Consider the following 57671-nt stretch of genomic DNA (forward strand, 5'->3'; position numbering starts at 1 on the left):
ACTAATAGCGTTCGCGAGCGGGGACGCTCGCACTAATAGCGTTCGCGAGCGGGGACGCTCGCACTAATAGCGTTCGCGAGCGGGGACGCTCGCACTAATGACTACTGACTACTGACTAATTTGCTCGATCGGCATTTCGATGATAAATTCGGCTCCTTGCCCTGGTGCAGACACGCAAGTCAGCATCCCGCCGTGCTCTTGGAGGACTCTGTAGGAAATGGACAGGCCCAAACCGGTGCCTTTGCCTGCGGGTTTGGTGGTAAAAAAGGCCTCGAATAATTGCTGGCAAACTTTTTCGGGCATACCGGGGCCGTTGTCAGAAACCCGAATTACAGCATTGGAGTTTTGGACTTCCGTCTTAATTTTAATCTTGCTGCGGTTAGCTTTGGCTTCTAGAACCGATCGCCCTGCGTTGTATTCCTCGATCGCGTCGATCGCATTTCCGATCAAATTCATAAACACCTGATTGATTTTACCGGAATAGCACTCAACTAAAGGCAAGTTGCCATATTCTTTAATTACGGCAATTTCGGGATAGTTGCCTCGGGCTTTCAGGCGGCTTTGCAGGATTAGCAGCGTTCCTTCAATGCCTTCGTGTAGATTAACCTTGGTCATTTGAGAATCGTCTTTGCGAGAGAAATTTCTGAGCGATCGCACAATTTCCCGAATGCGATCGGCTCCAATCTGCATCGAAGAGATAGCTTTTGGCAAATCTTCTAAGAGAAAATCTAGCTCGATATCCTCAATTTTCTGTTGAATTGATGCCGGTGGCTGTGGGCAGTGCTGCTGGTACATATCGATTAAATTCAGCAAATCTTCGGTATAGTGACCTATGTGGACGAGATTGCCGCAGACGCTACTAACGGGATTGTTAATTTCGTGAGCAACACCGGCTACCATTTGACCGAGGGTAGACATTTTCTCGGTGTGAATTAATACTGCTTGAGTTTGCTGCAATTCCTGTAAAGTATGTTCGAGCTGAAGTTTTTGCTGGGTTAACTCGGTTTGCGATCGCAGCAAAGCTTCCTCGCTGCGTTTTTGTTCGGAAATATCAGTAATTAACCCTTCCAAAGCGAGCAATTCGCCTGAGTCGGAATATACTCCCAAACCTTGCTCCCAAACCCATTTTAATTCCCCGTTTTTAGAAGTTATGCGGTAATTTAACTGATATGGTCGATTTTCTCGCAGGGCAATTTCTACGGCATTACAGAAGATTTCGCGATCGTCCGGGTGAGTCAATTCCGATAGAGAAACTTGCGGGGTGCCGATAAATTCTTCGGGAGAATAGCCGGATAATTGATAGCAGCCTTCGCTGACAAACTCCATACTGCGATCGGCATCGTTGCGAAAGCGGTAGGCCATCCCCGGCAAATTGCTCATTAGGGTGGACAAGGCGCGCTGGCTTTCCCGCAGGGCTTCTTCTGCGTGTTTGCGATCGGTAATATCTGTCATCACCACGAGCACGCAGAGTTCCCCCTCCAAATGAATCAATTCGGCTGACACCAAACACACCACCACCGATCCCGACTTCACCCGAAATTCGCATTCGGCGTTGCGAACAACACCCTGTACTTGCAGCAATTGCCTAAAATCAAGTCTGTTTTGAGGCTTTACCCAAATATTTAATCCCGCTACTGTATTGCAGGTCATTTCTTCTAAACTGTAACCAGTTATCGATAAAAAACTATCATTAGCTTCTATAAAACGACCCTCAGCAAAAGTAGTAATAGTCATTGGATCTGGACTCGATCGAAAAGCCTTAGAAAACTTTTCCTCCGACAAACTCAACCTTTTAATAGCTTCTTCCAACTGACTTGTCCGCTCTTTAACCCGGCATTCCAATACCTCGTTAGCCTGCTTCAGAGCAACCTCTGCCTCCACCCGATAAGTGATATCGCGCACCACGGCTTGCAGCCGCATTTTGCCGCCGATATCCATAGAAGTTAACAGCACTTCCGCCGGAAACTCTGAACCGTCCAAACGGCAGTGTACCCAGTCAAAACGACTATTTCCTGTTTCCATAGCCGTATTAATTCGCTCTAGAGAAAGACTCATAGAATCTTGCCCGTTCGGTTGCAGCCGCGGGCTAAATTCCGAAGGATGCTTGCCACAAAACTCCGATTCACTGCTGCATCCAAATAAAGTTAAAGTAGCCGGATTGCAATCTAAAAAACTCTTTTCGTCTAGCAGCATTACCGCATCTGTCGTCGATTCGTACAGAGTGCGAAACTTTTTTTCTGAAGCTTGCAAAGAAGCAATCAACTGCATTCTTTCTTCTCCAGCCCGCTTTTGGTTAGTAATGTCCTGCATTACTTGAGAAAAGCCCTGCAACTCTCCGCTTTCATCCCGCAAAGGAGTCACAATAATCTTCGCCCAAAATCGGGAGCCATTTTGGCGGAACCGGTAGCCTTCACTTTGATATCTACCTCTTTCGCTAGCTGTGATTAATTTTTCTTGGGGTTTGCCAATTGCAATATCTTCAGGCGTATAAAAGCATTCAGAATTTTTCCCAACTATTTCGCTAGATTCATACCCTAAAATTCTTTTGGCTCCCGAATTCCAGCTTGCTACATACCCCTTAGTATCTAGCATGAATATAGCATAATCTTTAACACCTTCTATTACCATTCGCAGGCGTTCTTCACTTTCTCTAAGCCTAGATTCGGCATTTTTGCGCTGGGTAATATCTTCGACAAAACCTTCGTAGTAGAGCAATTGACCGCCTGGGTTGCGGACTGCGCGGGCATTTTCCGCGATCCAAATTACTGTTCCATCTCTGCGATAAATCTGCGACTCAAAATCTGACACGATGCCTTTTGCTTGCAAAGCAGAAATAAAATCATTGCGGCGATCGGGATTGACGTAAAGCTGATCGCTAATATTAGTCAGGCTGTCCATCAATTCTTCGGCAGAATTATATCCGTAGATGCGAGCCAAAGCTGGGTTAGCGCTGATGTAGCGACCGTCATGGGTTGTTTGGAAAATGCCGGAAACAGCATTTTCAAACATACTCTGATATTTTGCTTCCATTTGGTGCAGTGCCTCCTCTATATTCAGGCATTCTATCGTTTTATTTTCTAATTTACAGTCGTTCGTTTTGTTTGCTAATTTTTGGTGTGCCATTTTTGAATACCCTGGTGTGTTTTTGTGAAAGATTCAATATTGTTGAGTGTCTGTTAGTAGTATAGATGCTGGATCGCCAAGTCGATAAATCCACCGCCGAGCCGTGCGATCGTTGTTGTCAAGCCTTAATTGCTTGCAACACATATCAGGACACAACGCTGTGTTGTGTCCCTACAGAATATGTGTATTGGATCCGATCGAGAACGGCTAGAGTCTGAGATTCTCCGGACACTGCTGTATTTATTGACTTCATCTACTGCGCCGTTAGTTGTTAGTAGAGTTACGAAAGTTTAACCAGTCGGGTTTATTTTATTTTGAGCTACAAATGACTGTCAAAATCGGATTTGCCAATCAATCTGCTGAAAGTTGCGATCGTTCGATCCAAACTCGTCTGTTAAAAGCTTCCTGAATAAATGAGGAATAATTGTACAGGCTGAAATTAGCTGTAAACTGTTTTTTCCTGTTTCGGCAGTGACTTTGACAACGATCGCTCCAAAGTACAGTACCAACTGCTGATTTTTTAGACGATCGCCCCATCGGCTGGCAAACTTGCTGCAAGCAATCCGCCACTCTAGCTGAATGCTGCCACCAATGGTGCCAGTTACCATTGATTTTTGCTGGCAGATTATATAGCTGACGGTCGATCGCTCTTTAGTAGATGAGGCCCCTATCTAAAATTGTCACAATCCGAGGGAGCATTGTTGTATCAAAAAATTCATATTGGGCTAGTTTCGTGGAATAAATTCTGTAGCCGTTACATAAATCCTACCCAAAGCGACCCAAAATTAGGCAATGTTGGATGCCTCGGGGCTTCGTTTACTTCCTGCTTCATCCTGGTAGTGTCGGCACTTGTCCAGTCCACAGGCTAACCCCGCCTAACTGACGGTTTTTGACAAATTGATTGCCGCATTTAAGTCGCGGTCAATCTTAAAACCACAATGGCTGCATTCAAACATTCGCTCACACAGAGAGAGTGTTTCTTTTTTGGTTCCACAATTAGAACAGGTTTTTGAGCTTGGGAACCAACGGTCAACTATTACCAACTTTGAACCGTACAACTTGCACGCTCTAGGTTAACTGGCGGCGGAACTCAAAGAAACCCATATCAGCAACTGATGCAGCCAGTTTATGATTAGCCATCATCCCGGATACATTCAAATCCTCTATAACTATTACACCGTGGTTTTTGGCAAGTAATGTCGTTAGTTTGTGTAATGTATCTTTACGGATGTTAGCTATCTTTCTATGCAATCTTGCTATCTCGTTCTGTGCTTTTTGACCATTACTCGAACCGATGACTTTATGGCGACTAAACCATTGCATCCTTGAGAGTTTTGCTGCGTATTTTTTGTAAGATTTAGCACCTATAACTACTTCACCTGTTGAGAGAGTAGCCAATGCTTTAATACCGAGGTCAACTCCTACAATATTTGTTTGGCATGATTCTTGTTGTTCTACATCAAACCTGAAACTGATAAACCACCTGTCGGCAATCCGGGATATCGTGCAAGATTTAGTCAATACTTGCGGTAACTTTTCATAAGTTTTAATGACGCCAATTACAGGAACTTGGATTTTGTTGCTCGCGCTGATTTTGACTGTTCCTTCTAATGTGAAAGAATCTCCCCTTCCTTTTTTCTTAAACTTCGGTACGCCAGCAGTCTTTTTAAAACACCGTTTCCATGCTTCTCGCAATGCTATTAATGCGATCTGCGGTGTAGATTTGCTGCACTCGTAATACCAAGCATTCTCTGATTTTACCATAGCTACTAACAGTTTGTGCAGGTCAATAGCTGTAGGAAATTTGAGTTTTTCGTTGGGGTTTGCTTGATTGTGGTCGAGAATGTTTTTGGTCAACCACAGTCCCCAATTCCAAGCGTGACGAGCTACCCCGCAATGTTTGGCTAGCAGTATTCGCTGTCGGGCATTAAGTTTTAATTCGGTTTTAAATCCGAGTAGCATGGCATTCCTTTATTTGGCTCGCGGCATATATTTCTTGCTTGCACTGTCTGATTGTGACCAATATCAGACACCGCAGCAAGTATGGAAAATCTAACAGAAGACAAAAGCTACCCACGATCGGGCGCATATGGGCAACTTTGTCTAACAATCTAGTTACAGTTTTTCGCCCTGCTGTCATTTTGGCAAAAATTTGGGTCAGGGCGCGCCAAATGTCGGCAGCAACTCTGGTAAAATCCCGATCGACACTCGGCCCAGGCCCGACATCAAACAGCCCACCCCAGCAAAAAATTCATTGTCGCTACATGACTGATTCTTCCGTACTTACAACACCAGATATATCCGCAGCTTCAACTTTGACAGCGGACTCTCCCCTGTGGCCAGCCCTGCTGCAACAACTGTTAGACAGACAATCTCTTTCGCACGTCCAAGCTGCCGACTTAATGCAGGGATGGCTGGCAGAAGCCATACCCCCCGTGCTTTCAGGAGCCATTTTAGCAGCCCTCCAAGCCAAAGGCATCTCGGCCTCAGAATTAGCAGGAATGGCTCAGGTATTGCAGTCTCAGTCCCTGACGGGCGAGTCCCAGAGCGTTGTCGATCGCCAATCTCCCATCTCGAATCTCAAATTAATTGATACTTGCGGCACAGGCGGCGATGGTGCGTCCACATTTAACATTTCCACTGCTGTAGCCTTTGTGGCTGCTGCGGGCAAAGTTCGAGTCGCCAAACACGGAAATCGATCGGCATCCAGCAAAGTCGGTTCGGCTGACGTGTTGGAAGCACTCGGAGTCAACCTGGGCGCCGATCCTGCCAAGGTAAAAGCTGCGGTAGACGCTACGGGCATCACCTTTTTATTTGCGCCTGGGTGGCATCCCGCACTTAAGGCTGTAGCATCGCTCCGACGCACTTTGAAGGTGCGGACTGTTTTTAACCTTTTAGGGCCGCTCGTCAATCCTATGCGCCCTACAGGGCAGGTAATCGGGGTGTTCGATCCCAGTCTGGTATCAACTATTGCCCAAGCTTTGGGCGAGTTGGGAACTGAGTTGGCGATAGTCGTTCACGGCCGAGAAAAGTTGGATGAGGCGGGTTTGGGTGATGTGACGGATTTGGCGGTTTTGTCGGGCGGCCAGGTTGAACTGACAAGTTTGCATCCGGAACAGGTAGGATTGACGCCAAGTGCGATCGGCTCGTTAAAAGGCGGAAATGTTGAGGAAAACGCCGAGATTTTGAGCAACGTGTTGCAAGGCAAAGGTACAGCAGCACAAATGGATGTTGTAGCTTTGAATGCGTCTTTGGCTTTTCAGGTGGGAGGTGTAATTCCGATCGGTTCCCACGCAGCAGGAGTTACTTTGGCCAAGGAGATTTTATCGAGTGGTGAATCTTGGTTGAAGTTGCAGCAGTTGGTGGAGTTTTTGCGGTGAAGGAATAAGTTCGGCAACGATCGATGTGCGGGATTTAACGGATTAATCAAGGTACAAGGTACGTAGTTGGGCTTTAGCCCTCTATACAGGTATGTTGAAAGAGGGCTGAAGCCCAACTACGTACTTATTTCCATGATGACAAGAAAAGCACCCTGCTTTTTAAGGGGGATGCGAGGGAAATCTGTGGGTAACAAAAAGTGTTAAGTGAACCGTATTGCGTTACATCTGTTACATAATCCGCTGCCGAACTTCTCTCTATGAGCGCGAGCGAAATTCAATCACATCTTGCTTAATAGTCACATCTTTATTACCAAAAAAATCGTGACCGAGCAGCCCAATTTCTAGTGCTGGGGAGATGGGTACAACTATATTATTAATCGCCAAACCGCCAGCTTCAATTGAAGTAAGACTGCCGAGAGAAAAAGTAGCCTCTCCGTTCGGAGTTTTTGCTTGCACGGTTCCTTTAGGAACTATCCCCAAAGCGGTAGCCATTGCTGGTGTAATGACGGTGCGGCTGGCTCCCGAATCCACCATCATCTCAAACTTTTGTTTGCCGTTAAATGTGACTTCTATGACTGGGATATTAGCTTCTCGGCGTTTAATTTTGACTAGAAACACTCCCGACTTGGTATCAGGCGAAGCAGGCGAAGCAGGCGAAGCAGGCGAAGCAGCGGGAGTCGATTCTTGAGGGAGAAAACCGCATACCGATCGACTCAAGCTGACAGTTTGGCCGCTGGAGTTCCGCATAAAGCATCCCTCGCTCTCTTGAGCTGTCGCTCGCGAAGAGTAGACGGCGGTGTCAAGTAAAATTGAGCTGCTCAGAGAAATAACTGCTGTTAAAGCCAGTAAAGGTTTCCGCAGGTTTTGAGGGTTCAGCAGAGGCTTGATTGAATTGGAGGATAAAGGTAAGGGAGATTGGCCGATCATAATTTGATTAAACGGTTTAGCTCGATCGTAACAACGACAACTGCCTTTTGGCATAGATAGCCCTGGACTCCGGCACCAACACATTCTGCCTCGGCTGGCACAAATTCCAATAATATCTGTATATTGCCGGCTAGCATCAAATCCCAGGCAGTGGTAAGAATTAAACCAAACGACTGTAATTTAAGGATGCCATGTCACTTTCAACTGCACAACCCGCTCTCCTAGTCCTAGCTGACGGTACTGCTTACCGCGGCTGGTCTTTTGGCGCTGACGCCACCGTCGTCGGCGAGGTCGTATTCAACACGGGAATGACGGGCTATCAAGAAGTTTTGACCGATCCGAGCTATTGCGGTCAAATTGTCACTTTTACTTATCCAGAATTGGGCAATACCGGGGTAAACCTCGAAGATGAAGAATCTTCGCGGCCGCAAATCCGAGGTGCGATCGCCCGTAACGTATGCAGCCGACCCAGCAACTGGCGCTGTTCGCAATCCCTGCAAGATTACCTAAAACAGTACGACATCCCAGGTATTTACGGCATCGATACCCGCGCCCTGACTCGCAAAATTCGCACCGTAGGAGCCATTAACGGCGGCATTTCGACCGTGATTCTCGACCAGGCGGAGCTTTTGGAGCAAGTCCAAGACGCCCCCAGCATGGCCGGGCTGAATCTGGTGAAGCAAGTAACCACCCGCGAGGTTTACGAGTGGTCTGAAGCCACAGATGCTGTGTGGGAGTTCAGTCCGACAGTTAAGCCTGCTAATGGCAAAATGTGGACAGTGGTAGCCCTAGACTTTGGCGTCAAGCGCAACATCCTGCGCCGTTTGGCGAGTTACGGCTGTCGGGTAATTGTTGTACCCGCCGACACGTCAGCGGAAGCAATTCTCAAATACAACCCGGATGGCATTTTTCTGTCCAACGGGCCTGGAGATCCTTCGGCGGTAACGGAAGGGATCGCGACGGCGAAAGCTTTGTTGAAGTCGGACAAACCTGTGTTCGGCATTTGCATGGGACACCAGATTCTGGGCATTTCCTTGGGTGCGGAAACTTTTAAACTGAAGTTCGGGCACCGGGGATTGAATCATCCAGCAGGTTTAACTCAGCAGGTAGAAATTACTAGCCAAAATCACGGTTTTGCGATCGACCCTGATTCCCTAGTCCCGGAAGTAGAAATTACTCACCTCAACTTGAACGATCGCACTGTAGCCGGATTGAAGCACAAAACCTTACCCCTGTTCTCAGTCCAGTACCACCCAGAAGCCAGTCCGGGCCCCCACGACGCTGACTATTTGTTCGATCGATTCGTCCAGTCAATGCGAGACAATCAGAAAGTACCAGCTTAGTCATTGGTCAATAGTCAATAGTCATTAGTCATTAGGAAACATGACCGATTACCAATGACTGATGACCTGTTTGGCCAATGACCTGTTTGGCCAATGACCTGTTTGCCCCATGCCCCATGCCCCATGCCCAATGCCCCATGCCCCATGCCCCATGCCCCATGACCCATAACTAAAAAACTGTAGACAAAATACCAAAAAACTCCTATAATGAAGCCTCGACTTTAAGCCATACCTAGCTAGGAGGGTGTCATTCCTGAGTCATTGACCCTGACCGTTAGCCTCAGAGGCACTCGCGAAGTCAAGAATAACCATCAGTTATTTCGCTTGACTGGCCTGCTGGACGCTTTTTCTGAGGCCACTTTTCGGAAGGTACTAAGCAAATGTATTGACGAGGGCCCAAAACACGTAATTTTGGACTTGTCTCAGATAGATTTTGTGGATAGTTCAGGCTTGGGCGCACTTGTGCAACTTGTCAAGAAAGCCCAAACCATGGAAGGGACATTGCAAATTGTCTCAAATCCCCGCGTAACTCAGACTGTTAAACTGGTTCGCTTAGAGAAATTTTTGTCTTTGCAGCCTTCGGTTGATGAGGCGGTAAAAAACGTCAAGGATGCTTGACGCTACAGTGGGTTTAATTCGCTATCCGGCGATCGATGCTGGATAGCAAATTCTTATGGTTGTGCCGCGAGTTTTCAGCTCGCTTGTCTGTAGAAGATCTCAGTTTCTCACAGAGCACACTCCTGTGAAAGCTATAATTATCTGAAGTGACAAAAGACGAAATAAGTAAGTGTAGAAAAGCCAAGCTGTGCCGAAGTTTTATTTAAAAAAGTATGTCGCCGATCGCCGATGACAACCCAAAGCTGAGTCTGACAGATCTCGGTTTAGATCGAATCCATCCTCCGAGGGCGACACCCGCAGAAATAGAAAGAATTTCGCCCGCAGCATGGGCATATTTGGGGGATGCAGTTTACGAACTCTACATTCGGAGTTCGTATTTAATGCCACCGAGAAGATTGCAAGCTTATCACGAATTGGTGGTGGGGCAAGTACGAGCAGAAACTCAAGCGCGTCACTTGCGATCGATCTCTCCTTACTTGAACAGTACAGAATTAGCAATTGTCAAGCGCGGCCGCAATGCCGTATCGGGCCGTTCTAAGCGAGCAGATCCAGAAATATACCAACAAGCCACCAGCTTAGAAACGTTGGTTGGATATTTGTACCTGACAGACCCCGAAAGATTGACCGAAATTTTGGGATTTTTAGAACTTGATACTGAAAGTATTTAGCCGAAATTTGGGAAGAGTGAGGAATTAATTGATAATTCTGGCACGGTTAGCCTAAAACAGCAAAAAGCTCGCGAAGACAAACAAGATTGATATGTCGATCGTTAGCAAGTTAAGCAGCAGTAAAATCCTTGCTCCCTCAATCTAACATCTAAAATCTCAAAGCCCTAAGATTGCTCCCTCAATCCTAAATCCCAAATCTAAAATCTAAAATCGTGTTGACCACAACAAACAAATGAGAAAATTTACTAGACCAAACTCCTCGCGATCGAATTCCGACAGCAAGCCCTGGAGCAGCGAAGGCCGCCGTCAGGACTCACAACCGTCCTCTGCCAGATTTGAACGCAAGCCCCGTCCCGACACTCGCCCAACAGACGCCCCTCAAAAGCGATCGACCTTTTCGCCCCAATCCCGAGAAATGCCCGTGCGAGCAATTTTCAAACGGAGAGTCGATTCCGACAGCCAACCCACCGGCAGAAATAATTTCCCCGACAGAGACAGAGACGGAGACGGATACAGCAGCCCGCGGCCAGCCCGCAACAATTTCCGAGACAGAGACAGCAGCCCGCAGCCAGCCCGCAACAATTTCCGAGACAGAGACGGCAGCCCACAGCCAGCCCGCAACAATTTCCGAGACAGAGACGACAGCCCACAGCCAGCCCGCAACAATTTCCGAGACAGAAACAGAGACAGCAGCCCGCAGGAATCCCGGGGCAATTATTACAAAGACAGAGACAAAAACAGAGACAGAGATAGTAGCCCGCCGGAATTCCGCGGCAACCATTTCCGAGACAGAGACAAAGACAGAGACACTCGCCCGGTAGACACGAACTCAAATACAGTCGTGCAGCCAGACGCAGACACAGATGACATGATTTACGGCCGCCATGCAGTGCAAGCAGCCTTAGAAAGCAACCAAGTCCTGAACCGAATTTGGGTTGTCCCGCACCTGCGCTACGATCCCCGCTTTCACAGCTTGCTAACCGAAGCCAAGGCCAACGGCAGCATTATCGACGAAGTTGACGATTTGCGCCTCGACTACATCACGCGCAAGGCAAACCACCAAGGCGTAGCCGCCCAAGTATCAGCTTACGAATACCTGGATTTGAGTGAACTGATCGCACAGGCTAAGGCTGCTTGTGCAGATCCCGTAATTGTGGTAGCCGAAGGACTCAACGACCCCCACAATCTAGGGGCGATTATTCGCACCGCAGAAGCATTGGGAGCTCAGGGGATGGTGATTCCGCAGCGACGGGCAGTTGGGATTACCTCGGCAGTGAGAAAAGTGTCAGCCGGCGCATTGGAAAGCCTGCCAGTGGCAAGGGTTGTGAATCTTAACCGGGCCTTGGAAGAATTGAAAGAGGCTGGATTCTGGATTTACGGCACAGCAGCAGGCGTGGGTGACTCATTAGAGACAATCAACTTCTCCGGGCCGACTGTTTTAGTTGTGGGCGGTGAAGCTGACGGTTTGAGCCTTTTGATACAGCGCGGATGTGATGGATTAGTTTCAATTCCTTTAAGGGGAAAGACTCCTAGCCTGAATGTCTCGGTAGCAACGGGAATGGCTTTATACGAAATTTACCGCCAGCGCGGGCCGAAAAAATTTCACGTCCACGGATAGTCAAATTGGTTGAAAAAAACAGCACAACAGAGTAATTTATGTAAGTAGCTAAAGCCTGGTTATCGGTGTCTCTAGCTACTGAGACCTCACTACCAAAATATCGAGTAGAATGTCACCTGAGAAAACACCTAATATGTACTCAAATTAGAGCCCAACTGCATAACAAACAGATAACTCTGAGGATAAAGCACTTTGGTTATTCCCAATAGGTAAGCAACTACGGTGATGCAAAAATATGCGAATGCCGCCAAAACATTGAGCGGTAGTACCCTCCGAACAAGTAATAATACATCGGCCGCCGTTACGGACAGGCGAAAGTAGAAGGAGCCTTCTCCTTACTGTCAAACAGGAAATCGACACCAATCTATTTAGATATTGACTTTAAATAGGTTTGGATTGTTTCTTTGTAGCATTAAAGCCGCGTAAATAACAAAAGCGCAGGCGTTGCCCGCAGCACCCTGAAAACACCGTTAAATACATTAGAAGAAAAGCAGATGAAAGAACTCTTGATTAGCTTGCTCAACTTTTTCGGATTGGCTTGGTGGGTTGAAGTGAAAACTTCAGCGCCGCGGTGTATTTACTATTTTGGCCCCTTCTTGACGGCTCAAGAGGCGGAATCTGCAAAAGCAGGATATATAGAAGACATAGAAAATGAAGGTGCAGAAGGTCTGAGTGTTTCCATTCAGCGCTGCAAACCTATTGCTTTGACGGTTGCAGATGATTTGGGAAAGTTTGGTGAGGGAGGGTTGTTGCCTGTTTTGAGCAGCCAGTAGCAGCAGGAATTTTGAGTTTTGAGTTTTGAGTTGTCAATTTAAATCCGGCAATATCGGAATTATACCCTGCAAGCTAATCCCGATCGCCATTTGGGACGATCGCACTGTTTAACTCGGATGCCAACGCCAACGATATAGCTTCAAAACTCTAGACGGTTGGATGATTGATTGCTTCTAAAAATTCAAAACTCAAGACTCGGAATTGCCAACTGCTTGGGGGTGACTCTCAATCCACCGATCGATATCTGTGACTACCCGATCGGGAATTTCCCAAGGAAATAAGTGGGCTGTATTGGGATAGCACTGCCACTGACTGTCCTGAAGGTGGCGGGCTGTTTCTAAACTGGATGCTGAGGTGATATGTCGATCGCCCTCTCCGGCCAACACCAAGCACGGACATTGAATCTCGCCGAGTTGTGGTAAGCGATCGTATCCGGCTCTGAGAGCGGTATTTAACGCCTTTGTAGCCTTGTGGGAAGTCTGGAGGTAGGCGGGAGTACCTGCGGCGGCTAAGTAGCGGTAAGGGGTGGCTGTATGCTGCTGGATCAAGTAGCGAAAGAGCGATCGCCTGCCAAAAGTATCAATATTCCACTGCCAACCGGGTACCACCCAGTTAATAATTCCGGCTAAACCGGTGTAAAGATTATCTTGCCAAGAAATGGGCGGGTGACTTCCGCGCGGTTTGGCTGCGGATGCGAGGAGAATCAAACCGGTGACTCGCTGGGGATATTTCATGGCTAATTCCAGGGCTAAAATGCCTCCCAAAGACCAGCCGATCACTAAAGTGCGATCGACCCCTAATCGGTCTAGAAGTGCTTCTAAATCAAGCAAGTGGTCGGTCATTTCAAAGGAATTTGAGGTGCGACTGTTGCCATATCCGCGCAAGTCTGGGGCGATCGTCCGAAACCGCTGTGATAGGTGTTCTGTGAAGACAGACATACAATCGCCGGAACCTGGATGGCCGTGCAAGCAGAGAATCGGAAATCCTTTTCCTTTGACAGAAACGTTGAGTTTTGTGTGGGACATTTTCTGATTTGGCGATTATATAAATCTACGTTATTAAGGTATGTTGTTGCGCTTCAGCGCTCTTGTCTATATGAAAGAGCGCCCAAGCGCAACAACGTACCTAATTATGTTAATCGCACTTTAAACCTGCCGCAGCCGCTGTCGGATACTTGACGGGAACAAAAGCAAGGCCTAACTGCTTTCCGACAAAGAGTTCTTCATTGAGCGGAGTTCCTTCGATGTATTCTTGAATTAAGTAAAAATTTCCATTTTCTGGAAAGCGATGAACCTAGGAGTGCACTCGCACTTATAGAGTTCCTCCAGGGCTTTAGCTTCTTTTTCAAATAGTGCTTTTGCTCCTTGCAAAACTTGCGAATCTTTAGATTGAGGAGGCAAAATTTCCTTGACTACACAAGGAGAATTTTCTAGTTGCTTTAAATCCTTAGCTGTATAGGTAATCGCAAACCCTCCCCGCCCCAATTTTTCGATAATTTCGTAGCGATCGCACAGAATATCTCCTGGATTCAGGCACATAAATTTTTAACAAGTTTTCACATTTTTAAAAGCTGGGATTATTACTAATATAATCGGCAATTTTAGCAATAGACTTGCGGATTTGTAGATCGCCACTGGTGCGGCTGTCTATCACAGTCATCACATAGGCTTCGCCGTCAATGTTCATCGCTAAAGTTGTGCCTAGCACCAGGGAATTCTCCCCGGTTTTTTCGCCCAACCACTGAGCTTTACTTCCTTTCAAGGCGGCAAATCCCAAAGCGCGATCGTACTGCTGGTTGAGAGTTTCTACTAACAGTTTAGCGCCCGGTGTTTCGCCGTTGTAAATTTGCACCATCATTTCGGTGAGTTCGTTAGCAGTTACGCGGTTGGGCCCGGAACCGGGGTTGGCGGGCATAGTTTTTTCCCCCATTAATTTGAAGTTCACGCGGGTGACTTGGTAGCCGCGATTTTCTAAGAATTGATTGATGTAATCGGAACCCAAATAATCGATCAGTTGATTGGTGGCGATGTTGCTGCTGCGATCGATCATTTCTTCTAACAGTAGTTGTACCGGGTAATTGCGCCTAGACAAAATCTTCGTCGATGAGTCTTCGGTGAAATTGCCCGGATCGACGAATACTTCATGGTTCAGACTGATTTTTTCTTTGTCGAGTTTTTGCATCAGGGCGACAGCTATCGGCACTTTAATTAAGCTGGCCGGGCTGATAGGAGGCACATCGCCCCGGAGGTTGACGCACTCTCTAGAAAGGTGGCAAATCCCGATCGACGCTTCATTCGACAAACCGCTTGAACGGGCAACCTCTGCCAAAAAATCGGATTTTGCTTGCTGGACTTGAGAGGTTGCTACGGTTAAATTTTCCCGGTATTCTTGAGCTTTGGAGGCTGTGAGGGGAGCTAAAAATGAATTTTGGGGAACTTCTTGTAAGTTGTTTAGGGCCTGGTGCCACAAAAATTGAGTTTGCTGCGAAGATTCGATCGACTGATTTGACTTCCCTCCCGTTTCTACGGCTCGGTTGGCTAAACGGACTGCTTGCTGTAAGTTGTCGTTAGATCTCTGTTCTACTAATATTTGAACTTCCACCTCTTGCAACTGCTGTACCAATTTTTCTTGAGAATTGCCGGCGAAGGGAACTAAGCCAGAGAGCAGGGTTGGTTCTGGGGAGGGTGAGGCGGGTTGTTCTAGTTGGGTGACGAGCCGATCGCGAATTTTGTAGAGTTCGTCTAGGGAACGCGGATTAGATGATTGAGCAAGTGAACTGGCGATGGTTAACACCTGAACCAGTCCGATGCTGGCTGCTACTGCCGCCATCTTGTTTGCGATCGACAAAAAACGGCTGAACCCTGGCATACTCGACATCCTCAACACAACCAAATTCAATCTAATCAGCTATTATTGCACGATTCAAACGATTTTAGATTTTAGATTTTAGCCGCAGCCGTAGGGTGCGGATACATCGACAATCCTCCACAAAGAGCGACAATCGATCGAGCGACGCACCTTTTCTTGTCAGGAACTCCAGGCAACAACCCTCCGTTTCACTCCGCCCAACATTTTTGTGGTAGCAAGCTTGTTGATAAATACTATCAGGTGCGTCGCCACAAAATTGTGGATTTAATTTAGGGATTTATCGCAGGCGACACACCCTACGAATACTGACAACTGACTAATGACTTCTGCCAAAATAAAGGGAGCGATCGCACCCAATGGCGATCGACCCCTCTAAAATATTGCGAACTATCTACTTTCTGCGGCGGCGCCGCCAATCAACACCCAACCGCTTGAGGTAATCCCAGCCGCGTTGGGGCCAAACATGAGCGCTACCAGTCTTTTCGGCAATCCAGCGAGCTACTTTGGGGCCTGTCCAGTCTCCGCCGTCGGGGGCGGGGCCTTGCAGGGCTTGTCGCAGTTCTTCTTGCTGTTCGGGGCTCAGCAAGGATTTGGCAGGAGGGGGCTGGCGGTCTCCGCTGCGGTTTCTCACAGAGTTAGGCCCTTCTCGGTTGTAGCGCTGGACAATTTCTTTGGCGTAGTCGTAGTTAATCCCTACGACTTGGGCTGCTTGTTTGATAGTCCAATTTCGGGAAACTAAGAGTAGCAAGTGCCAGCGGCGCGACTCTGTGGTGTTTTGTGCCTGCCGGTAGCGAATTTTGAGTTCCTCTGCCGTCAGGTGAGATTCTAAGTGAGCTTTAGGTGGCATTCCTCCAACGGGGCATCGGGAACTTCTTACCATATATCTTTGGTTTTGGGGAGAATTCCGGATGAAATTGTCTTCTTGGGGATCGTCGCGGCAAATACGTAGCTTTTTTTACCGCAGATGCAAGCATAGAGACGCAGTTGAAGAAGGGCTGTAAGTGCGTGCAATTGCCAGCTATATTGGCTAAGTGGCTGAAAGTAGAAATGATAAAGGTACGAGCATGGCATCCATCCGCGAGTTGCACCGACAACTGGTCAATAAAGAACGCTCTGCTGTGGAAATTACTCAAGAAGCATTAGACCGAATTACCCAGCTAGAGCCGAAATTGAAAAGCTTTCTGTGCGTGACAGCAGACAGCGCATTGGCGCAGGCCCACAAAGTGGATGCCCAAATCGCAGCAGGCGAGGCAATTGGGTTGTTGGCCGGCATCCCGATCGCCGTTAAAGACAATATGTGCACCGAGGGCATTCCCACAACCTGCGCCTCTCGGATTTTGGAAAATTTTGTCCCTCCCTACGATGCAACCGTCGTCTCCAAACTCAAAGCAGCCGGTGCGGTGATTCTGGGCAAGGCGAATATGGACGAGTTTGCCATGGGGAGCTCGACGGAAACTTCGGCCTATCAAGTTACCGCGAATCCTTGGGACTTGGAGCGCGTGCCCGGAGGTTCTTCTGGCGGTTCTGCCGCAGCGGTAGCCGGCGGAGAATGCGTCGTTAGCTTGGGTTCGGATACTGGAGGTTCGATCCGCCAACCTGCTGCTTTTTGCGGTTTGGTGGGGCTGAAACCGACCTATGGGTTGGTTTCTCGTTACGGTTTGGTGGCCTACGCTTCTTCTCTCGATCAAATCGGGCCCTTTGGCCGGACTGTTGAGGATACGGCGATTTTGTTGGGGGCTGTCGCTGGTTATGACAGTAAAGATTCGACGAGTCTCAATGTCCCAATTCCTGACTACGCCCAAGCTTTGAGACCCAGTTTGCGACCGAAGGGTCAGATTAGAATTGGTGTAATTAAAGAAACTTTTGGCGTCGGGTTGGACTCGGCGGTTAAAGACGCCGTGACAAAGGCGATCGAGCAATTTCAACAATTGGGCGCAGAAATTCAAGTCGTTTCTTGTCCCCGGTTCCGCTACGGTTTGCCCACTTACTACATTATTGCTCCCTCGGAAGCTTCGGCGAATTTGGCGAGATATGATGGAGTAAAGTATGGTTTCCGATCGCCCGATCCCGAAAATCTTTTGGATATGTATGCCAAAACTCGCGCTCAAGGGTTCGGTGCAGAAGTTAAACGCCGGATTGCGATCGGCACTTACGTGTTGTCCGCTGGATATTACGACGCCTATTATCTCAAAGCTCAAAAAGTTCGGACTTTGATTAAAGAAGACTTTGAAAAAGCTTTTTCTCAAGTTGATGTTTTGGTCTGTCCCACTGCTCCGACTACGGCTTTTAAGGCAGGCGAAAAATTCAACGACCCCCTGAGTATGTATTTGTCAGATTTGATGACTATTCCGGTGAATCTTGCTGGTTTGCCAGCTTTGAGTTTGCCCTGCGGATTTGATGATAAAGGACTGCCGGTGGGTATACAACTGATTGGTAATGTTTTGCAAGAATCTCGGCTGTTTCAAGTGGCTCATGCTTACGAACAATCCACTAATTGGCACTTGCGTCACCCGGAATTGAATTAATTTTTGAAATTCGGCGGAACGCTGCTGCGGAAGTTAGTAATCGATCTAAAGCTAATCATATGAATTAATCATTTGTCATTAGTTTTTGACCGATTTCTAATCTCCCGCGTGTCTTATTTTCTATGAACAAGTTACTGGTATTTGTTTTGTCTAAATCCCTCATAACTTTTGGGATAGTTTTGGCGATCGCTTATTCTGCTGCTTGTGTATTGCTATTTGTAGCGCAAGGTAAGTTTATCTTTTTTCCGGCGCGGGCGATCGAAACTACGCCAGATGATTTTAAGTTGAAATATCAAGATGTTTGGCTGCAAATTCCAGCTAAAACAGCGGCGCTGGAAATGGAAAGCGTACATGGGTGGTGGATTCCTGCCTCGGAAAACCCCCGCAAATTTCGGGGGGAAGTAAGAGAGGTGGTTCCACTTCAACCATCCCAAACCCCCCCCAGCCCCCCCTTGTTAAGGGGGGGAGCAAGAGAGGCTGTTCCTGTCCCCCCCCTTAACAAGGGGGGGTTAGGGGGGGTTCCGGTTCCCCCACTTCACAAGGGGAACTTAGGGCGGGTAGTTTTGTACCTGCACGGTAATGGTTCAAATGTGGGAGCAAATGTCGAACACGCTAATCGATTTCATGGCTTAGGTTTGTCAGTATTTCTGATCGATTATCGCGGTTATGGAAAAAGTCAGGGCGATTTTCCGAGCGAATCTCGGGTTTATGAGGATGTTGAACAGGCCTGGGATTATTTGGTGAAACAGCGGGGGATTAACCCAAATCAAATTTATATTTACGGTCATTCTTTGGGAGGGGCAATTGCGATCGATCTAGCAGTGCGGCACCCGGAGGCTGCGGGGTTAATTGTGGAGGGTTCTTTTACTTCGGTAAGGGCAATGGTAGACTTCCAAAAACCGCTATTTAGGGCGTTTCCGATAGATTTGTTGCTGGCGCAGCGGTTTGATTCTCTGTCAAAAGTCGATCGCCTGCAAATGCCGGTACTATTTATTCACGGGACTGCTGACACTGTAGTTCCAGCCGAAATGAGCAAAAAAATGTTTGATGCAGCACCCGAGCCCAAACAGCTTTACATGGTTCCCAATGGAGGACACAATAATGCGGCACAAATCGGCGGTGCAGAATATCTGCGGGTAGTGAGCAAATTTTTATTGTAGGGTGCGTCAGCTCATAGTGCGATCGTAAAAAAAGATAAAAAAGGGTACGTAGTTGCGCTTGGGCGCTCTTATCTTATATATATGAAAGAGCGCTGAAGCGCAACTACGTACCTAAAGATCGACACCTATAAACGGCTTACCAATTAATTCAACCTTAAAATATCTAACCACCAGTCATTGACGGCACGGCAGTAATTGCAGTAATTGTTCGAGCTAATCGGTTGTTGTTTTTTAACATCACAACCTCGCCGAGATATTTTGCGGTTCGGCATCCGGGCGCCGCATAAATTAGCATCTATAAAATTAGCTTTGTTCAATCTCGCATCGCTCAAATCGGCCCCTCTGAGGTCAGCACCGCTAAGATTTGCACCGCTTAAATCAGCTTCTTTGAGGTCAGCACCGCTGAGATTTGCCCCAGAAAAATCGGCATTTCTCAGGTCACTTCGACTTAGTTTAGCTGCGCTCAAATTACTGCATTTTAAGTTGGCCAACTGAAGAGATGCGTCGAGCAGAGAACTTTCGCTGAGATTGGCATTTTCTAAGTTGGCTCCCCTGATGTCCGCCCTGCTCATGTCGGCTTTGCTGAGGTCGGCATCGATTAAAAAGGCATTTCTCATGTTGGCGTTATTTAAATTAGCTTCCATTAAATCCGCCGCAGTCAAATCCGCATCTACTAAGTCGGCCCTGCTGAGAGTGGCGCGACTCAAGGAAGCGCCAAACAAATCTGCACGGCTCAAGGAAGCGCCAAATAAGTCGCATCCGGGACATCCTCTTGTTGCTAGCAGCCGCTTGATTAGAGGCAGATTTTGAGCTTGTAAGGGAACTGCTGCGCCAAATGGGAGTAGCAGAATCACTGCTGCCAGAATTGTCAGTTTAATTTTTGTCATCAGGTGTTGCGCGTTTAAATTGTATATGTCAATTACCTATTACCTAGTTGTCAAATCATCTCCTCATCAGACTTTCTCCCTGGATCTCTCCCCTCTGCCGGAATCTCCTCGAACATAACAGACTATGTAGATGCAAGCAAAGCTTAGTCCGGGTAATTCATCTAACTGCGTTTTATCGCCTAGTTTTCTCCTGGAATAACGCGCGCGGGGCTAAAAACAGGGTTTATTGCTAGATTTTTCGCTGTCAAATCCAATATTTTTAGCAGAAACGGCCTTGTTTGCAGCAGTCTTGGTCTAGTCGATTGACAAGCGAATTTCGACCTGTGGTACCCGCCACGTGATTTATCCGTGGAATCAATCCCAAATCGAAAATCGAAAATCCTCTCTTCCCCCGAATTTATAAAATCGATTGACGTGGCACGCCGGTGTGAGGTTGGCGGACGATCGCCTTTGCGGATATTACTTACTCCTTTAGGATGAGAGCGATTACCTCAAATCGGCTTTGCAGGCTACCGGCGAGCCACCGTTGGCAGTGGCTCAATGCCTTGTATTTTGTAGCTGGCGACGGCTGGGGTAAATGAGCTCCGGCAGTGATTCGGTAATTTCTGGTGGATGCAGGCGGATTGTGCTACGGGGGCGATCGCTCTCCGTACAGGCGATCGGTAAATAAGCCAATTGGCTTAGACTCTTAAGACATATTGCTGATGCGATGCCTTCTACAAAAAAGATAGCATTTTGGTATGAACGCCGAAATTATACTGAATAAGCAAGTATAAAAAACGACAAAGTGTGTCGGCGGGTGTGAAAAATGGGTACAACTAATACTTTCAGACGAGGAAAATCAATGTCGAACAGCATAGATCAACTGGCAGAAGGCGGCAGAGGCATCAAACTCATGTGGCAGATTGCAGACGAGCTGAGTTACACCCGGACTCTTGACGGTCGAAATTGTTTGTCGCTGAGCAAAAGTTACGAAGTAGAAAGTCGCTCGCGATCGCAAAATATAAAAAAGGCTAGCGTTTTAGATGGGTTAATGAATTTGTTAAAGAAGTGGGATTGGCAAGATGACATTGAGCAGGAAGCAGAACTGAATGAAAGTTCTTTGAAAAACATCAGCCTGCAAGTCAACACAGATATGAATGCTTTAACTAAAGTTTTGGACTGGTTGGAGCAGTTGCAAGATGTATCGATCCCCAATGAGGTTTGGTTCCAATTACAGCTAGCTTTAGCTGAAGGTTTTACTAATGCAGTTCGTCACGCTCACAAAAATCTGCCCGCAGAAACTCCTATTCAACTGCAAATTACGGTATGTAGCGGACACTGGCAATTCAAACTTTGGGATTGTGGGCCGCGTTTTAATTTTGATGCTAAGCTCGAAGAAATTATCGCAACAGATAGAAAACGCTTTGCTGATTTAGAGGTTTTGAGCGATACTTGCTTGATACCTAGCAGACCGACAACTTTGGAAATGTCTCAGTTTCGGATTGCTGGGTAAAGTAACAATTAACAGACTGGCACGGTTGAAAATGTGTTATACTAATAACGGTGTTAGGGGAAGAGTTACGGGTTGTGTCTCCGCGCGGGTCAGGGGTTTTTAATACTAGCGACCTGCTGCGGAGAAGGTTAAAAGCTATGGGCTTGGGTGAGTCTCTAGCAGTTCGACAAAAATGGGTTCCTTTGTTAAATTAGACATGAAAAATTCACCACAAAAAGTTAAAATTTATTCACATTAATTTTTAATTTTTTAATCTATGATGGTATCTGGTCGCTCACCAAATACTAATGATTTCCAAAGAAAGTTTATTTGTGCTGTCTCTATTTCCCTACTTGGGTTTTCTCTGGTTTTTGACGAAATCTGGAAAAACTCCTCGTTTAGCTCTGATGGGATTTTACGGCACTCTCGTGTTTGTGGGTGTGACTATTCCCGCAGCAATTTATGCAAAAGTTGCCTACAATGAGTCGCTAGCAAATGTCGATTGGCTCCACGGTTCTGCGGAACTATTCTTGACACTTGCCAATATTTTAGTAGTTTTAGGCTTTCGGGAAGCGGTGATTAAAGCCAAAGCATCCTCACAGAATGGTGGCGAAAAGCAAGAATCTCTTGCAGACGGGGGAATTGATTAAGACTTTGAGCGGCCATTCTGACGCGGTGATTTCGGTGGCTATCAGTCCCGATCGCGAAACTATGGCTAGCGGCAGTCGAGATGGTACTGTTAAAGTCTGGAACTTGCAAACAGGCGAATGTTTGTGCAGCCTAGTTGGGTGCAATCCGGTGGCTTTTAGTCCTGACGGTCAAACTTTAGTCACCGGTGGGGATGGGGCCCAAATGTTAGTTTGGCAGGCGTTTGTTTAGTTGGGCGAGATAGCTGAGATACTGGGAAATGCGATCGACATCTGCGTCAAGCAAGCGATTGGCCCAAGAATATATCTTAAGTTGCGATCGCATTTCCCGAAATATTGCAGCATCCCCGCGACTGTCGAGAGGGAAAACCGAAGCATCAAATCCCGCCGACTTGAGACGGCTAACAGCGCCATCGCCATCTTGTACCCACAATTGACGCTTGATGCGAAGAGGTTGACAGCAATATTCACCGACAACGATTCCCCCCACCGAAACGCTAGCATCCTCTCCACGATTGGAAAGTTCTTGCAAAATAGCTTTCAGAGAATTGAGGTTTTTGACATCTTGCACCTGCGGCGGTGTAAACTTGACAATCACCATTTCTGTAACTTCCACTGGTTTAGTCGATCGTCCAAAGTTGACCGGTTGATTCGCCCAAGAATTTTGTATTTCCGATGGCGCCACCCAAGAATTTTGCGTTTCCGATGGCGCCACCCAAGAATTTTGTATTTCCGATGGCGCCACCCAAGAATTTTGTATTTCCGATGGCGCCGCCCAAGAATTTTGTGTTTCCGGTAGTGGGATCTCGATTTCCTCTGTAACCTCTGGTGTTTCTACAGGCTTTGCAGTATCTACAATTATCTGAATTTCCTCACCATCCTTCTCAATTTTCCCGCTAATCAGTAATACAGCATTCTCTATAATATGCGGTTTTAATTGTTCGTAAGCCTTCGGAAACACAACAGCTTTGATTTGATGTGTCAAATCTTCTAATTGCAAAATTGCCATCGCATCGCCTTTTTTCGTCACTACCAGTTTGATAGCGTTGAGCATGACAATAACCGATACTTTACCCTTTTTCTCGGCTAACTGTGCGAGAGTCACAACATCTGGATCTTGATTAGATTGAAGCAGAAACTTGAGGGGATGATCTGATACATAAAAACCCAGCAATTCTTTTTCTAAACGCAATTTTTCCTGTGTGTCAAAATCTTTCACAGTTTTTGATTTTGGCGCAGATTCATACTTATTCGCCGACTTCCCAAAGCTAGTATCTCCTAACAAGTCAAAGAGATTACCTTGACCAGTTTCTCGGTCTTTTTTGCGGTCTTGCGCCCATTTCATAACCCCTTCCAAGTCGTTTACTAATTGCTGGCGGTTGGGTGCGATTTTGTCAAAAGCACCACAGTGAATCAAGGCTTCTAGGGCGCGGCGGTTGACAGAATGTAGATTTACGCGATCGCACAAATCTGGTAAAGAATTAAAATCACCCCCTGACCTGCGCGCCTCCAAAATATTTTCAATAGCCCCCTCACCAACATTTTTAACCGCCGAAATTCCAAACAAAATTTTATGTTTTTCCGCCTTTGTCATCTCCATCGGCAATGGCGTAAAAGTAAGTTCAGAACCATTAATATCAGGTGGTTCAACATCAATCTTCAGCTTGATACAATTAGCAATATATCTCTGTACCTTCTCCTGGTCGCCTCTGTTAGCAGTCAGCAGTGCAGCCATGTATTCTACAGGAAAATTTGCTTTTAAATAAGCAGTTTGATAAGTGATATAGGCATAGGCCATTGAATGGGATTTATTAAAGCAATTAGATGCCACCAGACTATTTTCTAGTGTAAAATTATGATCTCTTTCAACGCCAATGTCATATACTTCTTGAGTTCCTAGTGATTTTCTACTAATGATTTTAACCATGTTTGTAACTCCTGAGAATATCTTCAATTTTAGTCTTTTTTCGTTGTAAACCTAATCTGGGATACTGATACACAAAATCATAGAATGCTTGTATATTTTTCCGACTAAATATTCTCCAATAATAAACTTTTTTAAATTGATGCTCTTGTACAGAACCCATGCCTAAGTGCCTTGTTAGTTCGCAGGCAAATTTAAAGGAACTAACAATGCAGACTAAACCGCCACTCCTACCTTTGTTTGCATAAGCACAACCGTCACCATCAAAGTACCCTAACACATAAGACGCTAAATATTTGGAGTTAGGAAAATAGGTAACTTCTGAAAAAGTCCTTCCTGTTATGATGCCGTAGCCCTGTAAAGAGCTTGCCAGTTTTTCAGAAGAAAAATTTATTCGGTAGTGAGGAGCATAATTTTGAGGCTGAACAATTCTAATTTCACCAGAGTATTGTAGCTCTATGCTGAGCATTTCTGTGAGTTCTTTGTCAATTGATTCAAAAGCTACATAATTAGTTTGAGTAACGCAGCCATCAGCAGCTAGCAATCCTAACAAATAGGCTTTAGCTTGAGAGTCAATTATATCAATATAGCTTTCATTTAAAGTATAGCGGTTTCGTCGCTTAGTATTAATGTCAGCTTCTTTTAAAACTCTTGAAACTGCTCTCTCGCTTACCCCAAGGTAGTTAGGGATTTCTCGACACTCCATGCCTTGGTTAAAAGCTAAAATGATTTGTTCCTTGTGTTCTGATTTTAGTTTCCTATAGTCTATATACATTTTATAGATGTGAGCTAGAGTTGATTTGTTTTAAGTCTAATCCTTTTTCAAAGATTTCGTCAATAGGTAGCATTTGACCGTCAAAAGTCATAAACTTGTGATCTTTTGTCGCGCGAATTATCGAGCCATCTTCCAGACAATACTCAAAGACCTCCTGCTGACCTCGGCGATGCCACTGTGCAATTGGCTGTGTATAAATATGGCCATTATTATCAACACTGTAAACGGTACATTCAATTTCTTCCTCGACAATTTTACCAATAGCCATCGGCCCATATTCCATAGTCAATATCTTCGTGTCATAGCTCAAACAATATTCCGCGAATTGAAGCATCTGTCCGAACAACTCTTCGGCAACTCTTTGAGCGACACCATTCTTAGTTGCGCCATCAATAAATGTTTCCTTTTGCTTCTGCATTTCATCAGCCTTCTTCTTGCCCATTGCGCGGCGCAGCAAGTCAGCTTGACCTAAAGAATAGCCCGCCAAATCTTGAGCCATCCGCATAATTTGCTCTTGGAAACAAAGCGTTCCATAAGTCTCTTTTAAAATCGGTTCTAACAGCGGATGGTCGTATTTAACGACTTCTCTACCATGTTTGCGATCGATAAATTGTGGAATCAAACCAGCATCCAGCGGGCCGGGACGATAAAGCGCCAGAATAGAAGAAATATCATCCAGACAAGAAGGTTTGATTTTTTTTACTACATCCAGCATCCCAGAAGATTCTAGCTGAAAAATACCTTCTAAATCTCCTTTTTCTAATAGTTGATAAGTCTTTGCTACATCACCGGGTAACTTGTTGTTCCTAGTAAATGTCTCTTGAGCTCTGCGTTCTATGTCAGAAGGTAAGCCTTCAGCATTGATAGTTATATCTTGAGTTTGCTTAACATAATCAACAGTTTTTTGGAGAGTCGTTAAATTTTTGAGTCCCAGAAAGTCCATTTTGAGTAACCCCAAAAATTCCAAGTCTTCCATAAAATATTGGGTGATTACAGCACCATTTTCATTTTTTTGCAGGGGCACAATTTCATCAAGGGGGATGGAAGAAATCACCACACCGGCGGCATGAACACCATAGGTTTTGTTAGTTCCTTCAATGCGAATTGCCATGTCAATCCACTGACGCACTGGGACTTCGGTGCCAGTTTCGGCATTAGTACAAATAGTATTTTCGTAGTTGGTTTTAAATTCCTGTGCCGGTGTTGCATCGGAAATCATTACTTTGAGTTTTTCCGGTTTCCCCCGCGATACTGGAATCATTTTCGCCATCTCATCGGCTTTTTTGTAGGGAATACCTAAAACTCTGGCAACATCTTTCAAAACAGCTTTTGATGTCATCCTGTTGAAGGTAATAATTTGCGCTACGCGGTCTGTACCATATTTGTCTGTAACATATTTAATCATATCGTCCCGTCTTTCGATGCAGAAATCGCTATCAATATCTGGCATCGATTTGCGTTCGGGATTGAGAAATCTCTCGAATAGCAATCCGTGGTGTACCGGGTCTATGTTGGTAATATTGAGGACATAAGCAACTAAAGAACCTGCCGCAGAACCACGTCCTGGCCCGACGGGAATATTGTTGTCTCTAGCATATTTCATGTAGTCCCAAACCACTAAAAAATATTCAGAGAAACCCATCTGCTGAATCATTTTTAGCTCATATTCTAGTCTTTGTTTGTAGACTGGGGGGATTTCATTTCTGGTACGGGCTTTGAGTCTTTCTAATAATCCTAGCCAAGATATTTCTTCTACATAGGTATCGGCGGTATGTTCTGGGGGAATTGGGATTGTGGGAATCCGAGCTTCTCCTGTTAGATCGTATCTTGATACTTTGTTTGCTACTTCTAGGGTGGTTTCGATCGCCTCTTCGATCGTTTCATCATCCAAATGGTCTCGAAATAGTTGCGCCATCTCCATAGCAGACTTCAGATATTCTGTGCCGCTGTAGCGCATCCGCTTTTCTTCTTCAATCAGTTTGTTGGTGTTGATGCACAACAAAGCATCGTGAGCTTCTACGTCGTTGCAGGAAATATAGTGAGAATCATTGGTGGCAATTATTTTAATATTGAATTCGCGGGCAATTTTGACGATTTCAACATTAACCATGCGGTCTTCTTGGGAACCGTGGTCTTGAATTTCTATATAATAGTCTTCTCCAAATACTTCTTTATACCATTTGGCAACTTCGCGGGCAGTATCTAGCTTGTTTTGCAGAATCATTTGGGGAACTTCGCCACCCAAACAAGCGCTGGTAACAATGAGACCTTCGGAGTATTGTTTGAGGAGTTCTTTGTTGATGCAAGGACGGGCAAAAATACCTCTTTCGGGCATTCCTTTTAAATGGGAAATTGTGGTAAGTTTTACTAAGTTTTTATAACCTTGCGTATTTTTAGCTAAGACAACTTGATGGTATTTTCTTCTACCTCGAACTTTGACTTCGATGTCGCCGTTGACGACGTACATTTCATTGCCAATGATGGGCTTGATATTTTTATTTCGACAAACTTTGATTAGCTCGATCGCACCATACATCACGCCGTGGTCTGTAAGGGCGATCGCGGGCATCCCCAATTCCACCGCCCGTTCAGCTAGCTGCTGTAGCTGAGATGCCCCGTCTAGCAGGCTGTAATCGCTGTGAATGTGCAAACCAACGAAAGACATAGCGATTTTATATTGTAGATTTTAGATTTTAAATCTTACACCATTGGCGTGTCAAAGGATAAAATAAAAAACAAAGCTTATTATCACTTTTAAGATAATTTAGGGTGGGGGGTATGACACCATAATACATCAGTTTGCTGTGGTATGGATGATAGAATGGGTAAGTTGTTGTCGATCGCGATGGCTACGCCCTGGCTTACGCCTACGCACTTTTACAAACTTGCTTGTTCCAAATAACCCTCCAAATCTTTAATACGTTCTTTTGTGACTCTGGCTCTGCAATAACCGTAGATAGAAGGAGCCACGCTACCACCCTCAAAGTAACCTGCTTCATAATCGCAAGATTCATCTCTAAACTTGAGCCAACTTCGCTGTGCGACTATCAATCTCTGCTTTTGTTTGCTGTTGAGTTTTGGTTGAAGTTGCTGATATACTTGATTGAGTTTTTTGTCTGCTGCCTGAAACTCTTGGCTGGAACACACATTCTGATCCAGTGTCGTTTGAGGACTTTTACAGTTAGGTTGTTGGGCGAGTATTAAGGATGTATTACTAGCTTGACTGGGAAGTAAAGATGTGGCTGTCAATAACAGTGAACTAGCTGCCAATGTTGTCCAAACAATGCTATTTTTCAAGGATTTTTCTCCTTAGTTTGTTAGTAATGACTGATTTCCTATCAACTATCAACTGTCAACTGTCAACTGTCAACTGACTGCTGAGCCGATCGCCAAATCCACCAAGCAGCCGCCCACAGAGTAAAATTACCGATGACAGTCATCGCAGCTTGCAGGGTAACAATCCATTCTAGGGCTGGGGAGTTGTCGAAAAAGTGCCACGTACAGGCGCACATAGCGCTGACAAGGGCGGGCAGCATTCCGACAGAAAGGCCCCACCAAGCTCGGTTTTTAGTGACTTCGCCGTAAGTCCAAATTAACCAGATGGCGGCAATCCACTCGACGACACTAGAGACATGAATAATCCAGGTTGGAATTGACAAAGCGTGCATTTTTTGTATTGTGAAGGAAGATGTGTGACAGTTGGCAGTTGGCAGTTGGCAGTTGGCAGTTGACAGTTGGCAGTTGACAGTTCACCGTTACATTAGTGCTGTCCGCCGCTCGCTAACTTCGTGATTTGACAACTTGCCTGGTCGCTTAGAAAAGGGTTGACATTTACACCATTTATGGTAGCAGGTTTGCGGTGCTATTCATGAAGTTATTTGTGCGAAGAGCGATCGGGCGGTTGCGATATTTTGTTGTTTTAAAAAAGAATCTTTTGGTAACAATAATTAGGTATTGTAATAGTTATATTCGATTCCAAACAAAGAGTAGAAATGCGAGCAATTTTGTGCGGCTATTATGGTAAAGGCAACGGTGGCGACGAGGCGCTGTTGGCTTCGCTACTGCAAATGTTACCAGATGGGGTGACGCCGATCGTCCTTTCTGGCAATCCCGTCGAGACAAATCAGCGGTACGGAGTAGCTGCGCGCGATCGCATGAATGCGTTTGGTGTCCTCGATACACTCCGCAGCGCTGACGCCCTAATCTGGGGTGGCGGTAGTTTAATCCAAGACAGTACCAGCCTTGTCAGCCCTTTTTACTATGGTGGCTTGATGGGATTAGCGCAGCAGATGGGCTTAAAAACTGTTGCTTGGGCCCAGGGAATTGGCCCTTTAAATCGTGAGATTACTCGTAAATTATCTCAGCGGTGTTTTGGTGGATGCACAGCCGTCAGCGTGCGCGATAAAGGCTCAGCTACCATACTTGCAGATTGGCAAATTCCCTTTACATTAGCGCCCGATCCAGTGTGGGCTTTGGAAAATTCCCCCGTCTCCGGTTTGTGGGATTTGCCGTCGCCGAGAGTTGCGGTTTGTTTGCGATCGCACTCTACACTAACACCCGCCCGTTTGTCAATCCTAACTCAAGCTTTAGTTGACTTTCAAAAAGCCACTCGCACCTTAATTTTGCTGCTGCCTTTCCAAGCTTCCCACGACTTAGAAATTGCCAAACATTTGCACGAAGCGCTGCCGAAAAGGAGCCGCATCCTTAGTTTAGACGATCCGAGAAAGTTGAAAGGAGTGTTCCGGGGAGTCGAAATGGCGATCGGGATGCGCTACCACAGTTTAATTATGGCAGCATCCGAAGAATGTCGCTGTTTTGCCCTCAGCTACGATCCCAAAGTCAGCCAATTGATGGACGAGTTAGAAATGCCGGGATACTTATTATCAGAATTGCCCGAAGATCCCTATTTAATCAGCAAAACCTGGATGGATCACTATGCCAACGGCGCCGCACTATCGCCAGACAGGATAAAATTTATTGTAGGGCGATCGCTCTTTCATAAGGAAGTATTGCAAACCGCACTCCAGCAGTCTCAGTAAACAGTTGATAGTTGACAGTTGACAGTTGACAGTTTACCTGGAACAGCACAGTTTTGATGGCGGGGAGGCTGAATCTATTTTTTGCTAAGAGGTAAAATATTATGACAGTAAGTACAGCCGACATAAAAATTACCTGGGAAAAATTGCCAGACGATTTCATCTTAGACGAGGAACCAGTGGAAAATATCGACCAACCATTACTCGCCGCCGCCCTGCGCGAAATCCTAGAAATTGCCGGACTATTGTTAGAGGGAATCTTAGTTGCGCCGAATATGTGTGTGTGCGCGACATTAAACGACAAGCTAGTTACCAAAGCGCCAGATTGGTTTTATGCCCGCAACGTACAACCGCTTGCTGCCCCCGAAATTCGCCGCAGTTACACCCCAAACTTAGAAGGAGAAATCCCGGATATCGCGCTGGAGTTTTTATCAGCTAATCAGTACGACGAATATTCAAGTAAACCAACTTTTCCCCCGGGAAAATGGTTTTTTTACGAGCAAATGCTGCGAGTACCAATCTATGGTATTTTTGAGCCTGCGGCAGGATTGCTAGAAGTGTATCGGTTGAATTCATCAGGAAGATATGAAGCACAGCAGCCGGATGCAAACAATCATTATTGGATAGAAGGAGTTGGGTTATTTCTAGGCGTTTGGCAGGGAACAAAGGCTGAAAGAACCGGATATTGGTTGCGCTGGTGGGATGAAAGCGGACAGATGTTATTGTGGGGTGCAGAGATGGTGGAAAGGGAAAGACAGCGAGCCGATCGACTAGCCGCACAATTAAGAGCAGCAGGCATTGAACCAGAAGCTTGATACAATAATTAGAAATGAAAAATCCTAAGACAGCGATTTTTCATTTCTAAAAATATCTGCGTTAATCAACGTTAATCTGCCCGCATCAGCGGTTAAAAATTACATTCAGGAGACAGCAAAATTGGCAAGAGTTAGAGTTCGGGAACACGTAAATCCCCTATCGATGAGATATCAAACATCCGCCAGTCCCCCAGATTGGACGAAAATATATAGCGACTTAAATTTGCCACTGCATTTAGATATCGGCTGCGCCAGAGGCAGGTTTTTGTGGCATATGGCGCAAGCACAAGCTGATTGGAATTTTCTCGGATTAGAAATTCGGGAACCTCTGGTAGACGAGGCAAATCTTTGGCGGGACGAAAAAGGCTTGACAAATCTGCACTATTTGTTTTGTAATGCGAATAGTTCTCTCAAGCCTATTTTAGAAACACTTCCCGCTGGTACTTTGCAGCGAGTTAGCATTCAATTTCCCGATCCGTGGTTCAAGAAAAAGCACCACAAGCGGCGGGTGGTACAGCAGGAATTAGTCGGCGAGTTGGCGACTTATCTGGCTGTTGGCGGCGAAGTGTTTATTCAATCGGATATTGAGGAAGTAGAAGTCGAAATGTGCGATCGCTTTTCATCTCATCCTAGCTTTAAACGCACAAATAACGGTGAATGGTTAGCAGAAAATCCCATGCCTGTAGCCACTGAAAGAGAAATTGCTACTCTCAAACGCGGGGAACCAGTTTATCGCGCAGTGTTTCAAACATAAAACGTATTGTTTCACCAATAAAGCCCGCCGAATTAATTGCGATGTTTCACAAATAAAGCCCGCCGAATAGAATTCGGGGCTACACAAACAATGTCCGCGGAGGTGGACTGAAGATAAGAGTATCAATAAAAGCTGATTTGGTGTTTGAGATCGTATCAAATTCATTAAAAATTACATTAAACCTCTTGCAAAAATCCTTTTAACCAAATTTTGGGACGGGCTAGAAGCCCATCCCACAAGAAAAAAGATTGTTGTGGGATGGCTTTGAGCATCGTCCTAACTATTTTTGCAAGAGGTCTATTTTATACTATTTCTTTAAATTGGCATTTATCTCTTTTATTGAGTCCGTGGAGGCGGACATTGTTTGTATAGGCGCGAATTCTATTCGCCCGGATTATTCTGTTTATTTTAACCCGGAATTTGGGGAGGTTCGGGGTTTGTTGGTTTCGACTTGTTTGTCGATCGCACTTCTGTAACTATCCACCACATGATTCGGCATCACATCCCCATTAGGCGCCAAAAAAGCCCACTCCTCACCCACGTGCACATATTCAGTCTTAAAGAACACCGTAAAAGGCACCAGCGTAATAGCATCCGCCAAATTTACCACTCGATAGCTGTTCGGTACAACTCGATTGTGCTCCCTCGCAAACACCGGATCGCCCACCCTCGGACTGCCATAAGTATACAACTGCACCTGCTTTTTCAACCGAGGAACATTCACCGCAATGTCGATCGCAGCCAAAGTCGCGATCGCAGCACCCAAACTGTGGCCCGATAGATAGCAAGGAACCGACGGATTCAGCTTTTTGGCAATGTCCAGCGTTTGAGTGGCAATATTGCTGTAGATGGTTGAAAAACCGGGATGAATTGTACCGTAGGACTTACTGAAAACCTTACTTTCTTTTGTAGCGTAGGCAGGTAATTTTTGCTGGAATATACTTGGTCATACACTAACTCTAAATATCAATATAGCGGTTCTCAAAAAAGTCAGGTACGTTGTTGGGCTTTAGCCCTCTTATGTGTATAATATAGTAACCGAAGTCGCATGAAAAAATTCATTTATAGTCATACCTCATCTTTCGCTCGAAAGGCTATATCAAAAAACGGGTTTTTTACCTAATCTGCTGGCTGCAATCTAATGATTTTAATAAAAAACCCAGTTTCTCACCTCGTCCTTAATTGCTACTTTCCCACTGTCAACAAAGGTTTCCCTCATAATTGAGGTTCAATTCCAGCCGATCGCAATTGAGCGCGCAATTGCTCTAATTCTTCTTGAGCGCGATCGGCCCTTTGCCGTTCTTGTTCAGCCCTTTGCCGTTCTTGTTCAGCCCTTTGCCGTTCTTGTTCAGCCCTTTGCCGTTCTTGTTCAACTCTTTCAAAGCCCGTTAACAGCAAATTCCCTTCACTATCCCACCAGCGCAGCCAAGGTAACTCAACATTTTGATACCTTCCCTGCCAAATTCCCAATTCCACTCCTAACGGTGGAATTGGATAATGACCGCGATCGTTTGCCGGAAGTAAATGATAGCTACGGCCTACTAAATGGTAAACTTCGACACTCGCCTTAGTCACCTCATAAATCCCGTAAAATTCCGGACGGATGACATTTTCGTAAATCCAGAATTTGCCAGGTTTAGTTTCCTGTTGACCAGTTCGCAACAAAGGCGTTCTATCTCGTTCTTCTGCACCATTTCCCGACACAAATTCTAACACAATTAATGGTGCTAAAAACTCTTGCCACATCACATAAGAACGACGCACTTGACCGTCAAATGTTGGCGGGACATTTGGCACGTAAAACCAATCAGGTGCTTCCGCACCACGCTCTAGTGGCTCAGTCAATCGCCAATAAATCCCGCTATCTTGACCGATACAGTAATCAGCATCTGGATGAATGCTTTGGAGGATCGGAGTAATAGAATCAGTTAACAGAATGCTTTGGGGATGTTCTTGAAAGTTTTTCACAAAAGTGCCGTCGGATTCTGGTAGCTGAGTGTGATCCGGCCAACCTGCGGGGTTGTTTTCTACATCTAGGGAGAATTTCATGGTTTTATTTTGGTGACAGGTATTAATGAATAAAGTCTTTAATTTTTTCCTGAAACTCCTCTTGACTTATATTACCATTTATCAAGTCATCAGTGAGAGATTTAATCGGATTTTCTGTTACTTGAGCTGGAAAGGCGATCGCCCCAATATTCGCCTCAAACAAAGCCGCCCCTTCCGGTTGAGAACTATCGAAAACTTCCTTGAGTTCCGCTGCATTCATTTGGCGGCCGCTAGCATAATAAAGGTGAGTCGCCTTTCCCACCCTCCAAGTCAGTGCAAACAGCGACGAAGCCACCGCAAAACCGCCCACAAACGGCACAAACAAACCCAAACCATACATCGATATCCAAGCCATAAACGCTACCCAAAAAGAACCCAAACCCCCGAACAGATTGCCTCCGATCGCCAGCGCATCTTGACCTTTTGGATAGCCCCATTTTGCCCCAATATCCCGCATCATTTTTAATAGCAACACGCTCGCCACCAGTAGCGTCACCGTCATACTTCCCGGCAGCGGGTTGAGTCCCAAAATAGCAGATCCAATGGCATAATCTATAATCAAGTCGCGGATTTATTTGTTGATTTCGACAAGATTGGGCGATCGGGCGATCGCTTCCATTTCCTCTGAGGTTTTTGGAGAGTTTTTAGACATAAGATTTCGTCTTTATGAAAATCTATAAAAACTCTTGTGGGGCAGGCAAGATGCCTGCCCTATACAGGCTTTTATGGAGAGATATATTCTAATCTAAACCCAAGACGGAAGCCACATCCTAATTTTCCATTCTATTTGTGACAAAGGCAATCCCAAATAGAGAGGCATCCAGAAAATAAAAGCACCCAAAACCAGAAAAATAATTGTTACCCCCATCCCTCGGAGGCGGGTTTGTGGGCTGTGCAGCCACCTGTCAGTCCACCAAGCAAGTCCTAAAGCTGCAAACACAGAACAGCCCATATAATGGTACAAAAATACGCAGCGAGTCACCTTCACCCAAGGCAGCAAATTAGCCACCCAATTAACTATTAAATACAGCGCCATCCACATTTCAGTAGTCGGCGGAAACAAAATCGGCCGCTGCTGTTCGATCGCCTCAACCGAAGCCACCCGGCGCGTTTCCCTCCACACTAAAACCCGGTGAACCAAAACTCCTATTACTAGCAGTAAAGCTAAAGTTGACAGCCACCAAAGCAAAGGATTTCCCATCGCGTGAACATCAAGAATTACCGGGTTTACACCGCTGGGTAAAGGCGGCAAAACTGGATCGGATTGTGCGTTGCTGCTAATACTTTTGTAGAAGTAGACTATCGGGCGCAGCATCAAAGGCCAACTGTACCACGCCGAACAGTAAGGATGCACGTCAGGCCCGCTTTTAATCCGCTGGTGATAAGTCAAAATTTCCGTTTGCATCTGCCAAAAGTTGGGAGTTGGATTGAGATGCAGGTGAGGAATCCAGGAGATGCTGTAAACTAAAACAGGAATCACAGCTAGACTCAAAATTACTTCTAAGAATTTGAGTTGAGTCAGTCTTTGTACGGGACTTTCGGGCGGCAGGAGAGCAGGATTTACCTCGGCACTCTGTTCTTCATCTCCTCGGTTTCCTTGGATTAAACGCACTACCCAAGCGCAGATTAAAATTAGATACGTACCGAATAGAAACCACAGCCCATTCCATTTGATAGCAGCAGAAGCACCGAAACCTATTCCTGCTAGCACCAGCCAAAGCCACCGCTTTTTGCCTTCTGATTCTACGGATTTTAAAATAAATAGTTGTCCTAAGATTCCGAACAAAACTAGATAAATGTTGTTGAGCGCGTAGCGAGATTCAACTAAAAATAAACCGTCGCAGGCGATAAAGAAAGCAGCCAGAAAAGCAAAGGTGCGGCGGCGCACTAGCTGATAAGCCAGGGCTCCGACAACTAGGGGAATAAAGGAGCCTGTGAGAGCATTTAGCCAGCGGTAATCCCAAGGGGAAAGCGTTGAGCCGGCTAGACCGTTGACGGCTGTTTTGCCGAAGGGCAGGTGGGTGCCGATCGCAATGCCGATCGCAATTATGTACTGACTTAGCGGCGGGTGAGCGTTGAAAAAAGGTGTTTTAGTCAGATAATCGTTGGCAAACTTCGCGTAATAAACCTCGTCAAATACGAAGGCGTTAAATCGCTCCAGTTCCCAAAAGCGCAGAGTCAAAGAAAATAGGAACACACCGAGCATTCCTAGACCAAAAACAAGAGTGGATCTGTTGAATTGTTTTTTGTTGAGTTGCATAAAATAACCGAAAATAGTAGATGCTAGATTTGGGGGCGATCGCTAATTTTAAAATAATCAGTTGAAAAGAGCGTAAAAATTACTATTATGACTTTTAACATTCGCTGCTACAAACCCGATGCAGGCAATAATGCTTGTCACGTGGGGCGATCGGCGGTAGCGACTATTGTTTCACAATATGCTGCCTATGTAATTGGCACCCAGGCAGGAAAAACGCATATGACAATGTGCGATCGACTATGATACCGGTTAACAAGGTCTTGTTTAAGGCGGGTGTTTATGAATCTCAGGCTGTGGGTTTGGGGGATAGCTGTAGGTGCAAGTATCCTCCTAGGAGTTCCAGCGGTGGCGGCACCCAGTGCGATGCAAATTAGTCAAGGGGTATCGCAGCAGGGAGGGGGAAACACTGCTGCTGCGGCTGAAAAATCCTTGAAAGAAGGGCTCCAACTGTACCAGCAAGGGACGGCGGAATCTTTAAAAGGTGCGATCGCCAAGTTTGAAGAAGCATTAAAACTGTATCGAGAAGCGGGCGATCGCGGTGGAGAAGCTGTCACCCTCAACAACATCGGCAAAGTCTACTCAGATTTGGGAGAGAAACAGAAAGCGCTAGAGTATTACAGCCAGTCCCTTCCGCTGAGTCGGGCCGTAGGCGATCGCTCTCTAGAAGCTACGACCCTCAACAACATTGGCTTAGTCTACGATGATTTGGGAGAAAAACAAAAAGCACTAGAATATTTAAGCCAGTCCCTTCCCCTGAGTCGGGCAGTAGGCGATCGCGGTGGGGGAAGCTACCACCCTCAACAACATCGGCGGTGTCTACTCAGATTTGGGAGAGAAGCAGAAAGCCCTAGAGTATTTGAGCCAGTCCCTTCCGCTGAGACGGGCAGTGGGCGATCGCAGTGGGGAAGCTGTCAGCCTTTACAACATCGCTTTTGCCAAACGCGATCAAAGCAATCTCACTGAAGCCCTCACTGACATTGAAACCTCCCTCAAAATCATCGAAAGCCTTCGCACCAAAGTTGCTAGCCCAGAACTCCGCACCTCATACTTTGCCACCGTACAAAACTATTACCAGTTCTACATTGACCTGTTAATGCAACTGCACAAAACCCAACCCAAATCTGGTTACAATACCAAAGCCTTTGAAGCCAGCGAACGTTCCCGCGCCCGCAGCCTCCTCGAACTTTTGCAAGAAGCAAACGCCGATATTCGTCAAGGTGTCGCCCCAGAATTATTGCAGCGAGAACGCAGTTTACAACAGCAACTCGATGCCCTTGAAAAACGACGAATCGAAGTTCTAAATCGCCCCAACCACACTCCCGCCCAAGAAGCAGAATTAGAACAACAGCGGCAAACTTTAATCACACAATATCAGGACATTCAAACCCAAATCCGCACCACCAGCCCCCGGTACGCCGCCCTCACCCAACCGCAACCCCTAACTCTTTCACAGATTCAACAACAAATCCTCGACGAGAATACAATTTTACTCCAGTATTCTTTAGGAAAAGACCGCAGCTATCTCTGGGCTGTGACGAAAACCAGCATTACCAGTTATGAATTACCAAAAGCTGCCGAAATCGAGACAACTGCCAAAAACTTTCGTGCTGCTGTCACTGATCCGCGCTACCGAGACATCCCCAATCGAGTCGCTGAAGCTAACAACGCCCTCAGTCAAATTATTTTACAGCCCGTTGCTGCCCAACTCGGTCAAAAACGCCTGCTGATTGTTGGCGATGGTGTTTTGAATTATCTTCCCTTTGCCGCCCTTTCGCTCCCCGGAAAATCCGGTGAAAATGGGAATCCGCCTTTAATAGTAAACCATGAAATTGTGCTGTTGCCTTCCGCTTCCACCTTGGGAATCTTAAGACAAAACTATAGCGACAGACAAGCCCCTACTCGCACTTTAGCAATTCTCGCCGATCCAGTTTTTAGCGGTAACGACGAACGAATTAAAAATTATTCTTCAGCCACCACTGAGCAAGCGGTAGAATCAGCAAATCCCGGTTTGAGTCGCTCCCGAGGCAACAATAACGTACAGTTTGACCGTTTAAAATTCACTCGCCAAGAAGCTCAAATCATTCAAGCCTTAGTTCCTGCCAATTCTCGCACCGAATCTTTGGATTTTGCAGCCAGTCGCGCCACAGCCACCAGCCCGAATTTAAGCCAATATAAAATCATTCATTTTGCCACCCACGGTTTCGCGAATAGCACTAACCCGGAATTATCAGGAATCCTCATGTCCTTAGTAGACGAAAATGGCAAACCCTTAAACGGATTCCTGCGGCTTACGGATATTTTCAATCTCAAATTAGCAGCAGAATTAGTAGTTTTAAGTGCCTGTCAAACCGGATTGGGGCAGAACATTCAAGGCGAAGGCATGGTGGGATTGACGAGAGGATTTATGTATGCTGGGGCGAAGCGAGTGGTGGTGAGTTTGTGGAGTGTGGATGATGAAGGAACCTCGAAGTTAATGTCGAGTTTCTATCAGGGAATGCTGAAAAAAGGGTTAACGCCAGCAGCAGCTTTAAGGGCGGCGCAATTGGAAATGTTGCAGCAGAAACAGTGGCAGTCTCCCTATTATTGGGCGGCGTTTACGCTTCAGGGTGAATGGCGGTAAACAGTTGACAGTTGACAGTTGACAGTTGACAGCGGGGTTTTAAAACCCTGAATTTTGATAAAGTTGATGAAAAATCAGCATCAATTTAGTACGAAAAACCAGAGACGTAGGGTGCGTCGCCACTAATAATTCTCGCCCTCAACCAGGATGCCAGTGAGCGACGCACCCTACAATTTATAACCGGGATTAATAACGACGTAGAGTGCGTCGCCACGAATAATTCTCGCCCTCAACCAGGCTGCCAGTGAGCGACGCACCCTACAATTTATAACTGTCATCAAAGTTATCCAGTTGTGTGCATCTGCTTTGTAGTCTACAAAAGAGTTGCGTCTTCCCGATCGCATATTACCAGAAAGAATTGGTTGAAAGCCGGAACCCCTTGAGGGAGAAATTAAAATCAGACTATTCATTACTCCAATCCTCTTCCTTCTAGGTAGAGGTGGCTCTCAAACTGTCAACTGTCAACTGTCAACTGTCAACTGTTGAATCACCCTTCATCTCAAAATTAACTCCTTGGTAAAGTTCGCTCAATTGAATTTGAAATTCGCTCGCACTTAATGTCATAACTTCATCAGCCGTTGTATATTCTGTTAATACCCATTTATTTTCTGAATTTTTAGCAAATTGTTCGATATAACATTTATATTGGTCGATCGTAATATATTCTCGAAGACTGGGGATAGATCGATAATACTGAAATTTATCGCCTCGATCGTAATTTTTGGTTGAATTTGACAAAACCTCAACAACCAGCACCGGATTAGTTACCGTAGTCGTACCGCTGCCCTCATAAGCAGGCTCTCCAGAAATCACCATGACATCGGGATAAGTGTAAAGGCGATATTGCGATATCCACAAACGCACGTCACCCATATACACGCGATAGTTCGGCCTTCCCAAAGTCAATTTAAAGCGGGCATAAAAATTACCTGCGATTTCATTGTGATTCGTTGTTCCACCTGTCATTGGCACTATTTCTCCATCACGGTATTCACTTTTAAACTCCGCAGTTGCCTCTAATTGCAGATATTCTTCGGGAGTGCAGTAGCGTTTTTCTGTTTGTACAACCATAATATCCTCAGAGCGACGCGCATCAAAATGAGACTAACATTATACCAAAAAAAAGCGGCTCTGCCATCGCAGAACCGCCGTAACAGAGGCTCGAAAATTAAAACTTAACGGACTGCACCTTCAACAGAAGGTGATTCGATCGTCTTCATGAAGTACAGTTTCACCAACTGCCAACCGTTGGACAGATACAGAGGCAATTTTTGGAACAATTGCAAAACTTTCGGAGTTTTAGACTCAACAATCGCGGTTAATTGCTGATTGTTTTTGAGGCAAACATCCAACCGTTCATAAAATTCTGGATTGTTTACGTCGAGCATGACGGGGAAAACGCGGCCTGCTGTTTCGTTGGTTTTTTTGATCACTTCAATGTCGTATTCGCGAGCATCGAGTCCGAGCGATCGATAAAAACCACCGCGCTGGATATCATTGAGATACATTGTCGCAAATACCGACAGCAAGAAGAAACGGCACCACAGCTTAGCGCGCCAATCATTCAACATCTGAGGCTGAGCTCTCATCACCGCATCGAAGAAATCTCCGTGGCGGTTTTCATCCTGACACCAATTTTCAAAGAATCGGAAAATCGGATAAATCTGATCTTCAGGATGCGCTTTCAAGTGCTGATAAATCGTGATGTAGCGCCAATAACCGATTTTTTCGGATAAGTAAGTGGCGTAGAAAATAAACTTCGGCTTGAAGAATGTGTAACTACGGCTCTTTGTCAAGAAACCCAAATCTAGGGACAAACCAAAGTCCGACAGCGCTTTATTCAGGAATCCGGCGTGCCGCGCTTCATCGCGGGACATGAGCAAGAAACCTTCGGCGAGTACCGGATTTTTGTCCTTGAGTTTGCGTGCCAATTCTTTGTATAGCAAGAATCCGGAAAACTCAGCGGTACAAGAGCGTTCGAGGAATTCAATAAACAACTTGCGCTTTTCGCCGTCGATGTGTTCCCAGGATTGATCGAACTCGGCATCCCGCACGAAGTGGGTTTTGTTGTAGTCAACGCGGAACTCTTTGATAATTGCTTCGAGTTCGGCTTCGTTTACCGAGATGTCCATTTTGGCCATCTCGTCAAAGTCTGTTGTGTAAAATCTCGGTGTGAGAATAGTTTCTTTGGCTGGGGTTTTCGCTTCTTGCTGCTCGGCAAAAGCGGGTTTTTTGAGGGAATCTACCATATGTTTATTGGATTTTTTGCTTATAATTGCTCGCTTGTTTGAGATTTCGGGTACTGCGGGCGATCGCCCTTGTATCTCCGACCAGCGCTGTGCGGCGCACTTTGGCGCTCTCTGTGGAATTCAGGTCAAAGCTGCTGAAATTTCCACGCCCTCCAGTTTACCAAGCTCTCGACCCGGAAAGATGTTGCTGGCGTTAAGAATTGCTACGCACAATTACTTATGGGCTTTGAAACAGAAGGGATTCGGGAACAAAATTCTGCCTGTTGTCAATTTATAGGATACAGCATAAATAAATTCCCGTGTCAAGCTTTTGAAACACCCGATCGCCAACCACAAAATATATATTGAGGGAGCGCAATAGTTAAATAACCAGGCAGGACGGGCATAAAATGAGCAATTTAGGTGTTAGTTACCTTTTATGGGCAGCTTGTTTTTTCGGCCCATTCGGACTCCACCGCCTCTACAACGGCAAGATTGGCACGGGTTTGCTGTGGCTGTGTACCTTTGGGTTATTTGGGTTCGGGCAATTGTTTGACTTGCTACTTCTGCCGCAGATGGTGGACGAGCACAATGCCACTATCAGGGGCAAACTCGGGGTATCTCCCCAAGGTATACCGCTATCTTCCACCAGTGGGGCGATCGCCTCGACATACCAGAAGCCAACCCCCGAACAGTTAGGGATTAAACTCCTGAAGGCAGCTTATACAAAAAATGCAAGATTATCTGTCACTCAAGGGGTGATGGCAACCGGCGCTACTTTTGCCGAAGTGGAAGAGGCTTTCACGGCAATGCTCAAAACCGGTTATGTCAGCATCGAGAACGACCCAGTTAGTGGCGTCGTGATGTACTATTTTCACGAGCTTTAAGGAATGAGAATTAAATAACTTACAATTTTAATGATTGTGGGATGGGCGTCCCGCCCGTCCCTTATAGACGGGCGGGACGCCCATCCCACTTTTAAGAGTCTAAGTTATTAAATTTTCGTTCCTAAGCTGGAGTGGGTGCGTCAGTTGGGGGATTTGGCGTGTTGTTGGAGAAGCTAATCGCTGACGCACCCTACTACTTGTCACAGAGAAATGTAGGGTGCGTCAGTTGGCGGATTTTATGTGTTGTTCGACAAGCTAGTCGCTGACGCACCCTACTACTGGATATTGCTTGTTGTGGTTTGTCGAGCCAGCGAGGCAAAATCGGCTAGAATGTTTGTTTGTCTATACAACCAGAAAGTATTTAGCGTCATGGCAGTCCCTAAGAAGAAAACCTCCAAATCCAAGAAGAATATGCGTAAAGCCACATGGAAGCGCAAAGCTGTAGTGGCAGCTCAGAAAGCTCTGTCTCTCGGCAAATCAGTTCTGACTGGGCGTTCCAACAGCTTCGTGTATCCCGGTAATGAAGAAGAGGAGGAAGAATAAATAGATTAAAAATTAACAATTGGCATTTCTGATATTTTGCACCATTCTCGGTTAACAGGCTTTGCCGGCTGTTGGAGAACACATATATTTTCTTGTGGGGTGGCCACTTTGGGCCGCCCTAAAAGAAAGTTTGAGAATGGTGCCAGATATGAGTTAATCGTTCCTTGCCTCCGGTAAAATGAGCATGGCATCGCCAAACGAATAAAATCGGTACTGATTCTCGATCGCCTCTCGGTACAAATCCAACAGCCGAGGCCTTCCAATCATCGCGCTTACCATCATCATCAAAGTAGAGCGCGGCAAATGAAAATTGGTAATTATCCCGTCTACAACCCTCCACTTGTAACCCGGATAAATAAACAAATTTGTCTGGCCGCAAAAAGGCTGCAACGAAAAATCTTCGCTCGCCGCCGCAGCTCCCTCTAAAGCTCTCACTGCTGTCGTACCCACAGCAAAGATCCGCCCGCCTCGGGCTTGAGTTTCGCGGATTTTCTCGACGGTGGAGGCCGGTACTTCCACCCATTCGCCGTGCATTTTGTGAGTCGTCACGTCTGCAACCTCCACCGGGCGAAACGTTCCTACTCCCACATGGAGGGTGACAAAAGTTTTTTCGATTCCCCGCTCTTCCAAGCGGCTGAACAATTCTTCGGTGAAGTGCAACCCTGCTGTCGGAGCCGCCACCGCCCCAAGCTTTTCGGCATAAACAGTCTGGTACTGTTCCGGCGCAGCTTGGGACTTGTCGATGTACGGAGGCAGGGGTACGTGGCCGTATTCATCCAAAAACTTCGTCAGAGTCGCATCTCTAGGGATGTCAAACTCTAACAGCCGTCCCCCAGTTTGCTCGTCCCTGTCTATAACTGTCGCAGTCAATCGACGATCGACTGCCACAGCCTGGGGAAGGCAACAGCAAGGCCCTTCCGCAGAGTCATCACAGGAGGCGGGCTCAAACTCAATTTTGGCTCCCAACTTTAAGCGTTTCCCCGGTTTCACCAAAGCCAGCCAGCAGTTGTGCTGGCGTTCTTCCATCAACAATATCTCCACAGCCGGGCCGTTCGGTTTGTGCCCGTAGAGCCTCGCTGGCAGAACACGGGTGTTGTTAAGTACCAGCAAGTCTCCGGGTTCGAGCAAATCCGGCAAATCGTGGAAAATCCGGTGTTGGTGGCTGCTGGGAGAATCTACCACCAGCAACCGAGAACTGTCCCTCGGCACTACCGGATTTTGGGCAATGCACGAGGGCGGAAGTTCGTAGTCATAAGCGTCCAAAGACCAGTCAATCTCTGTCATCGGGTGAATTCCTGTCAAAAATCTGTCAACTCGGTAACAAATTGGGTAAAAACCCCCATCCCAAGTCGGGTGCTTTTCCCCTTGTGGTGGCGGGTATAGCCCGCGACGATAGAGGTGTAGCATCAGCTTTGCTCGAAGGATAGTTATGGAATACCTCTACTACATCGCTAATACTAGCCTCACTCTGAGAGTCGTGGATTACCTACGCACGGCTAGTCATCTTCCTTTGCAATTTATCACTGTTATTCACCAAATTGACGGCTGGGTCGTGAAGGTGAAAATGAGCCAATATTTGACTCCAGAAATGCACGGGGATTTTCGGGCTTTTATGAACGAAGTCGGGATTCCTTACGATCCTGAAATTCGCTTGCAAATGGCACTGTGGAGCTTGGAAACGGGACAGTCGCCGCTGAGCGTGATGCGCCGCTACCAGGTGGCCGTGGTTTGTCACGGAAGCCCAGACCGCAAAGAAATTGAAGCGTTTCGCCAGCAGTTTGTCAAGGGTCTGGGATATTGCCCGGAAACTTTGGCCTAGACTGGGAAGCAGATAAATTGCCTGCGATCGCAGAGTCCGAGCGGGAGAAGGCAAGAGGGGCAGAGGAGTTAACGCTTTTTCCATGTCCGTTAAAGATGAAGAAACCAATGGGCCATAGTCAAGGCAAGTTAACAATTAAAAATTACCAAGCGGTATTACTTTTTAATTTTAGCCTGTAATTTTTAATTTGACATTTCTAATCACTAAAAGCCGATCGAATGTATTCTTGCAGGGTAAGCCGGTAGTTTCCGGCAAGGGCGGATTGAGAGTTCGCTGTCGTTGGTGGTAATATTTGCTTGGTCTTTTGCCGCGAAGGCTCGCACCTGACTAAGGCGACATCGAACCGACAAGAATTATTTGCTAAATCTGGACGAGTGCTTAAAAATATTTCGGCGGTTTGCCAAAGTTTGGCTTGTTTTGCTGCACTAACAGCCAAGATTCCCCCAGCATCCCAATTTCCACGACGGCGAGTTTTCACCTCTACAAAGGCTAATGTTGGGAATTGGCGATCGGGAATTCCTGGGTTTTTTTCGCCCTCTTCATCTCTTCCGAGGGCGATGATGTCAATCTCTCCCCAGCGACAGTGGTACTGACGGTGCAGGATTTCCCAACCTTGCTGCTGTAACCACTGGGCGACTAAGTTTTCTCCCAACGTGCCGAGATCCCGAGAGTTTGTCGGTTGGGGAGAGTTGGAGGCGGCGGGAACCACCGAAGAGGAGCGCTTTCTGGTAGAATTCAATTCTGAACTGTCATTGCTGCCCATTAGCTTTAACTTATGAATTCTGGAATTCGCCAACATCGCAAAAATATTTATAATTTCTTGCTGAGTTTTGTTATTTTAGCAGTAATTGCCGCTGGGGCGATCGCCATCAATCCCGCACCTGCTTTCGCCTTGGATCGTGACAAAGAAATCCTAGTTGGCGCTGATTTTAGCGGACAAGTTTTGACTAACGACAGTTTTAATAAAGCCAATCTTCGCAACAGCAATTTTACCAATGCAGATTTAGGAGGCGTAAGTCTGTTTGGCGCCAATATGGAAGAGGCAAATTTTGAAGGCGCTAATTTAAGGGGTGCGACTTTGGATTTGGCTCGCATGATGAAAGCTAATTTAACTAATGCTATCCTTGAGGGTGCTTTTGCTTACAATACCAGACTGGAAGGAGCTGTGATTGACGGTGCTGATTTTACTGAGACTCTCCTCCGAGACGATATGATCGAAAAGCTTTGTAAGGTTGCCAAAGGTACTAATCCGGTGACTGGTAGAGAGACTCGCGAAACTCTGTTTTGTGATTATTAAAAGATATAGCGGTTCTCAGAAAGATGAGGTATGTTGTTGGGCTTCAGCCCTCTTGGTTTCAGTGGTTATATAACCTGTCAGTCATACCTCACCTTTTTGAGAAAGGCTATAAGACGGCGGTTGAAACCGCCGTGTCTTCTAAAATCTTATTAGCCCCAAGGTACAGAGGTTAAGTCGTAAAAATTAACTTGACGCAGCCTCTCTAATTCTTCTATCCATTCTTGTTCGGCGCACAGTTGTTGGTAATATTCTATAGCAGCATCGGTTTTTTTCCACATATCGAGGGCAATCCGGCGCCGTTTGATGCTGATGATTTGCTCGATACAGGCGATCGCCGATCGAATAACTAAAGGCGCGCGATACACATTTTTTTCCGAAAACTCGTTTAAGTGAAATAAATGCGAGATTTGATTGAGTTGAGTCGGATATTCAATAAAGCTATCTTGTAATTTTAATATTAACTCAGAAGGCGCTGCTTGTAAATAGATGTTGTGCAGTATTTCTGCATTCAAAATTAGGTGCCACAAAAATCTGTGATGAGAAAGGCTAAACTGCACGTCTCTAGCTTCTATGGCTTCTCTGACTTCTTGACGGTATTCGGGACAGTGCAAATAAATCTGCAATAATTGTGCTTCTGCTTCTTCTAACAGACTGCGGGCTGCTACTGAAAAGCCTGTTTTTGAACTTTTGCTGTCGCTGCTTGCACGCTGCTTTTTATATTGTTTGCTCGGCTTCAGCTTGTTTCTAATTAACAGTGGCATTGTCAATGCTTCGTCTTGATTCAGCCGCTGTCCCCAATCGCTGACTACTTGATTGAGCAAGTTTTCTGCTATCATCTTTGTGAGTCTAAAATCTCCTTTACTGAGGATTTCGGCGCTTTTTTGCAGATAATGTGATAACTGATTGTCGTCAGTAATATTAGTTAATAATTTAATGATTCTTTTGGTGATTTGTTGGGAAGTATCCGCTTGCTTCAAATCTTGATTGACGAGCATTTGTTGGATTTGCCAATCAAGCCACAATGGGGAATTGTCGAGCAATTCTCGATATTGTTCTGGGGAGTAGGTTTTGAGATATTCGTCGGCATCTTTGCCGTCGGGAATGTTGAGCACTCGCAGTTGTACTTCTCCTTGATAGGCGAGTTGTTCTATTTCTCCAATGGCACGCTCTGCTGCTTTGGTTCCTGCTTTGTCGGCGTCGAAGTTGAGGATAATTTGTTTAGAGTCAGTGTACCGCAATAACTGCCGCACTTGGTTTAAACTCAGGGCTGTGCCGAGGGAAGCGACGGCGTTGGAGATGCCCGCTGCTTGAAGTGCGATCGCATCAAAGTACCCCTCTACGACGATCGCGCGATCGGCTTTGCTAATGGCTGTTTTGGCTGTATCTAAGCCATATAAAGTCTTGCCTTTGTCGAATAGTTCTGTTTCGGGAGAATTGAGATATTTAGGTTGTTCGTCACCGAGAGCTCTGCCGCCGAAACCGATGACTCTGCCTTGGGTATCGCGAATGGGAATCATGATGCGGTTGCGGAAGCGATCGTAATAGCCACTTCCGCCTGATTTGCGCGGTACAATTAATCCTGCTTGCTCTACTAATTGCGCCGGATAGTTTTTTTGTTCTACTAAATAACTGTAAAGTGCTTCCCAACCTTGAGGTGCATAACCTAGTTGAAATTGTTGGATAGTTTCTTCGCTGAGCTTGCGTTCTGATTTGAGATATGCTAAGGGTTCTTCTCCTTGAGATTGCCGTAAAGCGTGTTCGTAAAATTTGGCGGTTAGTGCTGAGATTTCATAGAGTTGTTCCCGCAAAGAAATTTGGCGCTGCAATTCTTGTCGGTGTTCAGGTTCGACTGTTTTGATGGGGACTTGGTAATTTTTAGCTAATTCTAATACGACTTCGCTGAAGGAGCGTTTTTCTAATTCCATGAGGAATTTAAAGGCATTGCCTCCTGCACCGCAGCCGAAACAATAGTACATTTGTTTGGCTTGGTTGACGGTGAAACTGGGAGATTTTTCGTCGTGGAATGGACACAAGCCGACGAATTCTTTGCCGCGTTTTTTTAAGATAACTCTACCGGAAATAACATCTACTATGTCGGCTCGTTGTTTGACTTCTTCGATTGTTTCTGGGTGCAGCCTAGGAACTTGCATAGGACTATGTTAGGTGAGTTAAAATTATGTTTGTTTTGATCGATCGCACAATTGGAGTTTTTCTGTACGTAGAAACCGGGTTTTTTACGAAAATACAGAGGTTTCCGCCCGGATATTCGGTTTAAAAACCCGGTTTCTTTAAGCTTGATGCGATCGTGAAGTGTTGGCAAAGCAAGATAAGCTGTTACTACTAATTTAAACTGTATTATTCGGGACGGGCTAGAAGCCCATCCCACTCATGGTTTGATTGTTTTTTGACATACAATTTAAATGCTGCAACAGCTTACTCGCTTTATTGTAATATATTGACACTAACTTTAAGGAGCATGGGCAATAATGCGAATTTTAATGATGGGCGGTACTAGGTTTATTGGGGTTTATCTTACTAAGATTTTAGCAGCACAAGGGCATGAAGTGGTGTTGTTTAACCGGGGCAATAAGCCTGTGCCGGTTGCGGGGGTGAAACAGATTTTGGGCGATCGCACAAATGTTGCACAATTGCAAGAACAGTTATCGGCGGTTGAGTTTGACGCGGTTTTTGACAACAACGGTCGGGAATTGAGCGATACAAAGCCTTTAGCTGAGATATTTAAGGGGCGGGTGCAGCACTTTGTTTATATGAGTTCTGCGGGGGTTTATTTGAAATCCGACCAAATGCCTCATATCGAAGGAGACGCTACGGATCCGAAAAGCCGACATTTGGGTAAGTGCGACACGGAAAATTATTTGGCAGAGTCCGGTTTGCCTTGGACTTCGATCCGCCCGACTTACATCTACGGCCCTCAAAATTATAACGATTTGGAGGCTTGGTTTTTCGATCGCATTGCGCGCGATCGCCCGATTCCGATTCCTGGTAACGGGATGCACTTCACGCAGTTGGGGCACTGTCAGGATTTGGCGATGGCGATGGCGGGGGTTTTGGGTAACGAAAGGGCGATCGGGCAAATTTACAACGTTTCGGGCGATCGATTTGTCACCTTTGATGGTTTAGCGCGCGCCTGCATTCAAGCCGCAGGCAAATCACCCGATGCTATTAAGATTGTACACTACGATCCGAAACAATTTGACTTTGGTAAAAAGAAAGCTTTCCCCATGAGATTGCAGCACTTTTTCGCCTCAGTTAATAAAGCTGTCACCGAACTTAACTGGAAACCGGAGTTTGACTTAGTTTCGGGATTGAAAGATTCATTTCAGAATGATTATGTAGTTTCGGGAAGGGACAAAGCTGAGATAGATTTTTCCGTTGACGATCAGATTTTGAAAGCCCTTTAAACTAAAATTAGACTGAGGTACCTGCGACTTCAGAAACCCGGTTTCTTCGTAGATTTATCCTGATTGTTGGCAAAAATCGTAGAAACCGGGTTTCTAGCCCATGCGTCTAAACCATGTTAAATCAAAGTAAAGTGCACAGCCTGCACTCTAACTATCTGAGGTGAAAAGAATAACATGAGATTCATCAATCCCAAAATTGACTTTGCCTTCAAGAGAATATTTGGCTCGAATCAAAATACAGATATTCTGATTAGTTTCTTAAATGCCCTGCTTTATGACGGGGAAGCCATCGTTGAAAGTTTAGAAATCATCGATCCTTCTTTAGTCCCTCCGATAGTCGGACTTAAAAACAGCTACTTAGATGTCAAAGCCAGACTAAACGACGGCACATTTGTAATTATCGAAATGCAAGTTTTGAACGTGCAGGCATTTAGCAAGCGAGTTTTGTACAATGCTGCCAAAACTTATGCACTGCAACTAACAATGGGAGAACTTTACCGACAATTGCGGCCCGTGATTGCTTTGACTATCACAGATTTTAAAATGTTTGATGATTCTCAAGATGTGATTTCGCATTTTATTTTCAAAGAAAGAACTCGCCTGTCTGATTATCCCGATAATCAGATGGAGTTAGTATTCGTAGAGTTGCCAAAATTCCAGAAAGAATTGGAGGAATTAAAAACAATCGCCGACAAGTGGATTTACTTTATTAAAACTACTGGAAGTTTGAATGAAGTACCTCAAGCAATGGCTACAGTTCCGCAAATTCAGAGAGCTTTTGAAATTGCGAATCAAGTTAGTTTGACACGAGAGGAATTTGATATGTTGCAAGAGCAAGAGTTTTTGATTCAAGATCAGGAGGGTTCTGTGGCTCTAAGCAGGGAAGAAGGCAGGGAAGAAGGCAAGAAACAAGGACAAATAGAGTTAACTATGCGTTTGCTGAATCGCCGTTTAGGTCAACTAAACCCGGATGTTCAAACCCAGATCGGCGAATTGTCGATCGACAAATTGGATGATTTAACAGAAGCCCTGTTAGATTTCTCCAACGCGGAAGATTTGACTGCTTGGTTGGAGGTTAATTCTCAATAAACTAACCACTCTTTTTTGAAGTAAAACTGTCAGAGCAAAGATGATTAGCTGACTATTTTACCACTTGTCAGCAGAATCTACTGGTATTTTCATAGACTTTCTGCTGTAAAGCCGATCGCAAATTAGTTAAACTGAATCAGATACAAAACCTCTCCCCAAACCCCTGTTTTACTCCGAAAGGGGAGAAAAACTCGGAAATATCAGGTAAATTTCATGCTTGGAATCACACTCGGCACTCGCTACAGCATTATCCGTCACTTGGGAGGCGGCGGATTTGCTCAAACTTATTTAGCTGAAGATAAGCAGCTACCAGGTAATCACCTGTGCGTCGTCAAGCAGCTTAAACCTCAAGCAACCGATCCCGAAACTTTACAGATAGCAAGACGTTTGTTTGATACGGAAGCACAAGTCTTATATAAGTTGGGAAATCACGATCGCATTCCGCAACTTTTTGCTTACTTTGAAGAAAATCAAGAGTTTTATCTCGTTCAAGAATTTATCGAAGGCCACGATTTAAGTCAAGAAATTACACCCCCCCAAACCCCCCCTTACCAAGGCGGCGCAGGGGGGGGTTCTCCTGGAAATGTGGGAGGTATGAAGGAAGATGAAGTCATTTGTATATTACAAGAAGTTCTGGAAATTTTAGATTTTGTACACCAGCAAAATGTGATTCACCGGGATGTCAATCCGCGCAATATCCTGCGCCGAGATCGAGATGGTAAGTTAGTGTTAATTGACTTCGGCGCAGTCAAGGAAATTACTACTCAAATTACTAATCCTCAGCCCAAGAATAGCCTAAGTGTGAGCATCGGTACTCCCGGTTATATGCCCAGCGAACAAGCTCACGGTAATCCGAAACTCAGCAGCGATATTTATGCAGCAGGTGCGATCGCAATTCAGTTTCTCACGGGCATCAATCCCCACCAAATGCCGAAAAATCCTGATACAGAGGAAATTATTTGGCAGGATAAAGCATCGGTGAGTCCTGAATTTGCCAAGATTTTAGATCGGATGGTAAAGTACGATTTTCGGCAGCGTTATTCCAGTGCTGGTGAAACACTGGAAGCTATTAAAGAGTTGCAAAAATCTTTCAGCGGTACTGTTCCGATATTACCTCCGGTTGTTGCTGCAAAAAAGCTGCCTAAACCGCGACAAAAACTATATTTTAAAATTGGCGCAATTGCCAGTTTTATTGGTATCACTATTATAGCATCAATTTATGGTGTCAATACTTTTAATTCTGCTAACGCAACTGATTTGCACAATCGAGGGATTACTCTTTACAATTTAAGCAAGTTTGAAGAAGCTCTAGCAGCTTACGATCGAGCCATAACTCTCCGCCCGGATTATGCGGAAGTTTGGCAGGAAAAAGCTAAAACTTTATATGAGTTGAAAAAATACAAGGAATCACAGTCAGCCTACGATAAAGCTATAGAATTAAAGCCGGAGTATTTGGAGGCTTGGACGGGACGCGGTTATGCTTTGGATAAGTTAGAACAGTCAAAGGAGGCGATCGCATCTTTTGACAACGCTTTGAAAATCCAACCAGACTATCCCGCAGCGTGGGAAGGTAGAGGCGATGCTTTGTTAGACTCGCAGCGGTATGAAGAGGCGATCGCATCCTACGAAAAAGCCGTACATTTTCAGCCAAATTTGTACCTTGCGTGGTACAATCGCGGCCAAGCTCACCAAAATTTAAAACAGTACGATCGCGCTGTAGAATCCTATCAAAAAGCAGTTGAAATTAAATTCGACAATTCTGATGCTTGGTACAATTTAGGCAATGTTTTCCTAGAATTGAACAAAAACCAAGAAGCTTTTGAAGCTTATGAAAAAGCCGTGCGGTTTCAGCCTAATTTTTATCAAGCTTGGTATAGTAAAGGCATAGCTTTGCTGAAAATGCGCCGACATGAAGAAGCGGTAGAAGCTTACGAAAAAGCTGTTAAATTAAAACCGGATTATCATCAAGCATGGTATAATTTAGGTTGGTCTTACCACGAATTACGCAAGTACGAATCAGCTATTGAGTGTTACAGTAAAGCCTTGGATTTAAATCCGAAAGAATCTCAAGGCTGGTACAATAGAGGTAATGCTCAGTACAATTTAAAGCGGTACGAAGATGCGATCGCCTCTTACAACGAAGCTGTCTATGTCAAACCGGACTATTCGGAAGCCTGGTACAGCCGCGGTAACGCCCTTGTAGCGGTGAAAAGATTCGGAGATGCGATCGGCTCTTACGACAAAGCAATTCGCTACAAGCCGGATTATGGAGCGGCTGTGGAGGCAAAAAAACGGGCCGAAAGTCAGTTAGGAAACAATCCGCAACAGCTTCAACGACAATAACAGGACTTATATCATATTAGGAATCTGCCAATCCCATGATGTATTATTAATTAATCTCTCTTTCTTTGCAAATATTTCATGCGACGAGATTCAATCTTCTACAAAATGTTCGGGCAAGCGCCAACTTTACTGTTCGATCTACTGGCTACAACTCCAGCAAATGCTGCCAATTATCGCTTTGACTCGGTTGCAGTCAAAGAACCTAAATTTGAAATTGATGGCGTATTTTTGCCACCAGAATCTGAAGGTGCAGGCATCGTCTATTTTTGTGAAGTTCAGTTTCAAAAAGATGAACAACTTTACGAAAGGTTGTTTGGCGAATCATTTTTATATTTTTACCGCAATCGCAGTCGTTATAGCGATTGGCAAGCTGTGGTGATTTATCCATCTCGTAGCATTGAACAAAGCGATGTTTATCCTTATCGAGCTCTGCTCAACAGCAATCAAGTGCATCGGGTGTGCTTAGATGAGTTGGGGGATATTCGGGCCTTGCCTTTGGGAATTGCGCTGATGGTGTTGACGACTGTCGAAGAGGCTCAAGCACCAGCAGAAGCAAGATATTTGCTGAGCCGAATGGAGCAAGAAGTTGCCCCAGAAGCCAGCCGTGACATAATAGAACTATTGACGACTATTATGTCATACAAATTTACACAGTTAAGTCGAGCGGAGGTGGAATCGATGTTGGGAATTACACTACAGGAAACGAGGTTCTATCAAGAAGCTAAAGCGGAAGGATTGCAGCAAGGATTGCAGCAAGGATTACAGCAAGGACGACAAGCAGAAGCCTGTGCGCTGATTGTCCGACAATTGACTCGTCGGTTACAGCAGGAAATGTCTGAGGAAATGCGATCGCGCGTTGCTAATCTGCCCTTGCCGATACTCGAAGATTTGAGTGAGGCGCTGTTGGATTTTGCTACTGGGGCGGATTTGCAGGCTTGGCTGGAGGCGCAGCAGTCGGAAATATAAGAATTTTGCGAACTTGTCCGTGCGATCGCAACATTTGAATCGAGATCCACATCCAAGTCAAGCGGGTATCGAAGGCATCTTGCAAAATTTTAAATACGACGATCGCTCATTTCTATTTAACGGGCGATCGTCACTTTTGTCAAGCTATATATTGTGCTGGCGTAAGTCCTATTTTACCTAACAGCAGGACTAATTACCGTAACACGGCGGCTATCTACCAACATCGGCCAAAAACCGCGATCGCTCAATGCTTTTACCGCCGCAGTAGCAGCGTTTTGATCCGTTGTATAAGCAACGAATAAAAAGGGACGTTGGCCGTAGGAAGCTAAGCCTACTTGCGTACCCAATGCTTGCTTGACTTGGCCGGCTAATTCCGGTTGATTGAAGTAATCTACTAACACGGCGTAACCGGGGCCGAGGGCTTGGGGATTGAACCCACTATTCCCAGTCTGGGGATTGGCGATTGGTTCTGAACCTGGTGCTGGCTGGGGGTTGTAGACTGGCAGGTTTTGGGGAAGTGCTGCTGCGGGCGATCGAACTACGTAAGCCTGCAATCCGACAACATCTTTGATGTATTTAACCCAATCGATCGCAATTTGCGAGTTACGAAACCCACCAACCCTCGTCACAGTATCGTTAATGTACCGACAAACTGTATTGTCATTATTTCCGGGAAAAGAGCGTTTTGCTTTTTCTTGCTGTTCCGGTGTTCGGGTGACAATTAACAGTAGATATTCGTCGGACTTCGGTGGTTCGCAGCTTGACTGAGCTTTAACAGAACTCGCCAAAATTGTCAATGTCAAAATTGCGATCGAAGTAGCAGAAAATAGGGGAATAGACACAATAAAATTGTACAATTCTTCCCTAAATTTTCCTAACTTCGCTGTGGATTTTTGTGCTTGTTTATTCATGCTGTCTGTAGGGATGCGAGGGCATCGGGAATAGTTGCTGACGGTGCTTGAAATTCACCTGTCAGTACATATTCTAATCGCAGTTTTAACCAAGTAATGAACACTGGATCTGTGGAAACAATAGCTGCTGCTGGTTGAGGGCATTTTGCTTTAATGGCTGCCATTGCGGGTGCTTCTAGGAAAGCGGGTTGTTTGACCAACCAGAAGTCTATTTGTTTTTCTTGTTCATGGTAGTTGCGAGTTCTTTCTTTAAACACTTCATCAAGGGCTTCTTCTTCTAGCAAAAAGCGTTGGCTGGCTAAAACGTAGTAGTAGGTTTGCATTTTTGTCGGTTGTTAGGGGTTGGTAGTTGGTGGTGAATGTCGCCTGTATCTGTGAGTTTTGTCGATTAAGGGTGAATGTGCCGAGTTGTGGCAGTTCGAGAACCTTAGACTATTGTGCCGTTTACTTTACCCTATTTGTTGTCATTTTGGGTAGGTGCAGCGCCAGTTATGTCTGAAAAATGATTGGTTTGAGGGGAGTTGGGGGAGTTGGGGATTATTTTTCTGAGGGTTGATTTTTGTGGAAAATTTAGGTGACAATAGTAAATTAGATAGAGTTGTACGTTGAAGAATTACAAATTATTAAGGCAATCTTGGGCTGTCATACCGGATGAGGAGTGGTTTGCATATGGACAGTATTGCGATCGGTATTGCTTGGTGTGTCGCGTGGGGCGATCGACGGAAACCTCAATTTGATCTAAGCGTGTTGCAGGAAATGCGACGGGCGTTGACTTCTGGGGAGGAAGTGCCGCCCCAGGTGAGGGAAATTGTCGATCGGGTGCGGGAACTTCTGGCTATTCCAGAAAATATTTCCAGAGAAGAGTTTCCAGAAACAATTATTGATTTGCAAAATAAATACCCGAATTTGTGGAATCAGCCGGGAAAAATTGGTTTAGTGTACGGCGGTGTCACTAAGGTTAAGCAGTATGTATTTGAAGACGCAAAACTGCCAGACATTCGCGGTGCATCTGCACTACTCGATCGCATAAACTTAGTTGATTTGCCAGCTTTTTTTGGCAAACGTCCTGAATCTGCAAGTGATAAAATTCAGTCTTTAGAAGTAAAAAAATGGCTGGATAAAAACTTTACTGGAGTTCCAAAGCTTTCAGAGGCTTTGATTTCCGAAATGATTGTCTATTCTACTGGTGGCAATATTTTAGCTTTCTGCCCAGCAGCTTTTGTGAATGAGTTAACTGATGCCATTGAAAAACGCTATTCCCATGAAACCATAACTGCTAATTCCTGCGCGGTGGGAGATACGTTTAAGCTTTTAGAAATTCGATTTGGCTTGCTGCGAGACCAGATAGAAGAAACTTTCTGGCTAGATAAATACCGCCCAGAATATAAAAATCCGGTGGTTGCAGCTTATTTTGGCAAGCTGGATAAAGAGTCAAATCAACCTGTCTATTCATCTCATATTGAAGAGGCGTTTATAAATCGCAAGAGTTTTAATGAATTAACTACTAAATTAGCCGTGATGTTTAATCAACGGCGCAGTGGTAATGACTTTGAAGGGAATGACGTTGAAAAGCGTCCCAGCCGCCGCTATCCGCCGATGTTGGAAACGCACCCTTATTTGCAAAGAGATCAGTCGGATCGGCGATCGGCTATCACGCGCGCTACCGACAATCCCGACAATCGCAGTCAAAAAGGTCTTCCGGGGAGTCCTTGGTTTTCGGAAGTTTCTGCACGGAAACGCAAAGCGGGCGATCGGGCTAAGAAGGGAACAATCAAAGACACTCATTGGTACGCAGAATGGCGTCCTGATGTCATTGAAGGTTGGGTTGACAAATTTGAGGATTTCTTAGAAAAGCATCCCGAAAAACTTCAGAAATACTGCGGCGATAACGACCTTGAGACAGTTGAAGTAGCTCAATCTTTAACTCAGCTTGGTAGTTTGAGTAAAGGCTTTGTAGCCTACATCTATGCTGACGGCAATAACATGGGTGGCTATATTCAAAAAATCACCACTCCCCAAAAATATCAAGATTTTAGCGAAGATGTTGACAATGCCACTAAATATGCTGTTTATCAAGCCTTAGCCGAGCATCTTCATCCCCGCCAAGTCAAAGAAAATAACAAGTCAGAATCGACTCTTCCCGATGGTGCTTGGATTCATCCCTTTGAGATTATTACGATTGGTGGCGATGACATTATCTTGATTGTACCCGCAGATCGGGCATTGGCGATCGCCAAAACTATCGGCGAACAGTTTGAACAAATCTTGCTCAAACAAGTTCAGATACCGGGCGTGGAAATCAAAGGAAACTATGAAACTAAAACTCAGCCAGAAAAGCCGATCGATCTCAGTAAGTGTCACCGCTACCTAAGTCAAAATGCAGCAGCTAGCAAATGTCAATTAAGCACATCAATCGGCGTGTTAATTGCCGACCAGAAAACTCCGATTTATTATGCCAAAAAACTTTACGAGCAATTGCTCAAATCAGCCAAAAAACGTGCTAAGGATTTAAAAAAACACGGATACTGTGGAGGTACAGTTGATTTTCTGGTAATGAAATCGGTAACTGCCCTTTCATCTAGCATTGAGGACTTCCGCAAGGAAGCATTAACCAAAGACAGTCCTCAAGAACTTAAGTTGTACGCCGCACCGTACACTTTGCATGAAATTGGCGGATTGATTGAGTCGGTCAAAGCGCTGAAAGAAGCTGAATTTCCCAAATCGCAACTCTACCAAATTCGCAGTTTCCTAGAACAAGGGAAAAATACAACGATTCTCAACTACCGCTATTTCCGAACCAGACTCAAAGATGGTAATTCAGAAATACTTAAAAAAGAGTTTGAAGAAGCTTGGTGCAAGCCAAAAAATGCAGAAAATTATGGTAATCTAGCTCCTTGGATGTCTGTGATAGAGGAAAATAAACGAACCGTATATGAAACGATCTGGCGGGAAATTGTAGATATTTACGATTTCATTGAATTAGAAGATTCCCAATTAAGTTCAGAAAGCTCGGCAGAGGCGGAGGTTGAATCATGATTGTTCTCAGGACTTTATCAACGTCAATAGAGACTTACGCACTTACAGCAGTAATTGATACAGCTTTGTGTGTAGGCGCGGGCGGTTCCTCCGGTTCCCTTGCAGATAAGCCGATCGTCCGCAATTCAGAAGACAACTTGTTAATTCCCGGTTCTCAAATCAAAGGCCGCCTCCGTCACGAATGCGAGAAAATTGCGAGAGGTTTGGGGTGGGAAATTTGCGAATCTCCGAATGCCGGTAAAATGGTTGTCCGCAGAGAGAATGCACCGAATGAATTTAAGCGCAACGAATACGAAGTATTAGGATATAATGATACTTATCACTGTTTAATTAGTCAAATTTTCGGCGATCCAGTTTTGCCGTCGCGCATAATTATTGACGACTTAATTTGCACAGAAGACCCGGAAAATTTAGCTGAATTTATACGTCCGGGAGTCACAATTAATCGCCGCCGTCGCACCGCTGAAGAAAACAAACTTTACTTTTTAGAGACTTCTCCGCCGAATGTTTCACTGAAGTTTAAAGGTCAAATTCATCTGTTACCAAATTGTCCCAGTTATGCGAAACCTCTGATGTTGGCTGGTTTCAAGCACATTCACGCATTAGGTGGAAGTAAATCGGCAGGTTTGGGATGGCTGAGTTGGGAAACTTTACCGAATTTTGAAGTTACTGATGCAGATTGGGATTGTCTAGCGAAGGGAGGGGAAAATGCAGCGAATTGAACTGGAAATTAAGGTTTTGTCTCCTTTGGCGATCGCGCGCCAGAAACCGGGAGGTTCGATTAGCGAAGCTGTAGACTATATCCCCGGTACGGTGATTCGGGGTGCTGTGGCTGCTCAGATTTTGGATCTATCAAATGGGCGATCGACTGATTTGACCAAAAAT

The 57671-nt window shown here is 45.5% G+C and carries 55 protein-coding genes and 1 pseudogene (1 of these 56 running past the window's edge); 29 read left to right on the top strand and 27 right to left on the bottom strand.

The window, feature by feature from the left end:
* Positions 1-108: 108 nt before the first annotated feature.
* From JGK36_RS00270 to JGK36_RS00285, 4 genes are all read right to left on the bottom strand, one after another.
* A complete protein-coding gene (locus tag JGK36_RS00270) occupies positions 109-3123 on the bottom strand; it encodes a PAS domain S-box protein (protein ID WP_293174915.1) in 3015 nt (1004 codons plus the stop codon).
* A gap of 332 nt (positions 3124-3455) precedes the next feature.
* Positions 3456-3731 (bottom strand): hypothetical protein, encoded by a 276-nt coding sequence (locus tag JGK36_RS00275; RefSeq protein ID WP_293174912.1) that lies wholly within the window; start codon positions 3729-3731, stop codon positions 3456-3458.
* 267 nt (positions 3732-3998) lie between these two features.
* Entirely contained in the window at positions 3999-4181 is a 183-nt protein-coding gene (locus tag JGK36_RS00280; protein ID WP_363319142.1) for a zinc ribbon domain-containing protein, read from the bottom strand.
* Positions 4182-4191: 10 nt separating this feature from the next.
* Positions 4192-5085 carry an RNA-guided endonuclease TnpB family protein gene (locus JGK36_RS00285; protein ID WP_293195749.1) on the bottom strand — a complete coding sequence of 298 codons (894 nt, stop codon included), beginning with the start codon at positions 5083-5085 and terminating at the stop codon, positions 4192-4194.
* A 302-nt stretch (positions 5086-5387) separates the two neighbouring features.
* Between JGK36_RS00285 and trpD the strand changes: the two genes are divergently transcribed.
* On the top strand, positions 5388-6503 hold the full coding sequence (trpD, locus tag JGK36_RS00290; protein ID WP_293175013.1) for an anthranilate phosphoribosyltransferase: 1116 nt from the start codon (positions 5388-5390) through the stop codon (positions 6501-6503).
* Between the two features lie 255 nt (positions 6504-6758).
* Here trpD and JGK36_RS00295 read toward each other — a convergent pair whose 3' ends face one another.
* Positions 6759-7484, bottom strand: coding sequence for a retropepsin-like aspartic protease (locus tag JGK36_RS00295; RefSeq protein ID WP_293174902.1), 726 nt, complete (start codon positions 7482-7484; stop codon positions 6759-6761).
* A gap of 137 nt (positions 7485-7621) precedes the next feature.
* Between JGK36_RS00295 and carA the strand changes: the two genes are divergently transcribed.
* From carA to JGK36_RS00320, 5 genes are all read left to right on the top strand, one after another.
* Entirely contained in the window at positions 7622-8773 is a 1152-nt protein-coding gene (gene carA / locus JGK36_RS00300) for a glutamine-hydrolyzing carbamoyl-phosphate synthase small subunit (RefSeq protein ID WP_293195746.1), read from the top strand.
* Positions 8774-9034: 261 nt separating this feature from the next.
* Positions 9035-9391, top strand: a complete 357-nt coding sequence (locus tag JGK36_RS00305) for an STAS domain-containing protein (RefSeq protein WP_293155451.1) — start codon at positions 9035-9037, stop codon at positions 9389-9391.
* A gap of 212 nt (positions 9392-9603) precedes the next feature.
* A complete protein-coding gene (locus tag JGK36_RS00310) occupies positions 9604-10059 on the top strand; it encodes a ribonuclease III domain-containing protein (RefSeq protein WP_293174896.1) in 456 nt (151 codons plus the stop codon).
* 232 nt (positions 10060-10291) lie between these two features.
* Positions 10292-11677, top strand: coding sequence for a 23S rRNA (guanosine(2251)-2'-O)-methyltransferase RlmB (rlmB, locus tag JGK36_RS00315; RefSeq protein ID WP_293195743.1), 1386 nt, complete (start codon positions 10292-10294; stop codon positions 11675-11677).
* A gap of 494 nt (positions 11678-12171) precedes the next feature.
* On the top strand, positions 12172-12450 hold the full coding sequence (locus JGK36_RS00320; RefSeq protein ID WP_293174890.1) for a DUF1816 domain-containing protein: 279 nt from the start codon (positions 12172-12174) through the stop codon (positions 12448-12450).
* A 189-nt stretch (positions 12451-12639) separates the two neighbouring features.
* Here the strand turns inward: JGK36_RS00320 and JGK36_RS00325 are convergent, their stop codons facing one another.
* The 4 genes from JGK36_RS00325 to JGK36_RS00340 form a co-directional block, all read right to left on the bottom strand.
* A complete protein-coding gene (locus JGK36_RS00325; RefSeq protein ID WP_293195741.1) occupies positions 12640-13476 on the bottom strand; it encodes an alpha/beta hydrolase in 837 nt (278 codons plus the stop codon).
* Between the two features lie 231 nt (positions 13477-13707).
* Positions 13708-13989 carry a hypothetical protein gene (locus JGK36_RS00330; RefSeq protein WP_293174884.1) on the bottom strand — a complete coding sequence of 94 codons (282 nt, stop codon included), beginning with the start codon at positions 13987-13989 and terminating at the stop codon, positions 13708-13710.
* A 25-nt stretch (positions 13990-14014) separates the two neighbouring features.
* The gene (locus JGK36_RS00335) at positions 14015-15319 is read right to left on the bottom strand and encodes a serine hydrolase (protein ID WP_293174881.1); all 1305 of its coding nucleotides are present in this window, start codon (positions 15317-15319) and stop codon (positions 14015-14017) included.
* A gap of 391 nt (positions 15320-15710) precedes the next feature.
* Positions 15711-16166: a helix-turn-helix domain-containing protein gene (locus JGK36_RS00340; RefSeq protein WP_293175010.1), complete on the bottom strand. Its 456-nt coding sequence runs from the start codon at positions 16164-16166 to the stop codon at positions 15711-15713.
* Positions 16167-16383: 217 nt separating this feature from the next.
* Here JGK36_RS00340 and gatA point away from each other — a divergent pair, with 217 nt between their 5' ends.
* Together gatA and JGK36_RS00350 are read left to right on the top strand one after the other, a co-directional pair.
* Positions 16384-17844 carry an Asp-tRNA(Asn)/Glu-tRNA(Gln) amidotransferase subunit GatA gene (gene gatA / locus JGK36_RS00345; RefSeq protein ID WP_293175005.1) on the top strand — a complete coding sequence of 487 codons (1461 nt, stop codon included), beginning with the start codon at positions 16384-16386 and terminating at the stop codon, positions 17842-17844.
* Between the two features lie 122 nt (positions 17845-17966).
* Positions 17967-19004, top strand: a complete 1038-nt coding sequence (locus JGK36_RS00350; RefSeq protein ID WP_293174879.1) for an alpha/beta fold hydrolase — start codon at positions 17967-17969, stop codon at positions 19002-19004.
* Positions 19005-19147: 143 nt separating this feature from the next.
* Here the strand turns inward: JGK36_RS00350 and JGK36_RS00355 are convergent, their stop codons facing one another.
* A complete protein-coding gene (locus tag JGK36_RS00355) occupies positions 19148-19891 on the bottom strand; it encodes a pentapeptide repeat-containing protein (protein ID WP_293195739.1) in 744 nt (247 codons plus the stop codon).
* 844 nt (positions 19892-20735) lie between these two features.
* Between JGK36_RS00355 and JGK36_RS00360 the strand changes: the two genes are divergently transcribed.
* From JGK36_RS00360 to JGK36_RS00370, 3 genes are all read left to right on the top strand, one after another.
* The gene (locus tag JGK36_RS00360; RefSeq protein ID WP_293189639.1) at positions 20736-21386 is read left to right on the top strand and encodes an ATP-binding protein; all 651 of its coding nucleotides are present in this window, start codon (positions 20736-20738) and stop codon (positions 21384-21386) included.
* A gap of 287 nt (positions 21387-21673) precedes the next feature.
* The gene (locus tag JGK36_RS00365; protein WP_293189641.1) at positions 21674-22015 is read left to right on the top strand and encodes a DUF3593 domain-containing protein; all 342 of its coding nucleotides are present in this window, start codon (positions 21674-21676) and stop codon (positions 22013-22015) included.
* Positions 22008-22244, top strand: a complete 237-nt coding sequence (locus tag JGK36_RS00370; RefSeq protein WP_293174868.1) for a hypothetical protein — start codon at positions 22008-22010, stop codon at positions 22242-22244. The genes JGK36_RS00365 and JGK36_RS00370 overlap by 8 nt, the downstream gene beginning before the upstream one ends.
* On the opposite strand, the gene JGK36_RS00375 is transcribed toward JGK36_RS00370, so the two are convergent.
* The 5 genes from JGK36_RS00375 to JGK36_RS00395 all read right to left on the bottom strand — a co-directional run bounded on the left by JGK36_RS00375 (position 22221) and on the right by JGK36_RS00395 (position 28379).
* Positions 22221-23939, bottom strand: a complete 1719-nt coding sequence (locus JGK36_RS00375; protein ID WP_293174865.1) for an OB-fold nucleic acid binding domain-containing protein — start codon at positions 23937-23939, stop codon at positions 22221-22223. The two genes, JGK36_RS00370 and JGK36_RS00375, sit on opposite strands and share 24 nt — an antisense overlap.
* Positions 23932-24711 (bottom strand): LAGLIDADG family homing endonuclease, encoded by a 780-nt coding sequence (locus JGK36_RS00380; RefSeq protein WP_293174862.1) that lies wholly within the window; start codon positions 24709-24711, stop codon positions 23932-23934. The genes JGK36_RS00375 and JGK36_RS00380 overlap by 8 nt, the downstream gene beginning before the upstream one ends.
* A 1-nt stretch (position 24712) precedes the next feature.
* Positions 24713-27376, bottom strand: coding sequence for a DNA polymerase III subunit alpha (locus JGK36_RS00385; RefSeq protein ID WP_293174859.1), 2664 nt, complete (start codon positions 27374-27376; stop codon positions 24713-24715).
* A gap of 212 nt (positions 27377-27588) precedes the next feature.
* Positions 27589-28008 (bottom strand): lysozyme inhibitor LprI family protein, encoded by a 420-nt coding sequence (locus JGK36_RS00390; protein ID WP_293174856.1) that lies wholly within the window; start codon positions 28006-28008, stop codon positions 27589-27591.
* 62 nt (positions 28009-28070) lie between these two features.
* A complete protein-coding gene (locus tag JGK36_RS00395; protein ID WP_293174853.1) occupies positions 28071-28379 on the bottom strand; it encodes a DUF2499 domain-containing protein in 309 nt (102 codons plus the stop codon).
* A gap of 324 nt (positions 28380-28703) precedes the next feature.
* On the opposite strand from JGK36_RS00395, the gene csaB reads away from it, so the two are divergent.
* The 3 genes from csaB (at position 28704) to trmB (ending at position 31316) form a co-directional block, all read left to right on the top strand.
* Positions 28704-29750, top strand: a complete 1047-nt coding sequence (csaB, locus tag JGK36_RS00400) for a polysaccharide pyruvyl transferase CsaB (RefSeq protein WP_293174850.1) — start codon at positions 28704-28706, stop codon at positions 29748-29750.
* A 101-nt stretch (positions 29751-29851) separates the two neighbouring features.
* Positions 29852-30562: a Uma2 family endonuclease gene (locus JGK36_RS00405; protein ID WP_293174847.1), complete on the top strand. Its 711-nt coding sequence runs from the start codon at positions 29852-29854 to the stop codon at positions 30560-30562.
* A gap of 121 nt (positions 30563-30683) precedes the next feature.
* On the top strand, positions 30684-31316 hold the full coding sequence (gene trmB / locus JGK36_RS00410) for a tRNA (guanosine(46)-N7)-methyltransferase TrmB (RefSeq protein ID WP_293174844.1): 633 nt from the start codon (positions 30684-30686) through the stop codon (positions 31314-31316).
* A gap of 403 nt (positions 31317-31719) precedes the next feature.
* Here the strand turns inward: trmB and JGK36_RS00415 are convergent, their stop codons facing one another.
* From JGK36_RS00415 to JGK36_RS00430, 4 genes are all read right to left on the bottom strand, one after another.
* A complete protein-coding gene (locus tag JGK36_RS00415; protein ID WP_293175002.1) occupies positions 31720-32256 on the bottom strand; it encodes a lipase family protein in 537 nt (178 codons plus the stop codon).
* A 275-nt stretch (positions 32257-32531) separates the two neighbouring features.
* Complete coding sequence (locus JGK36_RS00420) at positions 32532-33365, bottom strand: Uma2 family endonuclease (RefSeq protein WP_293195737.1); 834 nt, start codon at positions 33363-33365, stop codon at positions 32532-32534.
* Between the two features lie 22 nt (positions 33366-33387).
* Positions 33388-33927: a hypothetical protein gene (locus JGK36_RS00425; RefSeq protein WP_293195734.1), complete on the bottom strand. Its 540-nt coding sequence runs from the start codon at positions 33925-33927 to the stop codon at positions 33388-33390.
* A gap of 183 nt (positions 33928-34110) precedes the next feature.
* On the bottom strand, positions 34111-35625 hold the full coding sequence (locus JGK36_RS00430; protein ID WP_293195732.1) for a phospholipid carrier-dependent glycosyltransferase: 1515 nt from the start codon (positions 35623-35625) through the stop codon (positions 34111-34113).
* Positions 35626-35712: 87 nt separating this feature from the next.
* Here JGK36_RS00430 and JGK36_RS00435 point away from each other — a divergent pair, with 87 nt between their 5' ends.
* The 3 genes and pseudogenes from JGK36_RS00435 to JGK36_RS00440 all read left to right on the top strand — a co-directional run bounded on the left by JGK36_RS00435 (position 35713) and on the right by JGK36_RS00440 (position 38245).
* Positions 35713-35868, top strand: a complete 156-nt coding sequence (locus JGK36_RS00435) for a hypothetical protein (RefSeq protein ID WP_293195730.1) — start codon at positions 35713-35715, stop codon at positions 35866-35868.
* Positions 35869-35988: 120 nt separating this feature from the next.
* A pseudogene (locus tag JGK36_RS33765) lies at positions 35989-36345 on the top strand (tetratricopeptide repeat protein); the annotation flags it as partial.
* A gap of 58 nt (positions 36346-36403) precedes the next feature.
* A complete protein-coding gene (locus JGK36_RS00440; RefSeq protein WP_366516514.1) occupies positions 36404-38245 on the top strand; it encodes a CHAT domain-containing protein in 1842 nt (613 codons plus the stop codon).
* A gap of 167 nt (positions 38246-38412) precedes the next feature.
* Here the strand turns inward: JGK36_RS00440 and JGK36_RS00445 are convergent, their stop codons facing one another.
* From JGK36_RS00445 to acsF, 3 genes are all read right to left on the bottom strand, one after another.
* Complete coding sequence (locus JGK36_RS00445) at positions 38413-38655, bottom strand: hypothetical protein (protein ID WP_293174826.1); 243 nt, start codon at positions 38653-38655, stop codon at positions 38413-38415.
* A 58-nt stretch (positions 38656-38713) separates the two neighbouring features.
* A complete protein-coding gene (locus tag JGK36_RS00450; RefSeq protein ID WP_293195728.1) occupies positions 38714-39316 on the bottom strand; it encodes a Uma2 family endonuclease in 603 nt (200 codons plus the stop codon).
* 104 nt (positions 39317-39420) lie between these two features.
* Positions 39421-40494, bottom strand: a complete 1074-nt coding sequence (gene acsF, locus JGK36_RS00455; protein ID WP_293174820.1) for a magnesium-protoporphyrin IX monomethyl ester (oxidative) cyclase — start codon at positions 40492-40494, stop codon at positions 39421-39423.
* A 7-nt stretch (positions 40495-40501) separates the two neighbouring features.
* Between acsF and JGK36_RS00460 the strand changes: the two genes are divergently transcribed.
* The 3 genes from JGK36_RS00460 to rpmF all read left to right on the top strand — a co-directional run bounded on the left by JGK36_RS00460 (position 40502) and on the right by rpmF (position 41903).
* Positions 40502-40771 (top strand): hypothetical protein, encoded by a 270-nt coding sequence (locus JGK36_RS00460; protein ID WP_293200746.1) that lies wholly within the window; start codon positions 40502-40504, stop codon positions 40769-40771.
* Between the two features lie 112 nt (positions 40772-40883).
* Complete coding sequence (locus tag JGK36_RS00465) at positions 40884-41360, top strand: TM2 domain-containing protein (RefSeq protein WP_293174814.1); 477 nt, start codon at positions 40884-40886, stop codon at positions 41358-41360.
* A gap of 369 nt (positions 41361-41729) precedes the next feature.
* Complete coding sequence (rpmF, locus tag JGK36_RS00470; RefSeq protein WP_006632406.1) at positions 41730-41903, top strand: 50S ribosomal protein L32; 174 nt, start codon at positions 41730-41732, stop codon at positions 41901-41903.
* A gap of 153 nt (positions 41904-42056) precedes the next feature.
* Here the strand turns inward: rpmF and queA are convergent, their stop codons facing one another.
* Positions 42057-43187, bottom strand: a complete 1131-nt coding sequence (gene queA, locus JGK36_RS00475; RefSeq protein ID WP_293195772.1) for a tRNA preQ1(34) S-adenosylmethionine ribosyltransferase-isomerase QueA — start codon at positions 43185-43187, stop codon at positions 42057-42059.
* Between the two features lie 145 nt (positions 43188-43332).
* Here queA and JGK36_RS00480 point away from each other — a divergent pair, with 145 nt between their 5' ends.
* Positions 43333-43722, top strand: coding sequence for a hypothetical protein (locus tag JGK36_RS00480; RefSeq protein WP_293154581.1), 390 nt, complete (start codon positions 43333-43335; stop codon positions 43720-43722).
* Positions 43723-43918: 196 nt separating this feature from the next.
* Here JGK36_RS00480 and JGK36_RS00485 read toward each other — a convergent pair whose 3' ends face one another.
* On the bottom strand, positions 43919-44485 hold the full coding sequence (locus JGK36_RS00485) for a YraN family protein (RefSeq protein ID WP_293174811.1): 567 nt from the start codon (positions 44483-44485) through the stop codon (positions 43919-43921).
* 12 nt (positions 44486-44497) lie between these two features.
* Between JGK36_RS00485 and JGK36_RS00490 the strand changes: the two genes are divergently transcribed.
* Positions 44498-45019, top strand: a complete 522-nt coding sequence (locus JGK36_RS00490; protein WP_293189655.1) for a pentapeptide repeat-containing protein — start codon at positions 44498-44500, stop codon at positions 45017-45019.
* A gap of 149 nt (positions 45020-45168) precedes the next feature.
* Here the strand turns inward: JGK36_RS00490 and dnaG are convergent, their stop codons facing one another.
* Positions 45169-47169, bottom strand: coding sequence for a DNA primase (dnaG, locus tag JGK36_RS00495; protein ID WP_293189657.1), 2001 nt, complete (start codon positions 47167-47169; stop codon positions 45169-45171).
* Positions 47170-47505: 336 nt separating this feature from the next.
* Here dnaG and JGK36_RS00500 point away from each other — a divergent pair, with 336 nt between their 5' ends.
* From JGK36_RS00500 to JGK36_RS00515, 4 genes are all read left to right on the top strand, one after another.
* Positions 47506-48441 carry an NAD-dependent epimerase/dehydratase family protein gene (locus JGK36_RS00500; RefSeq protein ID WP_293189659.1) on the top strand — a complete coding sequence of 312 codons (936 nt, stop codon included), beginning with the start codon at positions 47506-47508 and terminating at the stop codon, positions 48439-48441.
* A gap of 174 nt (positions 48442-48615) precedes the next feature.
* Positions 48616-49530 carry an Rpn family recombination-promoting nuclease/putative transposase gene (locus tag JGK36_RS00505; RefSeq protein WP_293189661.1) on the top strand — a complete coding sequence of 305 codons (915 nt, stop codon included), beginning with the start codon at positions 48616-48618 and terminating at the stop codon, positions 49528-49530.
* Between the two features lie 213 nt (positions 49531-49743).
* Positions 49744-51873, top strand: a complete 2130-nt coding sequence (locus tag JGK36_RS00510) for a serine/threonine-protein kinase (RefSeq protein WP_293195726.1) — start codon at positions 49744-49746, stop codon at positions 51871-51873.
* Between the two features lie 78 nt (positions 51874-51951).
* Positions 51952-52839, top strand: coding sequence for an Rpn family recombination-promoting nuclease/putative transposase (locus JGK36_RS00515; RefSeq protein ID WP_293195724.1), 888 nt, complete (start codon positions 51952-51954; stop codon positions 52837-52839).
* Positions 52840-53012: 173 nt separating this feature from the next.
* Here the strand turns inward: JGK36_RS00515 and JGK36_RS00520 are convergent, their stop codons facing one another.
* Together JGK36_RS00520 and JGK36_RS00525 are read right to left on the bottom strand one after the other, a co-directional pair.
* Positions 53013-53750, bottom strand: coding sequence for a hypothetical protein (locus JGK36_RS00520; RefSeq protein WP_293174793.1), 738 nt, complete (start codon positions 53748-53750; stop codon positions 53013-53015).
* Positions 53747-54073: an MgPME-cyclase complex family protein gene (locus JGK36_RS00525; protein ID WP_293174790.1), complete on the bottom strand. Its 327-nt coding sequence runs from the start codon at positions 54071-54073 to the stop codon at positions 53747-53749. Before JGK36_RS00525 ends, JGK36_RS00520 begins: the two co-directional genes overlap by 4 nt.
* Before the next feature lie 328 nt (positions 54074-54401).
* Here JGK36_RS00525 and cas10 point away from each other — a divergent pair, with 328 nt between their 5' ends.
* The 3 genes in view from cas10 to csx10 are tightly spaced (each overlapping or abutting the next) and all read left to right on the top strand, a layout consistent with a single transcriptional unit that may run on beyond the window.
* Positions 54402-56786, top strand: coding sequence for a type III-B CRISPR-associated protein Cas10/Cmr2 (cas10, locus tag JGK36_RS00530; RefSeq protein ID WP_293174787.1), 2385 nt, complete (start codon positions 54402-54404; stop codon positions 56784-56786).
* Positions 56783-57508, top strand: a complete 726-nt coding sequence (locus tag JGK36_RS00535) for an RAMP superfamily CRISPR-associated protein (RefSeq protein ID WP_293174784.1) — start codon at positions 56783-56785, stop codon at positions 57506-57508. Before cas10 ends, JGK36_RS00535 begins: the two co-directional genes overlap by 4 nt.
* Positions 57495-57671, top strand: the 5' portion of a protein-coding gene (gene csx10, locus JGK36_RS00540) for a CRISPR-associated RAMP protein Csx10 (RefSeq protein ID WP_293174781.1). It continues 1092 nt past the right edge of the window; only the first 177 of its 1269 coding nucleotides appear in the window; its start codon is at positions 57495-57497; its stop codon lies beyond the right edge, outside the window. The genes JGK36_RS00535 and csx10 overlap by 14 nt, the downstream gene beginning before the upstream one ends.

The organism is Microcoleus sp. PH2017_35_SFW_U_B, from assembly GCF_020737865.1.
Classification (GTDB): Bacteria; Cyanobacteriota; Cyanobacteriia; order Cyanobacteriales; family Microcoleaceae; genus Microcoleus.

Bases quoted from the DNA above. Each gene is read 5' to 3' on its own strand.
- JGK36_RS00365 (WP_293189641.1), top strand. From the start codon at position 21,674: ATGATTTCCAAAGAAAGTTTATTTGTGCTGTCTCTATTTCCCTACTTG.
- JGK36_RS00375 (WP_293174865.1), bottom strand. From the start codon at position 23,939: ATGGTTAAAATCATTAGTAGAAAATCACTAGGAACTCAAGAAGTATAT.
- JGK36_RS00515 (WP_293195724.1), top strand. From the start codon at position 51,952: ATGCGACGAGATTCAATCTTCTACAAAATGTTCGGGCAAGCGCCAACT.
- JGK36_RS00500 (WP_293189659.1), top strand. From the start codon at position 47,506: ATGCGAATTTTAATGATGGGCGGTACTAGGTTTATTGGGGTTTATCTT.
- JGK36_RS00340 (WP_293175010.1), bottom strand. From the start codon at position 16,166: ATGCCACCTAAAGCTCACTTAGAATCTCACCTGACGGCAGAGGAACTC.
- JGK36_RS00505 (WP_293189661.1), top strand. From the start codon at position 48,616: ATGAGATTCATCAATCCCAAAATTGACTTTGCCTTCAAGAGAATATTT.
- JGK36_RS00295 (WP_293174902.1), bottom strand. From the start codon at position 7,484: ATGCCAAAAGGCAGTTGTCGTTGTTACGATCGAGCTAAACCGTTTAAT.
- JGK36_RS00380 (WP_293174862.1), bottom strand. From the start codon at position 24,711: ATGTATATAGACTATAGGAAACTAAAATCAGAACACAAGGAACAAATC.
- rpmF (WP_006632406.1), top strand. From the start codon at position 41,730: ATGGCAGTCCCTAAGAAGAAAACCTCCAAATCCAAGAAGAATATGCGT.
- JGK36_RS00285 (WP_293195749.1), bottom strand. From the start codon at position 5,085: ATGCTACTCGGATTTAAAACCGAATTAAAACTTAATGCCCGACAGCGA.
- JGK36_RS00350 (WP_293174879.1), top strand. From the start codon at position 17,967: ATGAACAAGTTACTGGTATTTGTTTTGTCTAAATCCCTCATAACTTTT.
- trpD (WP_293175013.1), top strand. From the start codon at position 5,388: ATGACTGATTCTTCCGTACTTACAACACCAGATATATCCGCAGCTTCA.
- JGK36_RS00450 (WP_293195728.1), bottom strand. From the start codon at position 39,316: ATGGTTGTACAAACAGAAAAACGCTACTGCACTCCCGAAGAATATCTG.
- JGK36_RS00320 (WP_293174890.1), top strand. From the start codon at position 12,172: ATGAAAGAACTCTTGATTAGCTTGCTCAACTTTTTCGGATTGGCTTGG.
- queA (WP_293195772.1), bottom strand. From the start codon at position 43,187: ATGACAGAGATTGACTGGTCTTTGGACGCTTATGACTACGAACTTCCG.
- JGK36_RS00270 (WP_293174915.1), bottom strand. From the start codon at position 3,123: ATGGCACACCAAAAATTAGCAAACAAAACGAACGACTGTAAATTAGAA.
- JGK36_RS00420 (WP_293195737.1), bottom strand. From the start codon at position 33,365: ATGAAATTCTCCCTAGATGTAGAAAACAACCCCGCAGGTTGGCCGGAT.
- JGK36_RS00405 (WP_293174847.1), top strand. From the start codon at position 29,852: ATGACAGTAAGTACAGCCGACATAAAAATTACCTGGGAAAAATTGCCA.
- JGK36_RS00525 (WP_293174790.1), bottom strand. From the start codon at position 54,073: ATGCAAACCTACTACTACGTTTTAGCCAGCCAACGCTTTTTGCTAGAA.
- cas10 (WP_293174787.1), top strand. From the start codon at position 54,402: ATGAGGAGTGGTTTGCATATGGACAGTATTGCGATCGGTATTGCTTGG.
- JGK36_RS00535 (WP_293174784.1), top strand. From the start codon at position 56,783: ATGATTGTTCTCAGGACTTTATCAACGTCAATAGAGACTTACGCACTT.
- JGK36_RS00510 (WP_293195726.1), top strand. From the start codon at position 49,744: ATGCTTGGAATCACACTCGGCACTCGCTACAGCATTATCCGTCACTTG.
- JGK36_RS00335 (WP_293174881.1), bottom strand. From the start codon at position 15,319: ATGCCAGGGTTCAGCCGTTTTTTGTCGATCGCAAACAAGATGGCGGCA.
- JGK36_RS00310 (WP_293174896.1), top strand. From the start codon at position 9,604: ATGTCGCCGATCGCCGATGACAACCCAAAGCTGAGTCTGACAGATCTC.
- JGK36_RS00355 (WP_293195739.1), bottom strand. From the start codon at position 19,891: ATGACAAAAATTAAACTGACAATTCTGGCAGCAGTGATTCTGCTACTC.
- JGK36_RS00395 (WP_293174853.1), bottom strand. From the start codon at position 28,379: ATGCACGCTTTGTCAATTCCAACCTGGATTATTCATGTCTCTAGTGTC.
- JGK36_RS00325 (WP_293195741.1), bottom strand. From the start codon at position 13,476: ATGTCCCACACAAAACTCAACGTTTCTGTCAAAGGAAAAGGATTTCCG.
- JGK36_RS00435 (WP_293195730.1), top strand. From the start codon at position 35,713: ATGACTTTTAACATTCGCTGCTACAAACCCGATGCAGGCAATAATGCT.
- dnaG (WP_293189657.1), bottom strand. From the start codon at position 47,169: ATGCAAGTTCCTAGGCTGCACCCAGAAACAATCGAAGAAGTCAAACAA.
- JGK36_RS00275 (WP_293174912.1), bottom strand. From the start codon at position 3,731: ATGGTAACTGGCACCATTGGTGGCAGCATTCAGCTAGAGTGGCGGATT.
- carA (WP_293195746.1), top strand. From the start codon at position 7,622: ATGTCACTTTCAACTGCACAACCCGCTCTCCTAGTCCTAGCTGACGGT.
- gatA (WP_293175005.1), top strand. From the start codon at position 16,384: ATGGCATCCATCCGCGAGTTGCACCGACAACTGGTCAATAAAGAACGC.
- rlmB (WP_293195743.1), top strand. From the start codon at position 10,292: ATGAGAAAATTTACTAGACCAAACTCCTCGCGATCGAATTCCGACAGC.
- JGK36_RS00360 (WP_293189639.1), top strand. From the start codon at position 20,736: ATGTCGAACAGCATAGATCAACTGGCAGAAGGCGGCAGAGGCATCAAA.
- JGK36_RS00465 (WP_293174814.1), top strand. From the start codon at position 40,884: ATGAGCAATTTAGGTGTTAGTTACCTTTTATGGGCAGCTTGTTTTTTC.
- JGK36_RS00385 (WP_293174859.1), bottom strand. From the start codon at position 27,376: ATGTCTTTCGTTGGTTTGCACATTCACAGCGATTACAGCCTGCTAGAC.
- JGK36_RS00520 (WP_293174793.1), bottom strand. From the start codon at position 53,750: ATGAATAAACAAGCACAAAAATCCACAGCGAAGTTAGGAAAATTTAGG.
- acsF (WP_293174820.1), bottom strand. From the start codon at position 40,494: ATGGTAGATTCCCTCAAAAAACCCGCTTTTGCCGAGCAGCAAGAAGCG.
- JGK36_RS00485 (WP_293174811.1), bottom strand. From the start codon at position 44,485: ATGGGCAGCAATGACAGTTCAGAATTGAATTCTACCAGAAAGCGCTCC.
- csaB (WP_293174850.1), top strand. From the start codon at position 28,704: ATGCGAGCAATTTTGTGCGGCTATTATGGTAAAGGCAACGGTGGCGAC.
- JGK36_RS00430 (WP_293195732.1), bottom strand. From the start codon at position 35,625: ATGCAACTCAACAAAAAACAATTCAACAGATCCACTCTTGTTTTTGGT.
- JGK36_RS00330 (WP_293174884.1), bottom strand. From the start codon at position 13,989: ATGTGCCTGAATCCAGGAGATATTCTGTGCGATCGCTACGAAATTATC.
- JGK36_RS00480 (WP_293154581.1), top strand. From the start codon at position 43,333: ATGGAATACCTCTACTACATCGCTAATACTAGCCTCACTCTGAGAGTC.
- JGK36_RS00490 (WP_293189655.1), top strand. From the start codon at position 44,498: ATGAATTCTGGAATTCGCCAACATCGCAAAAATATTTATAATTTCTTG.
- JGK36_RS00445 (WP_293174826.1), bottom strand. From the start codon at position 38,655: ATGAATAGTCTGATTTTAATTTCTCCCTCAAGGGGTTCCGGCTTTCAA.